At 61.5% G+C, this 57,671-nt stretch carries 47 protein-coding genes and 2 pseudogenes (2 of these 49 running past the window's edge); 22 read left to right on the plus strand and 27 right to left on the minus strand.

All coding sequences use genetic code 11. From position 1 onward, the window contains the following. A protein-coding gene (locus R3F00_RS02555) for a hypothetical protein (RefSeq protein WP_371280135.1) crosses the window boundary here: on the minus strand, positions 1-1,903 show its 5' portion. The gene continues 260 nt to the left of window position 1, outside the view; the window shows 1,903 of its 2,163 coding nt (coding positions 1-1,903); its start codon is at positions 1,901-1,903; the stop codon falls past the left edge of the window. 311 nt (positions 1,904-2,214) lie between these two features. Between R3F00_RS02555 and R3F00_RS02560 the strand changes: the two genes are divergently transcribed. The 3 genes from R3F00_RS02560 to R3F00_RS02570 all read left to right on the plus strand — a co-directional run bounded on the left by R3F00_RS02560 (position 2,215) and on the right by R3F00_RS02570 (position 4,994). Continuing rightward, positions 2,215-2,829 (plus strand): hypothetical protein, encoded by a 615-nt coding sequence (locus R3F00_RS02560; RefSeq protein ID WP_371280136.1) that lies wholly within the window; start codon positions 2,215-2,217, stop codon positions 2,827-2,829. A gap of 221 nt (positions 2,830-3,050) precedes the next feature. Further along, positions 3,051-3,923 (plus strand): polysaccharide deacetylase family protein, encoded by an 873-nt coding sequence (locus R3F00_RS02565; protein ID WP_371280137.1) that lies wholly within the window; start codon positions 3,051-3,053, stop codon positions 3,921-3,923. A 234-nt stretch (positions 3,924-4,157) separates the two neighbouring features. Further along, a complete protein-coding gene (locus R3F00_RS02570; RefSeq protein ID WP_371280138.1) occupies positions 4,158-4,994 on the plus strand; it encodes a type II toxin-antitoxin system RelE/ParE family toxin in 837 nt (278 codons plus the stop codon). A gap of 177 nt (positions 4,995-5,171) precedes the next feature. Here the strand turns inward: R3F00_RS02570 and R3F00_RS02575 are convergent, their stop codons facing one another. Continuing rightward, positions 5,172-5,633, minus strand: coding sequence for a hypothetical protein (locus tag R3F00_RS02575; RefSeq protein ID WP_371280139.1), 462 nt, complete (start codon positions 5,631-5,633; stop codon positions 5,172-5,174). Positions 5,634-5,839: 206 nt separating this feature from the next. Between R3F00_RS02575 and R3F00_RS02580 the strand changes: the two genes are divergently transcribed. The 4 genes from R3F00_RS02580 to putP all read left to right on the plus strand — a co-directional run bounded on the left by R3F00_RS02580 (position 5,840) and on the right by putP (position 12,091). Further along, on the plus strand, positions 5,840-8,236 hold the full coding sequence (locus tag R3F00_RS02580) for a caspase family protein (protein ID WP_371280140.1): 2,397 nt from the start codon (positions 5,840-5,842) through the stop codon (positions 8,234-8,236). Between the two features lie 35 nt (positions 8,237-8,271). Next, positions 8,272-9,579: a hypothetical protein gene (locus tag R3F00_RS02585; protein ID WP_371280141.1), complete on the plus strand. Its 1,308-nt coding sequence runs from the start codon at positions 8,272-8,274 to the stop codon at positions 9,577-9,579. A 105-nt stretch (positions 9,580-9,684) separates the two neighbouring features. Then, positions 9,685-10,356: a caspase family protein gene (locus R3F00_RS02590; protein WP_371280142.1), complete on the plus strand. Its 672-nt coding sequence runs from the start codon at positions 9,685-9,687 to the stop codon at positions 10,354-10,356. Positions 10,357-10,597: 241 nt separating this feature from the next. After that, positions 10,598-12,091, plus strand: a complete 1,494-nt coding sequence (gene putP, locus R3F00_RS02595; protein ID WP_371280143.1) for a sodium/proline symporter PutP — start codon at positions 10,598-10,600, stop codon at positions 12,089-12,091. Positions 12,092-12,139: 48 nt separating this feature from the next. Here putP and R3F00_RS02600 read toward each other — a convergent pair whose 3' ends face one another. The 5 genes from R3F00_RS02600 to R3F00_RS02620 all read right to left on the minus strand — a co-directional run bounded on the left by R3F00_RS02600 (position 12,140) and on the right by R3F00_RS02620 (position 19,130). Beyond that, a complete protein-coding gene (locus R3F00_RS02600; RefSeq protein ID WP_371280144.1) occupies positions 12,140-12,892 on the minus strand; it encodes a lysostaphin resistance A-like protein in 753 nt (250 codons plus the stop codon). A 215-nt stretch (positions 12,893-13,107) separates the two neighbouring features. After that, on the minus strand, positions 13,108-14,430 hold the full coding sequence (locus R3F00_RS02605; protein WP_371280146.1) for a sorbosone dehydrogenase family protein: 1,323 nt from the start codon (positions 14,428-14,430) through the stop codon (positions 13,108-13,110). Between the two features lie 324 nt (positions 14,431-14,754). After that, positions 14,755-14,979, minus strand: a complete 225-nt coding sequence (locus R3F00_RS02610) for a hypothetical protein (protein ID WP_371280147.1) — start codon at positions 14,977-14,979, stop codon at positions 14,755-14,757. A gap of 745 nt (positions 14,980-15,724) precedes the next feature. Continuing rightward, positions 15,725-17,317 carry a hypothetical protein gene (locus R3F00_RS02615; RefSeq protein ID WP_371280148.1) on the minus strand — a complete coding sequence of 531 codons (1,593 nt, stop codon included), beginning with the start codon at positions 17,315-17,317 and terminating at the stop codon, positions 15,725-15,727. Between the two features lie 244 nt (positions 17,318-17,561). Further along, the gene (locus R3F00_RS02620) at positions 17,562-19,130 is read right to left on the minus strand and encodes a hypothetical protein (RefSeq protein WP_371280149.1); all 1,569 of its coding nucleotides are present in this window, start codon (positions 19,128-19,130) and stop codon (positions 17,562-17,564) included. Between the two features lie 568 nt (positions 19,131-19,698). On the opposite strand from R3F00_RS02620, the gene R3F00_RS02625 reads away from it, so the two are divergent. The 6 genes from R3F00_RS02625 to R3F00_RS02650 all read left to right on the plus strand — a co-directional run bounded on the left by R3F00_RS02625 (position 19,699) and on the right by R3F00_RS02650 (position 24,486). Continuing rightward, the gene (locus R3F00_RS02625) at positions 19,699-20,340 is read left to right on the plus strand and encodes a TetR/AcrR family transcriptional regulator (protein ID WP_371280150.1); all 642 of its coding nucleotides are present in this window, start codon (positions 19,699-19,701) and stop codon (positions 20,338-20,340) included. Beyond that, the gene (locus R3F00_RS02630) at positions 20,325-21,044 is read left to right on the plus strand and encodes a glutathione S-transferase family protein (protein WP_371280151.1); all 720 of its coding nucleotides are present in this window, start codon (positions 20,325-20,327) and stop codon (positions 21,042-21,044) included. The genes R3F00_RS02625 and R3F00_RS02630 overlap by 16 nt, the downstream gene beginning before the upstream one ends. Then, positions 21,041-21,523 (plus strand): VOC family protein, encoded by a 483-nt coding sequence (locus tag R3F00_RS02635; protein ID WP_371280152.1) that lies wholly within the window; start codon positions 21,041-21,043, stop codon positions 21,521-21,523. Before R3F00_RS02630 ends, R3F00_RS02635 begins: the two co-directional genes overlap by 4 nt. Positions 21,524-21,535: 12 nt before the next feature. Then, positions 21,536-21,919, plus strand: a complete 384-nt coding sequence (locus R3F00_RS02640; RefSeq protein ID WP_371280153.1) for a DUF1428 domain-containing protein — start codon at positions 21,536-21,538, stop codon at positions 21,917-21,919. A gap of 176 nt (positions 21,920-22,095) precedes the next feature. After that, the gene (locus R3F00_RS02645; protein WP_371280154.1) at positions 22,096-22,500 is read left to right on the plus strand and encodes an SRPBCC family protein; all 405 of its coding nucleotides are present in this window, start codon (positions 22,096-22,098) and stop codon (positions 22,498-22,500) included. A gap of 219 nt (positions 22,501-22,719) precedes the next feature. Further along, positions 22,720-24,486 (plus strand): hypothetical protein, encoded by a 1,767-nt coding sequence (locus tag R3F00_RS02650; protein WP_371280155.1) that lies wholly within the window; start codon positions 22,720-22,722, stop codon positions 24,484-24,486. A gap of 69 nt (positions 24,487-24,555) precedes the next feature. Here R3F00_RS02650 and R3F00_RS02655 read toward each other — a convergent pair whose 3' ends face one another. The 4 genes from R3F00_RS02655 to R3F00_RS02670 form a co-directional block, all read right to left on the minus strand. After that, the gene (locus R3F00_RS02655) at positions 24,556-25,605 is read right to left on the minus strand and encodes a hypothetical protein (protein ID WP_371280156.1); all 1,050 of its coding nucleotides are present in this window, start codon (positions 25,603-25,605) and stop codon (positions 24,556-24,558) included. Positions 25,606-25,615: 10 nt separating this feature from the next. After that, positions 25,616-26,182 (minus strand): hypothetical protein, encoded by a 567-nt coding sequence (locus tag R3F00_RS02660; RefSeq protein ID WP_371280157.1) that lies wholly within the window; start codon positions 26,180-26,182, stop codon positions 25,616-25,618. A gap of 193 nt (positions 26,183-26,375) precedes the next feature. Next, positions 26,376-27,236, minus strand: a complete 861-nt coding sequence (locus R3F00_RS02665; protein WP_371280158.1) for a LytTR family DNA-binding domain-containing protein — start codon at positions 27,234-27,236, stop codon at positions 26,376-26,378. Positions 27,237-27,361: 125 nt separating this feature from the next. Further along, positions 27,362-27,916: a DUF2058 domain-containing protein gene (locus R3F00_RS02670; protein WP_371280159.1), complete on the minus strand. Its 555-nt coding sequence runs from the start codon at positions 27,914-27,916 to the stop codon at positions 27,362-27,364. A 72-nt stretch (positions 27,917-27,988) separates the two neighbouring features. Between R3F00_RS02670 and R3F00_RS02675 the strand changes: the two genes are divergently transcribed. From R3F00_RS02675 to R3F00_RS02690, 4 genes and pseudogenes are all read left to right on the plus strand, one after another. Continuing rightward, positions 27,989-28,498, plus strand: a complete 510-nt coding sequence (locus R3F00_RS02675) for a M48 family metallopeptidase (RefSeq protein WP_371280160.1) — start codon at positions 27,989-27,991, stop codon at positions 28,496-28,498. A 150-nt stretch (positions 28,499-28,648) separates the two neighbouring features. Beyond that, the gene (locus tag R3F00_RS02680; protein WP_371280161.1) at positions 28,649-28,999 is read left to right on the plus strand and encodes an alpha/beta hydrolase; all 351 of its coding nucleotides are present in this window, start codon (positions 28,649-28,651) and stop codon (positions 28,997-28,999) included. Beyond that, positions 28,953-29,156 (plus strand): annotated as a pseudogene (locus R3F00_RS02685) (alpha/beta hydrolase fold domain-containing protein); the annotation flags it as partial. The gene R3F00_RS02680 and the pseudogene R3F00_RS02685, both read left to right, overlap by 47 nt. A 5-nt stretch (positions 29,157-29,161) precedes the next feature. Then, positions 29,162-29,404, plus strand: coding sequence for a hypothetical protein (locus R3F00_RS02690; protein WP_371280309.1), 243 nt, complete (start codon positions 29,162-29,164; stop codon positions 29,402-29,404). Positions 29,405-29,863: 459 nt separating this feature from the next. Here R3F00_RS02690 and R3F00_RS02695 read toward each other — a convergent pair whose 3' ends face one another. The 3 genes from R3F00_RS02695 to R3F00_RS02705 form a co-directional block, all read right to left on the minus strand. Beyond that, positions 29,864-30,010: a hypothetical protein gene (locus R3F00_RS02695; RefSeq protein ID WP_371280162.1), complete on the minus strand. Its 147-nt coding sequence runs from the start codon at positions 30,008-30,010 to the stop codon at positions 29,864-29,866. 1,239 nt (positions 30,011-31,249) lie between these two features. After that, positions 31,250-31,681 carry a hypothetical protein gene (locus R3F00_RS02700; RefSeq protein ID WP_371280163.1) on the minus strand — a complete coding sequence of 144 codons (432 nt, stop codon included), beginning with the start codon at positions 31,679-31,681 and terminating at the stop codon, positions 31,250-31,252. A 121-nt stretch (positions 31,682-31,802) separates the two neighbouring features. Continuing rightward, positions 31,803-32,456 carry a pyridoxamine 5'-phosphate oxidase family protein gene (locus R3F00_RS02705; RefSeq protein ID WP_371280164.1) on the minus strand — a complete coding sequence of 218 codons (654 nt, stop codon included), beginning with the start codon at positions 32,454-32,456 and terminating at the stop codon, positions 31,803-31,805. 97 nt (positions 32,457-32,553) lie between these two features. Between R3F00_RS02705 and R3F00_RS02710 the strand changes: the two genes are divergently transcribed. Both R3F00_RS02710 and sufT read left to right on the plus strand, forming a co-directional pair. Continuing rightward, complete coding sequence (locus R3F00_RS02710; RefSeq protein WP_371280165.1) at positions 32,554-34,017, plus strand: PLP-dependent aminotransferase family protein; 1,464 nt, start codon at positions 32,554-32,556, stop codon at positions 34,015-34,017. Positions 34,018-34,113: 96 nt separating this feature from the next. Beyond that, entirely contained in the window at positions 34,114-34,671 is a 558-nt protein-coding gene (sufT, locus tag R3F00_RS02715; RefSeq protein ID WP_371280166.1) for a putative Fe-S cluster assembly protein SufT, read from the plus strand. 594 nt (positions 34,672-35,265) lie between these two features. On the opposite strand, the gene R3F00_RS02720 is transcribed toward sufT, so the two are convergent. The 5 genes from R3F00_RS02720 to R3F00_RS02740 all read right to left on the minus strand — a co-directional run bounded on the left by R3F00_RS02720 (position 35,266) and on the right by R3F00_RS02740 (position 38,115). Further along, positions 35,266-35,772, minus strand: a complete 507-nt coding sequence (locus R3F00_RS02720) for a rhodanese-like domain-containing protein (protein ID WP_371280167.1) — start codon at positions 35,770-35,772, stop codon at positions 35,266-35,268. Positions 35,773-35,792: 20 nt separating this feature from the next. Then, positions 35,793-36,146, minus strand: a complete 354-nt coding sequence (locus R3F00_RS02725) for a hypothetical protein (RefSeq protein ID WP_371280168.1) — start codon at positions 36,144-36,146, stop codon at positions 35,793-35,795. A 183-nt stretch (positions 36,147-36,329) separates the two neighbouring features. Beyond that, the gene (locus tag R3F00_RS02730) at positions 36,330-37,004 is read right to left on the minus strand and encodes a VWA domain-containing protein (RefSeq protein WP_371280169.1); all 675 of its coding nucleotides are present in this window, start codon (positions 37,002-37,004) and stop codon (positions 36,330-36,332) included. 11 nt (positions 37,005-37,015) lie between these two features. Further along, positions 37,016-37,579 (minus strand): hypothetical protein, encoded by a 564-nt coding sequence (locus tag R3F00_RS02735; RefSeq protein ID WP_371280170.1) that lies wholly within the window; start codon positions 37,577-37,579, stop codon positions 37,016-37,018. Next, positions 37,576-38,115 (minus strand): PspA/IM30 family protein, encoded by a 540-nt coding sequence (locus tag R3F00_RS02740; protein ID WP_371280171.1) that lies wholly within the window; start codon positions 38,113-38,115, stop codon positions 37,576-37,578. Before R3F00_RS02740 ends, R3F00_RS02735 begins: the two co-directional genes overlap by 4 nt. A gap of 337 nt (positions 38,116-38,452) precedes the next feature. Between R3F00_RS02740 and R3F00_RS02745 the strand changes: the two genes are divergently transcribed. Both R3F00_RS02745 and R3F00_RS02750 read left to right on the plus strand, forming a co-directional pair. Beyond that, positions 38,453-39,157 (plus strand): response regulator transcription factor, encoded by a 705-nt coding sequence (locus R3F00_RS02745; RefSeq protein ID WP_371280172.1) that lies wholly within the window; start codon positions 38,453-38,455, stop codon positions 39,155-39,157. A 1-nt stretch (position 39,158) separates the two neighbouring features. Beyond that, positions 39,159-41,339: a sensor histidine kinase gene (locus R3F00_RS02750; protein ID WP_371280173.1), complete on the plus strand. Its 2,181-nt coding sequence runs from the start codon at positions 39,159-39,161 to the stop codon at positions 41,337-41,339. A gap of 206 nt (positions 41,340-41,545) precedes the next feature. Here R3F00_RS02750 and gyrA read toward each other — a convergent pair whose 3' ends face one another. From gyrA to recC, 6 genes are all read right to left on the minus strand, one after another. Continuing rightward, positions 41,546-44,173: a DNA gyrase subunit A gene (gyrA, locus tag R3F00_RS02755; RefSeq protein ID WP_371280174.1), complete on the minus strand. Its 2,628-nt coding sequence runs from the start codon at positions 44,171-44,173 to the stop codon at positions 41,546-41,548. Between the two features lie 241 nt (positions 44,174-44,414). Next, positions 44,415-44,807: a GtrA family protein gene (locus R3F00_RS02760; protein WP_371280175.1), complete on the minus strand. Its 393-nt coding sequence runs from the start codon at positions 44,805-44,807 to the stop codon at positions 44,415-44,417. A gap of 60 nt (positions 44,808-44,867) precedes the next feature. Further along, the gene (gene mtnA, locus R3F00_RS02765) at positions 44,868-45,884 is read right to left on the minus strand and encodes an S-methyl-5-thioribose-1-phosphate isomerase (RefSeq protein ID WP_371280176.1); all 1,017 of its coding nucleotides are present in this window, start codon (positions 45,882-45,884) and stop codon (positions 44,868-44,870) included. A 46-nt stretch (positions 45,885-45,930) separates the two neighbouring features. Next, entirely contained in the window at positions 45,931-47,709 is a 1,779-nt protein-coding gene (recD, locus tag R3F00_RS02770) for an exodeoxyribonuclease V subunit alpha (RefSeq protein ID WP_371280177.1), read from the minus strand. Then, on the minus strand, positions 47,706-51,326 hold the full coding sequence (gene recB / locus R3F00_RS02775; protein ID WP_371280178.1) for an exodeoxyribonuclease V subunit beta: 3,621 nt from the start codon (positions 51,324-51,326) through the stop codon (positions 47,706-47,708). Before recB ends, recD begins: the two co-directional genes overlap by 4 nt. Next, positions 51,323-54,628 carry an exodeoxyribonuclease V subunit gamma gene (recC, locus tag R3F00_RS02780; RefSeq protein ID WP_371280179.1) on the minus strand — a complete coding sequence of 1,102 codons (3,306 nt, stop codon included), beginning with the start codon at positions 54,626-54,628 and terminating at the stop codon, positions 51,323-51,325. Before recC ends, recB begins: the two co-directional genes overlap by 4 nt. A gap of 229 nt (positions 54,629-54,857) precedes the next feature. Here recC and R3F00_RS02785 point away from each other — a divergent pair, with 229 nt between their 5' ends. Continuing rightward, positions 54,858-56,249, plus strand: coding sequence for a hypothetical protein (locus R3F00_RS02785; RefSeq protein WP_371280180.1), 1,392 nt, complete (start codon positions 54,858-54,860; stop codon positions 56,247-56,249). A gap of 84 nt (positions 56,250-56,333) precedes the next feature. On the opposite strand, the pseudogene R3F00_RS02790 reads toward R3F00_RS02785, so the two are convergent. Together R3F00_RS02790 and R3F00_RS02795 are read right to left on the minus strand one after the other, a co-directional pair. Beyond that, positions 56,334-57,008, minus strand: a pseudogene (locus R3F00_RS02790) (hypothetical protein); the annotation flags it as partial. A gap of 36 nt (positions 57,009-57,044) precedes the next feature. Beyond that, a protein-coding gene (locus R3F00_RS02795) for an agmatine deiminase family protein (RefSeq protein ID WP_371280181.1) crosses the window boundary here: on the minus strand, positions 57,045-57,671 show its 3' portion. Its footprint extends 537 nt past the window's final position; 627 of the gene's 1,164 nt are visible here — the last part of the coding sequence; the start codon falls outside the window, past its right edge — the gene reads right to left on this strand; its stop codon occupies positions 57,045-57,047.

A 57,671-nucleotide genomic window follows, 5' to 3' on the forward strand; every position in this document is an offset into this window, starting at 1 on the left:
CAGCCCCCGAACCAACCTGGAGGTTTCCGACCACGGCATGAGTTACTCCATCGAGAACCAGCACTGCGCCGGCGCTAGTACCGACAACGGTCTCATCGCGGCTGTCGCCGAGGACATCGAACGTGGCCACGGCCGTGTAGCTGGCATCGCTGGACTGCCACTGCACGTGACTGGCTCCATCGAACTGGAACAGATACCCCCCGCTGCCATTGCCCGCGATCGCAGCGATATCCTTGATGCTGTCACCATCGAGGCGGCCAACAGCAATGTCGATGACACCGCCAAAAGTCGAGCTCAAATTGATGGAGCGCCACAATTCTGCGCCGGTGGCCTCGTCAGTCACCATGACGTAGCGACCAGGCGATCCGGTATGTGCACCGTAGCTGCCCGACACGATTTCGCCATTTCCGTCCCCATCCAGGTCTGCCGCGACCAGTGCATTGATCGGTGAGCCCTCGTCGTACAAGCGCTGGTACATGACCGTCGAAGTATCTTCATCCAGTCCATAGATCGCTCCGTCGTAAAGACGATCGGTTCCGACAAGCAATGCTTGTTCACCCGCAATGCCCGGGGCTCCATAGGCAAGCGCATGAATGCCGGTCCAGGCAAACCCCTCGAATGTACCGGGTTCCGTTCGTGTCAGTGGCGCCAGCGTCGATGCATTCCACTGCCAGACAATGCCATCGTCGTAACCACTTTCGCTTTCGAACGAAGCGAATGCGATCTTTGCCCCTGCACTACCCAGAGCAGGCTTCACCGCAACGGCGCTGAACGGCCCATCGGTGTGCAAGGTCATCCATTTTGGCGTGAGGGCTGGAAGCGAATAGACATACAGGTTGTCAGGGCCCGTGCTGTTGTGCCCCCCAGTCCACAGGAGTTCGCCAACACCATCGTTGTCAACATCGCCAACGATGACGCGACCAGTACCGGAGTTCGGGTTCGATACGGACCAGATGACTTGTCGAGTAGTGAGGTCAATCGCCGATTCGTCACCCCATTGCCCGCTTCCGATCAGGGCATCGGGGACGTCATCACCATTGACGTCAGCGAAGCTCATCGCATCGAGGTCACCAAGTGAGTTGATTTGCCACTTGGGTGATTGCAGGTCAACGTCGAATGCGGTCAGGTAGTCCCAGTCCGACTCGGCGATCAGTTCCAGCTTGCCGTCATTGTCGATATCGACCAGGCCGACCTGGATTCCAAAGGCCCCGGCGGGATACGTCCAGACGGTCTGCGATACCAGTGTGGAGCCCGAACGGGTCAGCCGCAAAACCTTGCCCGAGCTCAGTACGACCTCCACAAGGGCGTCGTTGTCCACGTTGCCGATGGCCATCCTGGATGCTCCCTGCGCAATGGATCCTCGAGCTTGCAGAGTGAGCGGATCGAGCAAGGTGATTGCGCCGCTGCTGAGTACCACGAGGTCCAGCGATCCATTGTTGTCCGCATCCGAAAGCGCGAACTGTCCGATATTGCCGCTGACGCTGGCCGTTTCACTTCGTGGAACCAGAGAAGTACCTTCAAGTACGCGCACGCTGCCATCGCCAAGTCCGACTACGACTTCTTCCGCGCCATCCCCATTCAGATCGAGCAGGGCAGCTGTCTTGATACCCGCGGCATATGCTTCCGTAAAGGCAACCTGCGAATACCCGTCCGGGTTTCCCGCGTCCGAACGCAGCACACTCAGCAGGCCCGGGCCACCGAACGTCACCGTCGTTCCAGAAACGACAACTTCGTTATTCCCATCACCATCAAGGTCCCCTACACCGAGGGCGGCAACACCAAGCATGTTCCCCAATATGGAGTAGCCACCTTGGTAGTCGAGCAATTCAGGTGGCGTGCCCGCATTCGCGGCACCTGCCAACAGGAACAAACCACAGGTTGATGCGATGGCAGGCAATTTCATCGGGGCTTCCTTTCAGGCCTGCAGCATCCGCACGGCAGGAGCGCCGTTGCTTGTCGACATTTGCAGGAGATTCGAGTTTACCAAATTGTGCAGAACAGTAGTGTTGCCGTGGCAGCAATTGGGACACTCGCGATCCCGACGGGACCATCTGAAGACCATGACTGCCCCCCGACAAGCAAGCAACTGGGACGCGCACTGTCGCCCCCCAATACCTGGCAAGATCCTGGGTGACCCGAATCCAGCTTTCCAGGCAGGTGCCCACGACTGCGGGGACAGTGCGAAATCTGGTCGCCCTGCCCTATGCTTCGCGCATGAATCGCCTTCGCCTGCTCCGTGTCGGTGCGCTGGACCTGATTTCGGCGGCCGCGTTCCTCGCGATCTGGCTGCTGCGCGATCGTTTCGAGTACGACACCTTGCGCTCGTTGCTGCTATGGCCGGTCGTGTTTGAAATGTATCTGTCGTTCACGTTGTTTCTTGCCGGACTGCTCTACAACGTACGTCGCGCCGCGGGACGCTGGATTTGGTTTGCACTGTTCATCCTTGCCTATCTGTTCGCAGCCTGGCTCACGGGCGAGAATTCGTACATGCCGCAAGCCTGGACCATTGCATTCTGGTTGTTGATTGCGCGCATCTGGCCACCACGCACACTCGCGTTTGGCAGTCGGCCCTATCTGGAGTGGTTGCAGCGAGGTGCCGGCATTTCCTTCATGCTCTGGGGCGCGGGCTTCGTGGCGATGATGATGTTGGTCCTCTTCGTGCCCGGCCACACCGAGACACTAGCCGACGGCACCCAAAGGAGCGCATCACCGGCCTGGATCTTCCCACTGGTCTGGACACCCTACTTCATCGCCGAAGCGATCCATCGCGCCTGGCGTGATACGCGGCTGGAGGAAGAGAATGCAAAGCGCGCTGCCAGCAAGCACTGACTGTACCGGCTCGGGTGGAGCAGCAACTGGGGTGCCCACCATTCCCTTGAAATTGTGGATGTCCTGAGACTTTTCGATTGAACTTTATCGGGCCCCTGCTGCCTGAACTTCCTGCGAGAATGGCAACATCCGGGACGCCCGCTATCCCCTGAATTTGCGGGTGTCCTGAAGCTTCCCTGAAACTTCCTCTTTACGACATTCTGCTCAATGGCACGAAATCCATGCGAATTCCCATTCTTACCTATCACTCACTGAATGGCGCGGACGATAGCTATGGATCGAATGATCACGTCGCGCTCGCAGCAGACTTGAACATGATCTACTCGATGGACGGTAGAATTGTTTCCTTACGATCGATCGTCGAAGAGGTATTAGCCCCCGCTCCATCCAGTCCGAAAGGCAAACTACAGGTAGCCATCACGTTTGACGACGGCGCAAATTCCGACTTCATCGACTTCCATCACCCGGAAGTGGGCACCTACGCAAGCTTCTTCAACATCATCCGGGCGAGTCGGCTTTACAAGGAATCGCGGTACTGTCGAGACGCGTCTTTTGCAACCTCGTTCGTAATCGCTTCGCCTGAAGCGCGCTGGCAACTTGATCATACGTGTATCGCGGGTCGCGACGATTGGAGAGATGACTGGTGGCTTTCTGCGGCCGAAACGGACGTACTCTCGATTGCGAATCACAGTTGGGATCACCTGCATCCAACGTTGTCGAGCGTGGCCCAAAAGGATCAGAAGCGAGGATCATTCTTCGACATCTGCGACAAGGGGGATGCTGACATTCAGGTCCTTGGGGCGCAGGACTATATTGAAAGCAAGGTCGGCAAGCGCGCGGAAAAGTTGTTCGCTTATCCCTATGGCCATGTCAGTGAATACCTGCGAGACATCTACTTTCCCCAGAACAGCGATCGAATTCTCGCCGCATTCAGTACCGCAGGCGAATATGTTACGGAGACAAGCAATCGATGGGCGCTACCCAGATTTGTCTGCGGGGATCACTGGAAGAATCCCGATCAATTGCAGGGCATCCTCGAAGGCGCTTGCCAGGGCGAACCGGATACCGGAGCAACCCGGACACCCATTGCCTGACCCCTGCTTTCCGATTGCGATGGCCCAGTGAAATCGCGGGCATCCCGTAGCAGCCCCTGACGGCCCCTCGGTTGAACTTTGTCGAGCCCCTGCTGCCTGAACTTCCTGCGAGAATGGCAACATCCGGGACGCCCGCTATCCCCTGAATTTGCGGGTGTCCTGCAACCTCTCCTCCCTTAGACTTCCCCACCCTGCTTTGTCGCGCACTTTAGAAACACCTTGAGGATCCGCCACTTGACGTTTCCACCTATCGCCGGTGGCATTAGCAGAACGCTGCGCGGCGCCGTCAATCCAGCGAGGGACCGTTCCGAGCGCGTGCAACGTGGCGTGGCGGTCGTGTCGACGCTGCTGCTGCATGTGCTGTTCGCACTTGTCCTGATGTCGCCGCCCACCCCGATCACCACGACCGAGCCACAGGGCCAGGCGGGTAGCAGCGCCATGGAAGTGACGCTGCTGGACGAGGAGCCGGTCAGTCAGCCGCCGCCGCCCTGGCCTGAGCCCATACATCGCAAGCCGATGCCCCCCAAGCGTCCGAAGGCACCACGCGCAAACGCGCCCAGACCGCCCACGCCAGTCGCGCGATTGGACGATACTTCCGACACTCCAACTGTACTGCCCATCACCGAGCCCGAACCGCCCGACACCGCGGAGCCACCCGAGAAGCCGTTTGGACCGCCACCAGGCTTCCGCCCGAATGACAACGCCCGCGCGAACGCGGCACTGGCCGCCAAGCTCGGCAGGAAACGGGGGCGCAGCAACAATGCGGCCCCGGTTGGAAGAAACATGGGAACCGACGGCTTCCATGTGTACTACGATCTGGCCGACGAAAACCGCCTGCGCGCCTGGCGCAACCAGGGCATGACCGAGCTCTATCTTCCGATGCCCGGTACCTTGCGACGCATGGTCTGCCCGCTGGAGGTGGCGCTGCGGCGTGGCTCCGGCGAATGTCGCATGGTCGAAATGGATTCACCGGAACTCGAGTTCATCGGCGACGCCCGCGAAGTCATCAATATTCAACGGGTCTACCGCCTGGGCAAGGAGGTCTGGAGCGGACCGGGGTCGTACCGCTGAGCCGCGCGTTCGCAAACGCGCAAACCTTGCCTGACACTGACAACCGGGATACCCACAGATTTTCCCGATTGCCTGGGAAGGCCATGGGTGTCCCGGATCGTGCCGCGGGTGTCTCGAATCAACTCCTGACTCAGCCCAATCGACTGCGCGTCTCTTCAGGCTTCGAGCCTTTGAGGATCAGGGAGACTTGGCGCTGAACTTGAGGTCGATCTCGACGGGCTCGTCGAATATCGATGCGTCGGCCACGCTGACAATTTGCCCGCTGATCGTTCCGTTCGCAACAACAACGTCGCGCGCCTCGAGGATACCGATGCTGCTTACGCCGGAGCGCTTCAATGCTGGATGGGCGAATTCCGCTCCAATAACGTCGTAGCCATCGTCGGAAGCTACCAGAGTAATCACGATTGCACTGCCCAAATCGCCCATTTGAGCGCTGAAATCAGGGCTGGATTCCTTGCTCGCGTCCTTCTCCGAAAGAATCACCTTGGTGGTTGGCTTGTCCATGTAGGGGTCACCCCATTTCGCGAGCGCGTACTTGGGTGGCGCATCCGTGCCGTTGGCGCGGTAGTGTCCCTCCACCGCCGCAAAGGCATCAGTCGCAGCGAAAATGAGCAGTGCCGTCAGAATCATCTTGTACATCTGCAATCTCCACGGGGACAAAAAAGCGCCGCCAGCCGCGTACGCAGCGGGTCCAGCCCCGCGAACCCGCACCAAAATTGTATCGAAACAAGGCGACTACCGGGACACACTCAAGCTGGTCCCGTATGCTTGCCCGAATCACCAGTGCCCCGGATCAGCACGGGTGACATCTTGAGTGTCCCGGATCGGCGCTGCAGGGGAATACGGTGACGGACGACACAAGCTTCAGCCAGAGCATTGCCGTGGTGATTGGCATCAATCGCTACCAGGCGGATGTTCCGTCACTGCGCTCTGCCGTCAACGATGCCAGCCGCATTGCCGACACGCTGCAAAAGCAGCATGGCTACAGGACCATTCTCCTGCTCGACGAGCAGGCCACGCTGGCGGCCTTGCTTGACCTCGTCGAGCACCAGTTGCCCGCAAGTGTCGGGGACAACGATCGCGTGCTGTTCTACTTCGCCGGCCACGGCGTCGCGGTGAGCGGCGACGAAGGTCCACAGGGATTCTTGCTGCCGCAGGATGCGCGTCGCGGGAATGTGGCCAGCTATCTCGAGATGACCCGGCTGAACGAGTCCCTGATGTCGCTTCCCTGCCGGCATATGCTGATCATTCTCGACAGCTGCTTTTCCGGTGCCTTTCGCTGGTCGGCGCGGCGCGACGCGTCGTTTGCACTGCCCACGGTCTATCAGGAGCGCTTCGACCGCTTCCTGCAGGATCCGGCCTGGCAGTTGATCACGTCGGCAGCCTACGATCAGACCGCCGCCGATGAATGGAGCGGCGGCGACTTCGGCAACCGTGGCGATGGCGGTGCGCACTCGCCCTTCGCCGAAGCGCTTCTGGTTGGCCTGGTCGGTGCGGCGGATCTGGTCCCGAAGGACGGTGACGGCGTGATTACCGCCACCGAGCTCTACATGTACCTGGAGGATCGGCTGCAGCCGAAGAGCATCCAGTACGGCACGCGGCAGACTCCGGGTCTGTGGCCCTTGCGCAAGCACGACAAGGGCGAGTTCATCTTTCTGGTGCCAGGGGTTGAGCGCTGCCTGCCTTCGGCGCCTGTCCTCACCGGCGACACCAACCCGTACCGCGGACTGGCCGCGTTCGAAACGCGCCACGCCGATGTGTTCTTCGGCCGCGAAGAACCCATCAATGCACTGGTCGCGAAAATTCGCGGCCAGTCATTGACCGTGGTGCTGGGCGCATCCGGCACCGGCAAGTCCAGCCTGGTGAAGGCCGGCGTGATCCCACGCATGGCAATCGAGCACACGTGGCAGATCCTGCCGCTCATGCGCCCGGGCAGCGATCCATTGCGCGCACTGCAAGCCTCGCTCGACAACGAGTCTTCCGGCGCTCAGCCCGCGTCCATTGAATCGGCGCTGGCACGCCTGCTCGCATCGACCGACGCACCGCTTCTGCTGGTCATCGACCAGTTCGAAGAGTTGCTGACGATGACCCGCTCGGCAGATCAGCGCGCGAGCTTTCTCGATCAACTTGCAGCGATGTTGAAACAGGCCGATGGCCGTCTGCACCTGGTATTGACGCTGCGCTCGGACTTCGAAGCACTGTTTGACCATTCGCCGCTGGCGGATCTCTGGCAAGTCGGGCGCTTCGTGGTGCCACAAATGTCGCGCGCCGATCTGCGTGCCGCGATCGAAGGCCCTGCGCTCGAGCGCGTTCTCTACTTCGAGCCCTCATCGCTGATTGAGCAGCTGGTCGATGAAGTGGCTGCGATGCCGGGTGGCCTGCCTCTGCTCTCTTTCACTCTCGCCGAGATGTATCTGCGCTACATCGCGCGCGCGTCGGATGATCGCTGCCTGACCCAGGCCGACTACGATGCGCTGGGCGGCGTCGTGGGCGCGCTGCGCTCGCGCGCCGATGCCGAGCTGGCCGAGCTGGACGCCGCACAGCAGGCGACCCTGCGTCGACTGATGCTGCGTATGCTGCGGGTTCAGCACGGCGCGCTGGTGCGCCAGCGGGTCAGCGAATCGCAACTGCAGAACAGGGATGCCGAGGAAAGCGAGCGCTTGCAGCAGGTGCTGACGCGACTGGTCGGGGCGAGGCTGGTCGTACGCGGCGTCGATGATCAGGGCCAGGCCTTTGTCGAGCCCGCGCACGATGCCCTGGTCAGCTCCTGGGGACAGTTGCTGCAATGGACGCACGAGGCGCAGGATCACGAGCCGGATTTGCCGTTCCTGCACGCCCTGCAGCGCAGCGCGGAGGAATGGTCCAGCGCCGCCCCGGCGGATCGATCCGGCCTGCTCTGGCGCGACAAGCTTCGCAGCCGGCGACTCTGGTCGCTGCGCCGCACCGAGCCGTTCCAGCTCAGCCAGATCGAGGACCGCTTCTGCCGCGCCAGCATCTCCCGCTGGCGGTTCCTGCGCAATACGGCGATCGGGCTGGTTGCGGCGATTGCCCTGTTCGGACTGCTGGCTGGAGCGCTCGGCCTGATCGCCTCGGAACGTCGTGCGCAAGCGGACCAGCGACGCATCGAGGCGGAAGAACAGACCCGACTGGCGCAGGCCAATGCGCTTACCGCTGCGCCCGCGGCGCGATCGACGGTGAAGGCAACGCGACGCTCGGCTTCAAGCTCGCTGCTGCCGCTCTGACGCTGCATCCTGATCACAAGCCCGCGCTCTGGTTGATGCGAAAGGCGCTCTACGGCAGCGGCTTCATCGCCGATCGTGGCTCGATCATCTCGACGCCGTTCGCGCGAAAACTGGGCGAGGATGTCGGCGAGGTTGCGTGGTCGCCCGACGGCCAGCATATCGCTACCTGGCACTATGACAACGACGAATCCGGCATCGGCGAGCTGACGATTTTCTCCAGCGACGGCACGCGCCGCAGCCAGACTCGCGTGCAGCAATACACCGGAGCGCAGTTCGACAGTACGGGCCGCTATCTGATCTGGCCTGACGAGGGAGACGAACAACCACAGGGCAAGCTCGCGCTGGATCTCGACGGCCAGAGGGTTTCGGAAGCCACGCTGGAGACACTGCGACCGTGGGCATCCGACAACCGCGAACTCGTGATTGAAAATCCCGACGGCACGCCCTTGCATCGCGTCAGCAGTGCCGACGGGCGTGTCCGCGCCGGCGTTCTGACGGTATTTGACTCCGACCCGCCGGTGCTGACATCGGATTCGCTGGTCTTCGGCGTCGAGATCGACGGCGTACGCCTTTCGACCGAAGGCGAATGCCATGTCTGCGGTGGACTCGCGATCCGGTCGGACGGCTCGTTGATCGCCACGGCGGACTGGAAAGGCGAGCTGTCGCTCTGGAAAGCCAACAGGCATTGGCAACATGCCGCGCCTGTGGTCGTACTCAAACGCGGCAGCGGCAGCGAAAGCGGCATTCGGGATCTGTCGTTTTCAGCGGATGGATCGCGCCTGCTGGCGCGCGATTGGCGCGGCGATGCCTGGCTCTGGGAAATCGGATGGCTCACCCTCGGCCACGCAGGCCAGGGAGGCAGCAGCGAACCCGGGAGCGCCTCCGGCGATGCCGGCTACAGCATCGACCTGAACACCGAGGGCTTGAGTGCAGACACGCCCAACGCCGTGTTGACGGTGACCAACGAAGCCAGCGGCAGCCAGTGGCGCAGGACTTTCGTCAGCGGCGAAGTGCGGGTCGGCCTGCAAGATGAGCTCATCACCGTCCTTGACGACTTCGGAGTCTTTCTCCTCGACGTTGACGGAACGCAGTCGATCAAGTTGCCGATCAACGACATCAATGCAGAAGGTTATTTCGACTTGCTGGATAGTCAGCATCCGATCAGTCCGTTGTTCAATAGGGCGGACGACAACCTGTCGCTGAATGCGCCCTTGTCCGCCGAGGCGATGATCGGTGCTGCGCGCGAGGAATTTCCTCGAGATAAGCCCCGAGGATCAGGCGCGCTGGGGCGTCACGGACGCGATTGCCGCGCAAGCGCTGGATCTGCCTGCAGCGGAAGATGATTCGACATGGGCGGCGTTGAAGCGCGCGCTGGGAGTTGACTCCGACCACGACGCCGAGCGCAACCCGCCGGCGCAGCCACCTGCGGAAACACCCCGGCATCGACAGTGACCGTGCCTGTGCTGTGGCAGAGCTTGCTTGACCTCACACCACAGCCGGCACCTCCCATCCAGCCCGATGAAGCCTTGCAGCCCATTCGCAACATCGCTGCCGATCTGCGCGACGCGGGTCTGTTGGGCGCACTGCAAGCGATGTCTCCGCCTACGATCTTCCTCAGCGGCCCGCATGACGTCAGCAGTGGGAATACGGTGACGGACGACACGAGCTTCAGCCAGAGCATTGCCGTGGTGATTGGCATCAATCGCTACCAGGCGGATGTCCCGTCACTGCGCTCTGCCGTCAACGATGCCAGCCGCATTGCCGACACGCTGCAAAAGCAGCACGGCTACAGAACCATCCTTCTGCTCGACGAGCAGGCCATCGCATGGCGCGCTTTGAACGAGCAGCCTGCCCTTCGCGATCAAATCCTCGCGCGCTATGCCGAGTTGCAATCCGGACGCGGTCACTATCTGCTCGACGCCTTGCAGCCGATGGCGGAGGCTCTGGGTCCAATCGACGAAGGCGAGCCCGCCGATGTTGCCCAGGCTGCAGGTTTCTGGATCAGGCGAATACTGGACGGCACCGCCCCGTTGTTCGATAGCGCGCTGCACCATGCACTCGATTGCTACGACCCGGACTTTGCAGCAAGCCTGTATGCGGAGCAGGCGCAGGCGCCTTAGCAGAATCACGAAGCGCGATGGGCCCGGAATGTCGTCGCTTGTCGCCGGTTTCCGACAATAGGGCCAGGAAATTGCCGGGCCGCGGTTGGCTTTTTCTGCTCGCGCAAATGCGTGCCCTGGGATTCTCGTGCAGCTTCAATCAATAGCAGTTCAGGTCGGCTTCCATTGATTCTGCAGCACAGGGTGTGATTGACTGGATCGTTCTGGACGCACGTCCACAAGCTCTTGAAAGCGAGGTTTCATGGCGATTGGTGTATGGATCAGTCTGGGTATTTATTTCTTGTTGATGCTTGCGATCGGCTACTACGCCTATCGCAACTCAACGGCGTCTGCCGAGGAATACATGCTCGGCGGACGCAAGCTTTCACCCGCGGTAGCGGCGCTTTCCGCCGGGGCATCGGACATGAGCGGCTGGCTGCTGCTGGGTTTGCCAGGAGCGCTGTTCGTCGCCGGCCTGACCTCGGCCTGGATCGGAATCGGCCTGACTCTGGGCGCACTGGTGAACTGGATCGTGGTCGCACCGCGCCTGCGCGAGCAGACCGAACGCTACGACAACAGCCTGACTATTCCTGAATTTCTCGCCAACCGTTTTCCCAGCAGAGCCATGGCCTTGCGCGTTGTCTCGGCCGTGATCATCGTGGTGTTTTTCTCCGTGTACACCGCGTCGGGCCTGGTAGCCGGCGGCAAACTCGCAGAAAGTGCTTTCAGCAGCGTGCTCGCGTCCAGCCCGATGAGTACTTACGCGACCGGTGTGTCGCTGACACTGGGCGTGGTGCTTGTCTATACGGTGATCGGCGGCTTTCTTGCCGTCAGCCTTACCGATTTTTGCCAGGGCGTGATCATGATGCTGGCCTTGATCATCATGCCACTGGTCGTGCTCTATGGATCGGGTGGCGGCGGCCTCGCACAGGCATCGGAAACACTGGCGACACTGGATCCAAACTACCTGTCATGGTTTTCCGGGCTTTCGGTTGTCGGCTTCCTGTCGGCCATCGCCTGGGGCCTCGGCTACTTCGGGCAGCCGCATATCATCGTGCGCTTCATGGCCATTCGTTCACTCCGGGACGTTCCGACCGCTCGCAACATCGGCATGTCGTGGATGATCATTTCCGTGGTCGGCGCGATCAGCCTCGGTGTGTTCGGGCGTGCGTATGCGGTGCGCAACGGGATCGAGGTCGCTGACCCCGAGACGATTTTCATCGTGCTGGCCGACATGCTGTTCCACCCGCTGGTGACCGGCTTCCTGTTTGCCGCGTTGCTGGCGGCGGTGATGAGCACCATTTCCAGCCAGCTGCTGGTCGCTTCATCGTCGCTGACGGAGGATTTTTATCGGCTGTTTCTGCGCAAGGAAGCCGGTGAAAAGGAGGCCGTGCTGGTCAGTCGCGTGAGCGTACTGGTGGTCGGCATCGTCGCTGCCGTCATCGCATGGGATCCCACCTCCAGGGTACTGGGCCTGGTCAGCCACGCGTGGGCCGGTTTCGGTGCCGCCTTCGGTCCGCTGATCGTGCTGGCGCTGACCTGGCGACGCATGACGGGGACAGGGGCAGTCGCCGGCCTGATGGCAGGCGCGCTGACCGTGATGGGCTGGATCGCAATGGGCTGGGACGTCAGTTTCATGGGTGGAGCAGGCGTCTACGAAATCATTCCGGGCTTCGCTGCCGCATCGGCTGCGATCTATTTCGTCAGCCTGGCCACCGCGAGCCAGACCGAATTCCGGGCGGCACCGGTGCCGTAGGCATCCTTTTGTCATTCACGACAACTGCGACACCCGCCGTTGCCCTGTTCAAGCGGCCGATGCCGCCATCGACCCAAGCACGATGCTTGCGATGAACATGGTCCAGTCATTGAAGACATGAGCGATGGTCGAGGTCCAGATGCTCCTGGTTTTCATATAGGCCAGGGTCAGCACGAGCCTGACCGGTCCGATCACGAGTAGCGCCTGGAATACGTTCCAGTCATAGGTCGGCAAATGGATTGCGCCAAAGATCAGCGCCGAACCGATCCACGCAACGACAACCGATGTGCGGCGCGACAGTCCAATCTTCTTGACGCCCAGCCACAGCAGGAAAAGGAAAGGCAGGATCGTTATCACTTCCTCACCGAACAGCTGGAGGCCCGTACGCGAAAAGAACACCAGTGCCCCGCCAGCCGGTCCGTCCTTGGCGAGCCCGGCGACGGTTTCATTGCTGGCAAGATCCAGCACCTGCAGCAGCAGGGCACCCCCGCCGAGCGAGAACACGAGATTGAGTGCGCCGAACGCCAGGCCCCACCACAGATAGGACATCCGGAATCCGTTGAAGAGCACACCGATCCTGCCGCCCGTCCGCCAATAGAGTGCGGCCAGCGGGATGACGAAAAACAGGATGGCGCGGGTGAGGCCATCAGCCGTGCTGCCCATCCATTCCAGCGGCAACGGCAGGTCGGTCAGAACCGCAAGGCCGAGCGCCAGGGCCGCCAGGACGATGAACCAGTCCAGCCAGTCCAGCGCCACTGGCTTGTCGTCGAAATAGGGATAGTCAAGCTCTGTCTGCTTCACGGCGTCCAATTGACCTCCAGCAACATCATTCAATCTCGAACTGCAGAAGTGTAGTCAGCCTCTACAACGAACTGTCGCGCATCCCGGGCGGCAGCCACTTCGGCTCGCCTTCCCTGTTTCCGAAAGCCACGTGCAAGGCTTTCCTCTCAACACCGGCCATGGGATCAAGTATGCCGGGCGTAATCATGCGCTTCCGTATCACCGCTTGTTCCCGACTAGTCCGCGACGACGCGCCAGATCGCGTTGCCGACATCATCCGCGACCAATAATGCACCGTCTCCGCCAATTTCAACACCGACGGGACGACCATACGCCGTGTTTTCCTCGCTCAGGAATCCGGTCAGGATGTCCAGCGCCTCGCCGTTGGGCTTGCCGTGCGCAAACGGCACGAAAATGACGCGGTAGCCGCTGGGGGGATTGCGATTCCAGGATCCGTGTTGACCGATGAACATGCCGTTGCGGAACTGGTCCGGCAAGGCCGTCGAACTTGAATAGACCAGGCCCAGGGAAGCCGTATGCGGACCCAGGGCGTAGTCGGGCACGAGTGCTGCTTCAACGAGGTCCGGCCGAGGAGGCTTGACGCGCACATCGACGTGCTGACCGAAGTAACTGTAAGGCCATCCATAGAATCCACCCTCACGGACGGACGTCATGTAGTCCGGAACCAGATCGCTGCCGATTTCATCGCGCTCGTTAACGGTTGTCCACAGCATGCCGGTCGTGGGTTCAAAGGCCAAGCCATTGGGATTGCGCAATCCGGTGGCGTAAAGCGTCTTGCTTCGTGACACCGGGTCGATCTTCCAGAGGGCAGCGCGCCCGACTTCTGCCTGCATGTCGTTCTCGCCGACGTTGCTGTTCGAACCCACGGTCGCAAAGAGTGCGCTGCCGTCCGGGCTGGCAATCAGGCTCTTCGTCCAATGATGATTGATCGGCCCGGCCGGCAGATCGACAATCGCTGTGGGCGCAGTCCTGATCTCGGTGGTGCCGGCCTCATACGGGAAGGAAACCACGCCGTCGGTATTGGCGACAAACAGTTGATCGCCGAGAAGCGCCATGCCGAACGGGGATTTCAGATCCTCGATGAAGATACTGCGGAATTCCGCGATGCCATCGCCGTCGGTGTCCCTGAGCAAGGTGATCCGATCAGCGCTCGGAACACCGGCGCCAGCCCTTTCCATGGCTTTTTTCGTGAGGAACCCCTTTATGCCCTTGCCGTCCTCGGGTTTGGCAGGCGCATTCGATTCGGCAACAAGGACATCGCCATTCGGCAATGCGAGTAGCCAGCGCGGGTGGTCGAGTCCGGTCGCAAACGCGTTGACCCGGGTTCCGGCCGCGGGCACAGGTGTGATTCCTGTCGGCCATCCCACTGCCTTGGCAATCTTGACCGTTGGAATCAGGGTCGGGTTGGGCGGCGGAAGTTCGGGAGAGGGCCCCATTCCAGCCTTGACCGGAAGTGTCGCCGACTCGCCACAGGAAACAATGATTGCGGATGCAATGACCACCACGACGACCGCCAGCACGATGGTTTTTCCGTTCATCGTATTCGTTCCTCTTGCCCACAAACCACAGAGTACTCCTAGTCTCACTGCAGCAGGTGTTGCGAGCAAGAACGCAGCAATAGCTGGGGGATACGCTATCCGATCCGGAAAGCATGACTCACTCGAAAGCTTGACCAGTCAGCTTGTGGCCGGGCTTCCGCATGCAGACAAAGATGAGGCGCGCAGAAACCGAGCGCAATTGGCTGGCAAGTCGTCGGTGTCCCGGTTCATCGCAAAATCAGGGGGACCGGATCGAACCCGGACATGGACTCAGGGCCCCGAAACGAATGTCCAGGATTCCTGACGGAAGTTCCCCCAACATTGTTACTCAAAAGAATCCACGAACAGGGCGTCGTTGCCGAAGACAAGATAGGCCGAGCCCGAGTTGGTGCCGTTGCTGTCGACGAAATAGCCGCCGAACATGAAATCGTCGACACCGTCGTGATTGACATCACCTGCCGAGCTGACCGATGTGCCGACCGAGTCCTGCTCGAATTCGCCAAAGACCGCGAAGCCCTGCTCGCCGTCCAGGTCGTCGGCAGCAATCACCGGATTGACGATGGGAGGCTTAAATTCGATTTCCTGCCTTGACGTGGGCGGTATTCGCCTTCGTCGCGCAAATCCAGTTTTGGTGGGGCATCGCCGAGCTTTCCACGACCATGAGCGCCTGGACCGTGGGAAATTTCCTGCTCCTGCTTTCGATGCCGTTGTTGCTCTTCATTGCAGCTGCCCTATTTCTTCCCCTCCGAACCGCGCGCGCGTAGGATCTCGAGCTACGCAAGGGGTTCGAGCGCGATGGCCGGCTCGCTTTGCTCGCACTCGCACTCTACAACGCAATCGCGTATGTTGCCGACGCAGTCTGGTGGTCAAGAGATTTGCTGAATGCCCAGGGCGCAATGCTGTTCGCTCTCGCCGTTCTTCCCTTCTGGCTATTTTTTGTCTCCAGGCGTCCCCTGCAGATTTCAATTACAGGCCTCTACGGCTTGCTGCTGATAGTCTGTCAAATAGAGCTTTCTCCGACCTCCTACCACTGATTCATGCCGCGCTACGGCTTGATTCTCCCTGCGCAGCGAGAAGCCACAATCGGCAGCGTAATCGGGACACCCGGTGCAATCGGGGACGCTGGAAGGGAGGCACGCCCACACCGAGCACCATCCATTGGCAAGTTGTGGGTGTCCTGGTTCACCGAGCCAGTTCAAGGCCAAAGCAACAGGGTGCCAGATCAAGCCTGCACATCGATGCAAGGCCCCAAGCAGAAGCCCGGGACTCCTGCCGCAAGTCCCCCGCAGCATGGCTACTCAAAAGAATCCACGAACAGGGCGTCGTTGCCGAAGACAACATAGGCCGAGCCCGAGTTGGTGCCATTGCTGTCGACAAAATAGCCGCCGAACATGAAGTCGTCGACACCATCGTGATTGACATCACCTGCCGAGCTGACCGATGTGCCGACCGAGTCCTGCTCGAATTCGCCAAAGACCGCGAAGCCCTGCTCGCCGTTCAGGTCGTCGGCAGCAATTACCGGATTGACGATGGACGTGGATCCGAACACCACATAGGCAGCGCCGGCATAGGTCGCGTTGGTGCTGTTCTGATAGTCACCAATGACCACGTCAGACAACCCGTCTCCGTTGATGTCACCCGCAAAGGAGAGGCTGTATTCATAGGGCGAGCCCAGAAAGTCGGTGGTTCCGGTGATGATCGACAGATCAGCCAGCGCGGAAACATCCTGCTCTGCCACAAGTGGACCACTTCTGCCCAGTATCAAGTACGTTGCCTGATACCCGTCAACGACAAATTGAGCCGAAACCAGGATATCGGTGAACCCGTCGTGATTGAAGTCACCGCTTCCATCGATGGCCGAACCCAGAAAGTTGCTGGAGGTCTCGCCATTGATGATGATTCCGTTCGTGCCATCGAGGTCCGCCAGCTGGTTGACCGCGCTCCAGCCGGCAGCACTTCCGAAGGCAAGATAGACGGTACCCGAGTCACCGCCATTCGTATCCCTGCGACTGGCGCTGATCAGGATGTCGTCAATGTCATCGCCATTGAAGTCTCCGGCGCCGCGCACCTGGGTTCCCGCAATGTCACCTGTCAGCTCACCGTAGAAAACGACCCCGTTGGCACCATTGATGTTGTCCAGATCGAACTCACTGGCGAAGGCCGTGTCCTTTCCGTAAATCACGTAGACGGCGCCAGCATTGGTTACCCCCGGATCGTGGGCCTGATGACCGAGCAACAAGTCATCAATGCCATCTCCATTGAAGTCGCCCGCGCCATCTGCCGAACTTGCCTGATCACCCGCAAAGCGCCCATAGACGACGAACCCGTCGGTTCCATCCAGTGCCGCCAGATCCAGGCTGGAAGGAAACGAATCCGCCCCGAACAGCACGTAGGTAGCGCCATTGAACACCAGGCCAGGCGTTGCATGATTGGCTGCCGCGATGACGATGTCGTTCCTTCCATCATGGTTGATGTCGCCCGCACTATTGATGGTACTTCCGGCGATATCGCTTTCATCATCGCCCAGCAATCTGAAGCCGTTTGACCCATCCAGCGTGGTCAGATCGAACACCGCCGGCATGGGGTCTTCACTGCCGTAAACGATATAGATGGTTCCCGCATTGACGTTGCCGTCATCGTTGAATACCGCCGACACCATGAAATCGTCAATGCCGTCATTGTTGATGTCGCCGGCGGCGCCCACCTTGTATCCCAGCCAGTCCACGGCATTGACGCCATTCAGGCTGAAGCCTATCCCCCCATCCAGCTCACTGATATCGATGGAGGCGGAATACTGCGCCCATGCGGCAGTGCCGTGGGCAACCGCAAGAATCAGGAGAAAGGTGCGGGTCCAAAGCAATCGGATGCTGGCTTGAGTGGCTTTCATCTCTTTCCTTCAACTGGATGGATAGGGTTTGCAAGGTCAATTGAGCGTCGCGGCGATGCATCTGCTCTTCGCATGTACGGGCGGGCTGTCCCCGCGGTTTGGGAAGGTCGTCAGCCCGGAAGTCATTGTGTTGCCCGGTATACGGCGAGGAAGGCGTCCGGATCGGCAGCTTTCAGCTCGCTGGCGCCAGGCGGCATGGCGGGGCTGCCCCATGAACTCGCTCTGACGACCCCTACAGGAGCGGCTAGTCGAAACCGTTTTGAAACAGGACGTCCGGATCCATTTCGACGACGAGGTCTGTTGTGCTGTCGATCGCGAGGTCCCCAGCCAATGCACGCAGCCGATAGGTGCCTGGCAGGTCCACAGCCAGGGCATCGAATCTCGCTACCCCGCCGACTGTGGGCTCGATCGCGCCACTGAGGGTGGCGCCTGTCGGGCCGGACAGAATCTCCACTCCAACGATCGACCCATCGCTCACGAGCTGGTCAAATACGTTGAGCACGCCCACTTCCAGTGACGGAGTCAGTGCGATATTGGCCAGTCCGCTGGTTGGCTCGACCAGGAATGCAATTTCACTGGCGATGCCGTCAGCGTCACTTGAGCCGACTTGCAGGGCGTCAACCCACATGGGTCCGCCGAACGCCGTGATGCTTTGAAAGCCGGTAAGGATGGTGCCGATGCCGCGACCGGTGCTGACGCCATGCGGCCGATTTTCGACCAGAACCAGGTCATTGAGCATTGCCGTGTACGTTCCGTTGTCCATGTCATAAATCAGCCTCACTCGATAGAACTGATTGGCTGAATAGCTGGCCGGGGGAATGGCCGCGACGCCTGCCGCATCGGTCAAGTACAAGTTGCCGTTGGACAGGAAGTACAGGTTGGTAAAGCTGGACGCCGAAGAGCCGGCCTCGCGCACGTTCAACTGATAGCTGTCGACTACGCCGAAGCCCACGTCCAGATCGAAAGCGATCGTTCCGGTTGTAATTTCAATGTTGTCGAGAAACTGCCAGCGCAGTGCCTTTGCTCCCCCTCCAACTGAAGCGTTCAGCTGGAGGATGCGGTTGCCCATGCCAGCATCGAGCACTTCAGTAGTCAGACCCGGACTCGCTGAACTCGGTTCGCCAAACGCAGCACCGCCCAGGCCAATGGGTTGGCCGACAGTCTGCGTGTCGAAATCCGCGTCCAGGACGAGGGGTAGCGGGACAACATGGGTGACCTTGATGTTGTCAAGCTTGAAGGGCTGCGCGCCGTGCCCGCTGGAATATCCGGTGAGCAATCGACCGACGCCTCGACCGACGATTCCGTGTGCTCGACCGCTGAACACGGTATTGCCGTTGACCGTCATTGCGCTGGTGCCCGCATCCATATCGAAGCTCATGACCACATGCATGTTCACGTTCGGACTATAGGTATTGTTGGCAACGCCAATGGCGCCCGCATCATCAGAAGCACTGAATGTTCCACTCGGCAAAAACGTCACGTCGAGGAACCTGAACGCGGATGCGCCGCTCTCCCGAATACCCATGGAGTAGCGATCCAGCGCTCCAGGCGTGAAATCGAAGGAAAATCGGGCAACGCCGCTGGTGATCTCGGCGTTCCCGATGAGTTGCCAGCGAAGGTTGCTGCCATTGGTGGAGCCGCTGTTGTTCGTAACAAGCAGGTAGTTCTCATCTGGCGTGTTTTCGACGATTTCACCGTCGAGGACGGACAAGTCGACTGGTTCGCCTAGAGCGGCGCCTCCCTCACCGAGCGCCTCACCCGGCGTGCGATTGTTGAAATCGGCATCCAACTGAACGATCGGGCCCAATGGCACGCCTGCCTCCGGGGAACCCGGACAAAAAAACAGGAGGATTGTCATGGGGCCAGCGAGCCAGGACTTGTTCAGCATGCAATGATCCTTGTTGGTAGTGGTTGACGCGCGCAGGGAATTCGGCTCAGCCAGCCTCGATCAAGACAGCCCCAACTCGCGAGCCAGCCTGTCGCGACAACGCTGAGCCAGGGTTCGAGCGGAAAGGACACCGCCACAACAATGGCGACCTGATCAGCAGCACCCAGGCAGCACGAGCATGGCCGCGGATGACCGAAAAGAAATGAAGGAATCCTGAAACTTTCCTCAAATAAATCCGTTCAACGGCTCCGATTCGGTATGGGGTCCGGAAAATCCGAAGGCATCGCAATCCGTTGGCGCCGCGTGAAGTCGTCGTTCCCGCCGAGCGCTTCCGGCGCCCTTGTTCCCTCACTGGCCCATGGTCTTGGCTTTCCTCGTCACGGCCGGGGCAGAACCGATTGCTCGCGGCTTACCTTTTCGGTGCCGACCGCCCCGTGCAATACGTCTCGGGAAAGTATTGACATACATACCGACTGATTGGTATTTATTTCACATGCCCAGACCTACCAAACAGGATCCTGAACGCGGTGACGCCCGTACCCGCCTCCTCGAGGCGGCCCGCGATGTCATCCGGACCAAGGGATTTGCGGCCACCACGGTCAGCGACCTCTGTGACTCCGCCGGCGTGACCTCGGGCGCCTTCTTTCACAACTTCAAGAGCAAGGAGGCCCTGGGCGCCGCAGCGGCAGATTATTGGGCCGAGACGACATCCGAATTCTTTCGCAGCGCGCCCTATCATGCGCACAAGGACCCGCTCGACCGGGTGCTCGGCTATATCGACTTTCGCGGCGCGATCATCGACGGTGATCTTGCCGAGTTCACCTGCCTCGTCGGCACCATGGCCCAGGAGGTGTACCGCACCTACCCCGGGATTCGCGATGCCTGCGCGGCCAGCATCCTCGGGCATGCCGCTACGCTGGAAACAGATATCGCGGAAGCCATGTCGGCGCGGAACCTCCAGGCAGACTGGACTCCGGCGAGCCTGGCCCTCCACACCCAGGCAGTCCTGCAAGGTGCATTCATTCTGGCCAAGGCCACGGGTGATCGGGAGGTGGCTCTGGACAGCGTCAACCACCTGCGTCGCTACGTCGAACTGTTGTTCCAGGCCGCACCTTCAAGATGCGAGGCACGATGATGCAGCAGCAAGCCAGCCCCATCATCACCGTATTCGAATGCTCGCCCGATCAGGGCAAGGGCATGGCGCGAGACATGCGGGTGCGCTGGGCACTCGAAGAAGTCGGCCAGCGCTACGACGTCCGTCCAGTCTCCTTTGCTGCGATGAAGGAAGCCGCGCACCGATCGCGGCACCCCTTCGGGCAGATCCCGACCTATGAGGAGGGCGAACTCGTCCTGTTTGAATCGGGCGCGATCGTTCTGCATGTCGCGAATCGCTACAAGGGGTTGCTGCCCGAAGCTGCAAACGCCCGGGCACGTGCAACAAGCTGGGTGTTCGCGGCACTCAGCACGATCGAGCCGCCCATTGTCGAACGCGAAGTGGTCGAATATCGCGAACAGGGTGAACCGTGGTTTGAACAGCGCCTGAGTGCTGTTGACGATCGGATTCGCATTCGACTGAACGAATTGTCTCGGCGCCTCGGCGAAGCGGACTGGCTCGACGGGGCATTCAGCGTCGGCGATCTGATGACGATCGACGTTCTGCGCAGACTGGCCGATACGCGCTTGCTGGAGGAGTACCCGAACCTGCTGGCCTTCGTCGCGCGTGGCGAAGGCAGACTTGCCTTCAAGCGTGCGTATGACGCCCAACATGCCTTTTTCAAGGCCGCCTCGGCGGAGTGCAAACGATCCTCACCTGACAGACACAAGGAGACCCCGCAATGACTGATCTCGTCACCTGCCTCTGGTTCGATCACGGCCAGGCCAGCAAGGCGGCCGAATTCTACGCCGCCACCTTTCCCGACAGTCGGGTACTTCGCGCGAATACCGCACCGGGCGATTTTCCCGGCGGAACGGCAGGCAGCGAACTGACCGTCGAGTTCACCCTGCTCGGACGCAGATTCGTTGGCCTGAATGGCGGGCCCGTATTCACCCCGAATGAGGCGGTCAGCTTCATGGTTGTCACCAACGACCAGGAGGAAACCGATCGATACTGGGATGCGATCGTCGGCAATGGCGGCAGCGAGAGCGCTTGTGGCTGGTGCAAGGATCGCTGGGGCTTTTCATGGCAGATAACGCCGAAGATCCTGCTCGATCTGACGACGAGCACCGACGGTGACAAGGCGAAACGCGCTTTCGACGCAATGATGACGATGCGAAAGATCGACATCGCAGCACTTGAAGCTGCTGTCGACTCAAACTGAAGGAGAAAAGTGATGAGCTATATTGACGGGTTCGCAATCGCGGTACCGACCGCCAACAAGCAGAAATTCATCGACCACGCCAATCTGGGTGACAGCGTATTCATGGAACTCGGTGCGACTCGCATTCTCGAATGCTGGGGCGACGATGTGCCGGACGGAAAGCTCACGGACTTCCGCAAGGCCGTGCAGGCCAAAGACGACGAGACCGTCGTATTCTCGTGGATCGAGTGGCCGGACAAGCCAACACGCGACGCGGCCTTCGGCAAGATGAAGGAATGGATGGAGCATCCGGAAAAAGCCGACCCGCGCATGGACCCCGCCCGGAACCCGATGCCATTCGACGGCAAGCGCCTCATCTTCGGCGGCTTCGCGCCGATCGTTGAACTGGAAAGCTAGGCCTGACGACAGTCGCGGAGATTTTCCTGGGGCGATTGTCAATGCGTTGGCGTGGAAGTTGTGCTTGACGACCACGCCAGCCGGTCGTTCCCGGAATGGGTATCGCAATGGACCCGTTCATTCAGCGTCCAGGAAGACCACTCGCCCATCAACCAGCAGATAGAGCAGACGAGCCAATGAAGATAAAGATCGAAACCATCGTCGCCGCGCCTGTCGAACGTGTATGGGAGGCATTCACCTCTCCGGCCGACATCGTGCGGTGGAACTTCGCGTCCGATGACTGGTGCTGTCCCGACGCCAAAGTGGATTTGCGCGCTGGCGGCAACTACACGGCACGCATGGAGGCGAAGGACGGCAGCTTCGGCTTCGATTTCGAGGGCGTCTATGAGGAGGTTGCGCCGCACAGCGCCGTTACGCTTGCAATGAGCGACGGTCGCAAGGCGCGCACGACCTTCGAGCCTTCAGGCAGCAGTACACGGGTGACAACCGAGTTTGACGCCGAGTCGGAGAACCCGGTCGAAATGCAGCGCAACGGTTGGCAGGCGATCCTCGACAACTTCAGGCGACACGTCGAAGGGTAAGCGAACACGAAGAGGCCCGGAAGATGCTGTCGAAAAACTGGCGGCATGTACCGGGCATGTCGTGGGCGTCCCGATCCAAGTCCCGATTTACGGTCCGGTTCACGCTTTTCCAGTTCGTGCGTTGAACAGCCAGGTGCAGCTTCCACGTTGTGCGGAACGGAACACGTCGTAAACTGGGCGAAATGTGCCATTGGACCTGTTGACCCCTGGAGCCTGCCAATGAACATGCGCCTGGTATGCGTTATTGCCGCACTCCTGCTGCCGTACCCAGCCATTTCTGCCCAGGGTGCTCCGGCAGTTGCAGAGTGCCAGGGTGCCGAAGCGAGCACCTCAACCGTCGCGCTCGCCTTTGATGGCAAGACCAGTGACTTGCTCCAGCAGGTGATTCAACTCAAGCACCTCGATATCGCCAATGCCGAAATAGTGGGCGACAGGATTCTGCGCTTCGAGCTTCCCTGCGTACCGATTGACTTCCTGATGCGGATGATCGCGCAGGACTCGAAACTACAGGTCGTTCGAACAGGGCCTGCCGGGTTTCGCTTCGAGAAGGTTGCCAATCTCAATGCCATTGAGTCACTTCGACTGGAGGCAGACATCGCGCGTGGCAATGATCGGCAAGAGCTGATCGCGGCACTGGAAGGCATTGTCGCGTTGTCGCAACCGGGAGGGCCGGGCGAGGTGCAAGCCTCGGTCGAATCCGAGTACCACGAGCTCGGCAACCTGGCCATGAAGGACAAGGACTATGTCACGGCCGAACGGTGGTACCGAGCAAGGCTTGCCGATCTGGACCGAAGCGGCGCGAGTCGGGATACGGACTACGGGATCGCCGTGTCCAACATCGCCGATGCCCTTCAATATCAGGACAAGTTCGCTGACGCGAAGCGCATGTATGAGCGCGCACTCGTGATCCTCGAAGCGCAGACTGATTCATCGGCTCCGCCGAATAGCGTCATGATCCTTGGAACACTTTCCAATACCGCGCTCAGCATGAGCCGGTTGAACGAGGCTGAGCTTTATGCGGATCGCGCCTGGAAACTGTTGAGCGATCCAGGCCGAAGTCAATGGGAATCTGCAGATGGCGCGCTGTCGTTTGCTGCCGATGCGGAATCCGAACTCGGTCGCCTGGGTCCTCCCGAACACGCGATCATGCATTACACGCGCGCGCTGAAGGTCCTCGAGATGCGCGACACCGCAGAGCAATCCGAACTGTTCAGGTCCCGGCAGCAATGGATGGTCAGCGCCGCGCGAGCGGGAAGAATCGACGTCGCCGTTGTCATCGCAGAAGCCCAACTCGCCATGACAGAGCAACTGGATGGCAAGACCTCTGCATCTCATGCGGTAGCGGTCTATGAGTTGCTTGCCCTCTATGCAGAGCAGCGCGAGCTGGACCGCCTGATTGCGCTCTGGCCACGACTGATCGAGGCCAGACGCGCGATGCTGGGTGCGAACAGCCCGTACGTCAAGGATGCGCTGCGCCAGTTGGCGCAGCTCTACCGCATCAATGGCCAGTGGGACCTGGCATTCGGACCGGAGAATCGCGCTGCCTCGATCGAAGCTGTCGACGACAGGGAAACGATGAACAAGATCGATCCCATCAGTGAATTCGCCATGCGATTTGACCCTGCACTGGGAATCTATTGCGCCCGTTTCAGTTGGACAACGACGAAGGCAGGTCCACCTCTGATTCCACCTGTTCCTGACCCGTTTCCACCGGGGGTGTACTTCGAACCAACGACTGCTGCCCTGCCCATGCCGACCGACGATTCCGACCAGGCACGCTACCTCGAACAGACCGCAGAGTGCCACAGCGAATCCCCGCATTTCGCCGGCCCTGCGATGGAGCGAGCCATGCAACTGCGCATCGCCACCCATGGGTCGGGCAGTGCCGAAGCACTTCGTGACGCCAGGCGCGCCATCGCTTTCTATCGCCAAGCCGGCAAGAACAAGGATGCCCAGCGAATCGAGGCGCTGGTCAATACTCTTTAGCTTGATCATTGCAGCGGAGTATGGGTAGCGAAGACTGGGCCGCTCGCGATTCGGCGCAGTCGACAGTTTCTACTTCCCCAATCGTTCCATGTGTGCGGCATACGGCTTCAGAATCGCCTGGAAGTGTTCTGGAAGATAGGCGCCGCAAATCTGCGCGATCGCCTCGGACTTGTCGCTGGCGCTGTCATGAAAAGCCTGGCAAATCTGCATGCCGAGTCCGTAGCCAACCTGCATCGGCCGTTCCGGCTGATCGGCGTTGCGCGGTCCGAACCAGTTGGCTGACGTGTCGACCGGCTGATCCAGCACGGCGCTGAATTCCGCCCAAAGCTGATCGGCATGTTCGGCAACATACTGATAGCGATCTTCGAATCGCATCCGGGTGGATCGCCAGACCAGGAAGTCTGCGCAGCCTTCACGAATCGCGAAGGCAAGATTGGTCGAGCGAGCCGGATCGGTATACAGCGACCGATAGTTGTCCATGCCCTGGAGCTGCATCTGGAAGATGTGCGACATCTCGTGCACGGCCACCGCCGGCAGATCGGCGAGCTGGACGCCCGGCGCGCCCTTCGGAAACTCGGCAAGATCGACCTCATCCGATAGCGACATCAGTTCGACGGCAATGGCGATTGCCGGGCGCGGACCCTCGGGCGTTTGCACCAGGCCCGGATTGCCTCCAGCGCGCATGTTGGCGACAAGAAAATAGATGGGCACGGGCCGTACGCCAGCCGGTGCATCGGCCTGAAGCTTTCCGATGGCCTGTTGCAATTCCGCATTTCCGGCCTTGATGCTGGAGCCCAATCCAGCGACGTAGTGGTAGTAGTTCGGGTGGCTCATCAGCTTTTCCGCGATCGACTCTGCGCTGGTGCCGAAGCGACTGGCAAAGATCTGCATGCCCGGCGATGCCTCGTCCATATAGCGCTGCAGTGTTGGCAACACTTCGCTGCCGGCGTCGATCTTGTCGATCGCTTCAGCAAACGCATCAAGATCGCTATAGACCAGCGGGGCGCCTGCCGGGTCCTCAGCCGCCGAGGCCAATCCAACCGCGCAAGCCATCGCGACTTTGATCAGGCGGGCGATTGACTTCGGGGCAGCAAGTCGATGGGTGCCGATCGTGTTCATGGTGATGTCCTCAAGAGTGGGAAGAATGTGCCTGGGCTTTGGTATCCATCGGGCGGGTCATGCGCGGCCGCATCCGGCGAGTGCTCCAGACGATGCTGAGCAACAAGGGAAGGCAGAACAGGGCGCCGCTGACAAGCACGGCGACAAGGCCGGGTATCTTCAGGTATTCGCCGAGCTCGATTCGGTAAGCCTGATAGTCCATCAGGCCACTGACCAGTTCGGGAAGCCCGATCAGCAGCAGCAATGCCGTGTCAGTCAAGGCGATGTAGACCATGCCGCGACCGGGCCGACCAAGCAGGGCAAAGCAAGCAGCAGCCAGGGCTGCGACGACGATGCCGCCGGAAACTACAGTGACCCATGCACCCGGCGCGATCTGAAGCATGCCCATCTTGTAGCCCGCGTAGTCCGGATCGAGCAGACCCCTGAACGGAGCGGCGAGATTGAGCAGCACATACAGAAAGTTGGCCAGGGCCACGCCCAGAGCGGCCCAGGTCCATTGCCGCTTCGCAGCGAAGTAGCAAAGCAAGCCCGCGTAGACCAGACCTGCGGTCAGTGCGATGTGGAGCCAGTTGGTCATGATGGCGATTCCTCCTGAGCGAATGCGGAGGACTCTAGCGCGCCAGTCCGGAGTGCGGGACAGGCGTGGGATCAAGCCACGCCGTCAGGGACGAATGCCCATCGACTCGAAGGTCGGGCATGCTCGACAGGGATGAATTTGCCCCACGAGGGAGGAATGGCCCGGTCGTGTCCGAAGCGATTTCGGAGTAGCGCTAGTCGGGACCGAGCGCCTCAAGAATGGCCGCGGTGTACCCTCGAGACACCGGCAAGGGCTGATCGACGCTGGTCAGACTCAGTTTCAGGCCATGCTGATTGCCGTTGCAGGCACGCACCTGAAGCAGGTTGACCATGAACGATCGATGACAGCGAACCAGTCCGGGCAGGTCCATCGCCTCGACCCGCTTTAGACTCGAACGGATCAGCTGACTGCGTCGCTCGCCGTTGAGCAGATAGACCACCTCGAGATAGTTGTCCTGCGACTCGAGATAAAGCAGGTCACCGGCAGCCAGGGTCAGTACGTCCTTGCCGTTGTCCGATGTGAACTGCAGAAGTTCCTGCGAGGGTTCGCCGCGCGGAGTGGCCGTCAAATGGACGAAACGGGAAGCCAGCCCGATGTGGCGGATGTGCAGCAGAAATCCGGCGACAGGAAAGCTGATGACGAGGCCGACATCGCGCAGGAATCCGAGATAACTGGCCACGCTCAGATCGTGCCAGTCACCCAGATGGTTGTAGTAGACGTAGGCGACTGAACCGGCCAATACATAATCCCAGGCAATCCAGCCGATCATCGAGCCCCTTGTGGCTGCCGGCAGCATTAGCGGACGCAATACGAATTCGCTGGCCGCCAGGGCCGCCGTGACCGCGCCTCCAAGCCCGAGCATGTAGCCGACGAAATCGAGATCAATCTCGAACTGCGGGTCGTAGTTGCTGACGCCGAACGGCTGGAAGATCAGCAGGAAGCCGCACAGGAACAATCCGATCGACACAACGAAGATCGCCTTGTAGCGCGGCAACTCCAGATAGTGGACCAGCCAGTCATCGCGACTGGTCGACTCGCTCTTCGAATCCGACATCGAGAGGGTTTCCGCAATGCAAGCAGTTCAACCCATGATCGGTGCGTTGTTGTGCGGATTGCAACAGCCTTTCGAGGCTCGCACGCAATGCACCCGATTGAGGAGCCTCGGTCTGACCTGGCTGGCTACCAGTCGAGGTCGTCCGGCACCTTGAACTGCGCGTAGTAGGCATCGTCTTCGGAGGCACCCAGCGAAGATTCCGCTTCAGCATCCTGACCGTGGTCGAGCACGATCATGCTGGCGTCGCGTTCACGTACCTTGTTGCCAGCCACGCGTGGCAACAATTCGTAGCGCTCGCCCAGGCGGGCAATCACCAGCGCACCGGATGACAGCATCTTGCGCTGCTCTTCACTGACAAGCAGGCTGCGGATGGCGCCGTCGGCGGTGAAGCGATACTCGACCTCGCCCGAACGCGGCACTTTCTTGTCTTCGATGATCTGGCGGGCCTGGGCAGCCAGCTCGGTGATATGGCGTCTGGCTTTCTGTTCCGCGGCAAGCGCGCGATCCCGCTCGGCTTTTTCGGCGCGTGTCCGCTCCGCTTCCACCTGAATGGCGCTCGGTGTCGGCGGGACCTTGGCATGCCTCGCCTTGTTCTGCTCGCGGGCCACCTCGGCGACTTTCGATTTCTTGACCAGGCCGGCCTTGAGCAACTGTTCCTGGAGTGGGTTCGCCTTTGCCATGTCCGGTTTTCGTTTTTCGGAGTCCGGGCCCATCATACCCGCCCTCCTCCGCGCTTTTCCGGCCCGCTGCTGATGCCACTCGACAAATACCTCGCTGGCTACCCGCCCCAGGTTCTGACCAGGGTGCAGACGTTGATCGAGCAGGATCGGCTCGGCACGCATTTGCAGGACAAGTACGGCGACCGGCATGCCGTGCGCACGGACGGCCAGCTGTACGACTACGTGCAGGCGCTCAAGGAGCGCCATCTGCGCAAGTCGGTACCGCTCAGCAAGATCATCTACGACGGCAAGCTGCAAGTGATGAAACACGCACTCGGCACGCACACCGCCGCCTCGCGGGTCCAGGGCGCGAGGCTCAAGGCCAGTCGCGAAATGCGCATCGCCAGCGTGTTCCGCGATGCGCCCGCCGCGTTCCTGAAGATGATCGTGGTACACGAACTGGCGCATCTGAAGGAAGCCGAGCACAACAAGGCCTTCTATCGGCTGTGCACGCACATGGAGCCGGACTACCACCAGTTGGAGTTCGATCTGCGCCTGTATCTCACCCATCTGGACGCGTTCCAACGCCAGAGTGGAGTCTGACTCACCACAACCGTTCGCTTCTTGAACGAGTCAAGGCCGGGATTCGAGGTTGTCGAAGGACATTCCAAAGTGCTTCGAAGGAACGAACAAAAATCCCCGAAGCTCTCGGCTCCGCCGAGCAAGTGGCAGCGACTGTTCAGTCGGCCTGTCATGCGTGCCTGCAGCAATGCGCAGGAAGCCTGGTTATCGACGCCGGCAAGCGTCGGAGCCTTCGAGCAACAGGTCGAAGGAATGAAGCCGGCACCCACGAAGTTCGAGCTGCCAAAGGTCGAGGACAGAACGATCTCGCTGGGCGAACGGAAGATCGGTATTCGCATCTACGAACCGGGCGGAAAGGCTCCGAAGCCTCTGATGATCTACGTGCATGGCGCCTGCTGGGTCGCAGGCAGCCTCGACAGTCACGACGAGTTCAGCCGCTACCTGGCCTTGCAGTCAAATGCGATCGTAGTGGCGATTGACTATCGGCTGGCGAACACAAAGTATCCCCGATGCGCACAATGATGTTTTTGATGCGACTCGCTGGGTCTGGGACCACGCCGCGGAACTGGGCGCCGACAGGAACCGGTTTGCCATTGCCGGTGAAAGTGCAGGCGCCTATTTCGCCGCTGCCACCGCCCTGCGTGCCGCTGACGAAGCGGACTCGCCGAAGGCTTTGCATTCCTGTTGCTGGTCTATGCCGCGCTGGATGGCGGCGGATCCTCCTGGACCGAATGCAAGGACCAGTACTTCAACAAAAAGGACGATGCGCGCAGCCGTTACGGTTCGCCGCTATGGGCCGATGATCTCTTGTCAGGCATGCCCAGAACATTCAATGTCTTCGGCCAGTACGAATCCTCGCGCGCGCCGAGGAGGAACTGTTCATGCGCAAGCTCAAGGAAGCTTGGCATTCCGGTTGCAGCTTCATGAACGAGAAAGTCGGACTCACGATGTGCAAGCCTGGATGGCAGTCACCGGCAATCTCGCCGCCCCTCAGGCGCCATCGAAATTCATTCGCCTTGGGTTCAACAAGGCAAGTCAATCGGACCAGTAAAACTAGATTGCCCCGGCCCAGCAGGCGCCAGTTCCGACAGCATGATCGAGAATCTCCACTTGAAGACTGACGCCGGACAGATCACTCGTCAGTGTCGAGACGTTCCTCAATCCGTAGATCGACATGTTCGCGCAAAAACCGCCAAGAGCACACTGGTTTAAAGATCCCCAGTCCCACTTGTTGGCTTGATCCACCCGGAAGCATGCCAGCGATCGGGCAATCAAGTCGGACTGCCCTTGCCACGATTGCTGGGCGGGACGACGATCGTCGAATGAAAAAGGCCCGCCGAAAGGCGGGCCAAAACATCCCGATCAACTCACCTGGCAGGGCTTGAGTCAGATCTGGCGATGGCGGCGACGAAGCGTAAAGACTGCTCCTGGAGCCAGCAGGCCTGCCATCAACATCAGGACACCACGGCTGATTGGCAATGCCACGGCAGGCGCCGCCGGCGCACCGTTCACGCCCATTGAAGTCAATTCCATGGGTTCAGTAGATCCGCCGTTGGCACCCAGTGTGAAGAAGAACACTCCATTTGGAGGATTGTTGCTTCCGAACGGCTCAACTACCGGAACGGAATACGGTGCATCCCCTTTTCCCGCCGCCTGAGAAGAGATTGGAGATACCGCTCAAACCATCCGGAGTTCCCAGGTACCGCCACTGGTCGGCTGGCCAACCACTCGGTGCCAAAATCGAGCGCGGCGCCATTGGTGTCAAAGACTACCCGACTGAAATCAGCAAGAGTGAAACTGCCATCGCCGTTGGTCGAGCCGGTAACCGTGACATTCAGTGCCAGCACCGCCGGTCAAGCGGGGAAAAGTCGTTGACGCCAGGGTTCTGCAGCAAGGTGTCCTCGAAGGTGATTGAGCCGACTGCCTGCGCCTCACTTGCCGGATCAACGAAACGGAACGGGAAAGTGATTGGCGCGGCGAATGCTGTACCAGCCACGCACGCTGCCAACAGTGCTCCAGCCATCAGTTTGCAGGTTGCCATTCTCATTTCATGCATCTCCATAGGTAAAGAAAGTTCCAGTGCGCAATGTTAGGCAATTGCGTCTTCGCGCACAACGTACCATTCCTGGGACTCGACCGTTGGATCGAGTAGCGCCATCAAAGTCGGAGAAGCAACAATGCAGTTGGCCGGTTCAGAAGCCGGTACGGCCGGGCAGGATGCCAGCGGGCAGTCACCGCAACTCCCCTTTCCTCGGGCTTCGCAGGCAACGTGCTCGCCAATGACACATTCGACGGTGCGCCTGCAACAACAGCGAATGTCACCCTGAATACGATTTCAAGTACCGCCCCAGGTGTCACACTCGTTACTGGTTCGGGCAGTGTTACGGTCGCACCCAGGTACTGCATTGGGTCTGCAGTCGCTGGACTACCATTTTTGCGAGACAGCATCGCAATCAACTGCGATATCGCCACAGCTAGTCCCAACGGGGCTGCCGGTTCGCGATCATTCCGGTTGACTGCCCGCACGAGGCGCGGCATATTGCTGGCACTGCAGGCTCTCGCGTTCTCCGGCGCGTCGAATAGTGCTGCGAGGAATCGGGGCCCGCGCTATCGGGCCTTGATCATGAACGCATGGCTATAGCAGATCGTTCATCTATTTGTTACGTTCTATAGGTATCTATCATACGCGCAAACACGAAGCGCAATCGGAATTCATCTGAAAGCGCCCATGCAGCTTCTGCCCTGCCAATCCGGCTCCTGATTCAGGGCCAATCAGGCCTTGCGCCAGACCATCCACGCAGACAATACGACGGCAAGAATCAGGGTGCCGATGTGGATCGGGGTCAGGTCGGCCCAGGCCACGGCGCCGGCCAGGTCGGGGCCGATCGTGGTCAGGGTCGCGCGCATTGGAATGCCGAGGAAGGAAGCCACCTTTGCAGCGGCGAGCAGGTAGCCGGCATAGACGCAGGCAAGTGCCGTGCAGACCGCAGCGAGCAAGGCGCCACCCAGCGTCTTTCCAAATCCCTGGCGGCGCAGGATCCACGCGATCATGGCGCCGATCAGCAGTGAAAGCCCGATCAGGTCCATGCGCGAATACAACTGCAGCACGCACCAGACAGCGCCCGCCGCCAGCGCGCACATCAGCGCCGTTGCGATTCCGACGATCCGGTTCAGGGTCTGCTTGCCGCTCAGCTCAGCGGACATTATTTGCAGCGCCGGTTTTTCCGGCATCGGTGTAGTTCATTGGCATCAGCGATAACGGCAGGGGAGCGCGATCATACCGGCCGTGCGTCGACAACGTAACCGCCAGAAGTCGCATCAAGCCTCAGGATTGCCGGGCAAGCAGGCTCAGTACCGACGGCGGAACCGCTGTCCCCGGCAAGGCATCCTGCGCCGTGATGGCTTCGCCGTATTTCTGGACAACCGGCACGATACCGGCCCATAGCGGCAGTTCGCGATCAGCCGGATCGTCCTTGGGATCACCCGTGCGGATCTTGGCACTGGCCTCCTCGATATCAAAGCGCAGCAGGGCCGTGGCGTTGAGCTCGTTGCGATCGGCCGCCCGCGATTCCTGCGCACGGCCTGGAATCAATGCATCGACGAAGCGCGCGAAAATTGCCGATTTTTCTGCGGAGTCTTTAACCGGCGTTGCCTTGCCGAAGGCCACCACGGACCGGTAGTTCATCGAGTGATGGAAGTGCGACCTCGCCAGCACCAGGCCATCAATCAGGGTCACACACAGACAGGTGGCGATTCCCGAACCGACCGACTTGAGCAGGCGACTGGCTATGGAGCCGTGCAGGTAGAGGCTGTCGCCCTCGCGCGCATACAACATCGGAATGACAAAGGGCTGGCCCTCTGGATCGGCAAACGAAACATGTGCGATCAGGCTCGCATCGAGGATGGCGTGGATCGTTTCCCTGTCGTAGTGGCCGCGCTGGGCAACTCGACGGACCTTGCTACGGGGGTGCTGGCGCATGGGACGAAACCTCGGAATGTCGACTGCATTGGCCCAGCATGCCAGCGGAAATTGGTACCATCGAGTGCCACGCATGACCAATTGACTAGGGCCAATCATGTACATGGAACTGGATGGACAGGGTCCGCGCTACGCGCAGCTGATCCGCGCGCTGAAGTCGGCGATTCTGGAGGCACGGCTTTCGCCCGGCTCGCGCGTCCCGGCCAGCCGCAATCTCGCCGCCGAACTGGGCATCTCCCGCAACACGGTGCTGTCCGCCTACGATCAGCTGCAAGCGGAAGGATTCCTGGTCGGCCGGGTTGGATCCGGCAGCTATGTCGCCGATGTCGGCAACCGCCTGCCGCTACCGGAAAGCACGGCAGGCGACGAACTGATCGCGCCGCTGTCCGGCTTTTCGCGCCGCGCGACGGCGGTCAGTGACGGCGCCTTCATTCCCGGCCACCAGCACCAGGATCTGCGTTACAACCTGCAATACGGACTGCCCCTGACCAACCCTGCTCTTGCCAGCGCCTGGCGCCGGGAAATCAATCGGGCCGTCGAGCGTGTCGACCTGGACTACCCGGACCCGCGCGGCTTGCCGGCATTGCGCGAACAGATCTGCGATTACCTGGCCCGCCGCCGCGGCGTCAGTGCAAAACCCGAAAACATTCTCGTCGTATCCGGTACCCAGCAGGCCTTCGCGCTGGCAGCACGCGTATTGCTGGACGAACGCGATGTCGTGGTGCTGGAGGATCCGCACTATCGCGGTGCCAGACAGGTTTTCGCCGCGCATGGTGCACGTATCCGCGGCGTACGTGTCGACAATCACGGGCTGGTACCTGCTGCCTTGCCGAACCGCGCCCGGCTGGCCGTGGTGACGCCATCGCACCAGTTTCCCACTGGCGCGCTGTTGCCGCTCGCGCGCCGCGTGGAGCTGCTCGAATGGGCGACGGCGCACCACAGCTGGCTGATCGAGGACGATTACGATGGCGAGTTCCGCTTCGGCGGGCGCCCGCTGGCGGCGCTGAAGTCACTCGATCACGACGGCCGCGTGATCTATATCGGAAGCTATTCGAAGACCCTGTTCCCTGCACTTCGGCTCGGCTACATGGTCTTGCCCGAGTCACTGCGCGAACCCTTCCATGCGGCGAAATGGCTGGAAGACCGCGGCAGCAATACGCTGGAACAGGCGGCACTGGCCCACTTCATGGCCAGCGGCGGATTCGAGCGACACCTGCGTCGATCCTCACAGAGTCTGCGCGCCCGACGCTCGGCCATGCTGGCCGGCTTGCGACGCCACGCCGGCCACGCGCTGGAGGTCGTCGACTCGAATGCCGGCATGCATCTGACCGCATGGCTCAGGTCCGGCAGCCAGGCCGATTGCGAACGACTGGTCGCGCACGCACGCGAACGCGGCCTCGGCCTGTACACGGTGGCGCCGTATTCGTTCCGCAATTCCACACGCCCGGGCCTTCTGCTGGGCTATTCGGCCCTGCCGCCCGCAGACATCGAAGCCGCATTGCGACTGCTTGGTGCGTGCCTGCGCGAGACCGGCCTGGTCGGAGAACCGCTGCCGGCTTGATCGGGACCGACAATGACCCGATATACCTGCGTGCAGGCGGCACAGGCCCCATAATAGGCGGCCGCAATCGACAGGCAAGGCGGAAAGCGCTACGACATGAGTGGATACAGCTCCAGTTCCGAACCGGTTCGCTTCGAGCGCGACTGCCCGGCCGTCATGGTGCCGCAAGGCGAGAGCGTCACCCTGCCAGCGGGCCAGGCCGGCTATATCACCCAGGCTCTGGGTGGCAGCTTCACGCTGTTCGTTGACGGCAACCTGTTTCGCATCGCCGGTTCAGATGCCGATGCCATTGGCAAGCCGGTACCGGCCCCGCTCGAGCTGCCCGCCGATGCGGCCGATGAAGATGTCGAGAAGCTGGTCTGGTCGCAGCTGCGCACCTGTTTCGATCCCGAAATCCCGATCGACATCGTCGAACTCGGCCTCGTCTACGACTGCGATCTTGAAAGGACCGAAGACGGACAGCGCAAAGTCAACGTACGCATGACCCTCACCGCACCGGGCTGCGGCATGGGCGAGATCCTGGTCGAGGACGTACGCAGCAAGCTCGAAATGATTCCGACGGTCAGCGAGGCCGATGTCGACCTGGTCTTCGACCCGCCGTGGAACCACACCATGATGTCCGACGCGGCCAAGCTTGAAACCGGGATGTTCTAGAGGCCGACATTGGGGTCTCGGGAATCGGGATTCGCGACAGCAGTCTGATGCAGCTTGCCCTTCCCGGCACCGTTCGCACTGAGCTTGTCGAAGTGGGCCTTTCCTGCGCATGGCAATGGAAACCACGTGACGTTCGTGGTGAGCTGAGCCTGCCTTGAGCGTGCCGAGGGGAACCATCAGCGGAATCTGATGTTGCCATATTCGTGCATTTGTACTTCGACAGGCTCAGGACGAACGGTTGTCGTGGATTCGGCACCAAGACACTCGCACATCCACCCTGGGTTGCACTGGCGCGGCGAGCTGCTGCGCTTCGATATTATCCAGGCAAAAGCCCACCCTCATCCGCCCTCCGGGCACCTTCTCCCGCCAGCGGGAGAAGGAAAGGCACTCCGCACTATTCCATCTCACGCTGGCGGAAATGGTCCGGCCCGAACGGTGAGCCGCAGGACGCGGCGAATCACGGGGATGAGGGTGGTGCTCTTCCTTCTCCCGCTGGCGGGAGAAGGTGCCCGGAGGGCGGATGAGGGTGGTGCTTTTCCTGTCCCACCAGCGGAAGCAGGAACAATGCAGCGAGCTCATCCCAGCCACTTGCGCTCACTCCGACGAAACCAGTGTCAATTGCGTCTCGTCGGTGTCAATCAACGGCATGAGCTCGTAGATGTTTCGGTAGCCGTACGTGTACAGCGCGATATACGTGGACAGGTTCAGCGATGCCGTTTTCAGCTTCCTCGGGAATGCATCTTCGTTGTTGCTGAAGTTGTTGTTGCAGTAGATGAGGATGCGGACATCCTTGTCCGGAAGCAGGGTCTCCAGGCTCGCAACCGTGATGTCGGGGAAGCTCAGGTTGATCGCACCATCCACATGCAGCAGTTCGAACTTGTCGCGGCTGCGTGCATCGAGAACGATCGTGCCTGGCGCCTCGCTCATGCGCCTGAAATCCGCTTCGTCGAGTCGGCGCGACTGACGATGGGCAGCCGCTTCGCTGGCCAGTGCAAGATAGCCGTCCATGTCGATGGCAGGATTCGACAGCGGCCGTGGTTCACTGGCGATTGAGGGAAGCGCCAGCGCAAGCAACAACCAGGCAATCCAGTGCAGTTTCATGAGCGAGGCCTCCCGTCAGTTCAGTGTGCGGCCGGCTTGTCGTAGTCCAGGCCCTTCTTGCCAGCCTGTGCCTTGACCACGCCATAGATCTGGTCGTCCAGTGAGTCGATCTTGTCGCCGCGCGCCTTCAACTCGCTGGAGAGATAGTCATTGCGCTGTTTGCCGATTGCGGCGATTTTCTCGTTGAGAAGCTCGCGCTTTTCGGCCTTTTGCTTGACCAGAGCAACTTGCTCTTCCTTGCTCAGTGAGCGCATCGGTGCGGGCAGTTCGGCCTCCGGCACATCGGCGAGTTCGATACGACCGCTGGCAACGGCGTCGACCAGTTCGCTGTCGCCCAGCAGGTTGTCCTTGCCTGCCGCCGATGCATTGAACATGGCGCGCTTGACCCGCGAACCGGTCGTGCTGCTGGCGTGCAGCTTGTCGGTGGCAGCGACCTTCGCATCCAGTTCCTGGCGCTTGTCGGCATCGCCGTAGAAGATGCGTGTCTCGTCCAGTTCGCGCGAGAGTTCCGCAAGCTCTTCATCAAACGGGGTCGATACGGCCAGTGCGCCACCGGACTAATCAACCTTGAAGTACTCCCCCTGGTTCAGCGAGGCGATGCGCTGCCATTCCTCATGGGTGCCGGCGTTGTTGCCGACCTGGATCGTGTTGACGACAACGCCGCGCGCCATCGCTGCCGCAATCGTTTCCGGATACTGCACATCGTCGGCGTAGTCGGTGTGCGCCGGCGCATCGCCGACCAGGAAGATCACCTTGTAGGCGTCCTTGTCCTGGCTCCAGGAGATCTTGTGCACGGCATCGTGCAAGGCCTCGTTGACACTCTCCGGCGTATCACCGCCACCATCGGCCTGGAAGTCCATCAGCGTGGCGAACATCGAATCGAGGTCGCTGGACAGGTCGACGACACGCGTGACATAGGCGTCACCGCGATCGCGGTAGGCGACCAGGCCGATACGCAACTCCGGGGTCGGCTTGGCCTGGGCCATGCTGCTTGCGATGGACCAGATATTTTCCTTCGCCCCCTGGATCAGGCCACCCATGCTGCCGGTGGTATCAAGCACGAACACGGCATCGATCCGCGGCTTTCCGTTTGCCGCCGTAGCGGCCGGAGCAGGCACCGGTTGTGCGACAGGGGCAACGACGTGTCGGGTGCCTGCGCGGGTCAGCGGATAGGCGAGCACGGCCACAGCCGTGAGTACAAAAACAGCAGGAATCAGCAATCGGGTCTTCATGACGATCTCCTTCAGTGACGGTTGGCGAGACGTTGCAACGCGGCTTCTGCCGAGCGACGTGCCCGGTCGAAGCGATCCGCGTTGTCGGGGGTGGAGGCTGGTGGCGTGCTGCGCAGCGCGTCGGGAATCAACACGAACAGGGCCTGCAGCAGGAAGAAGCTCCACAAGGCCAGAAATACGCTGTGCGTAGCGTGGATGACGACCACGCCGGCTGCGGCAGCGAACAGTCCAAGCACGGCGTCGGCGATCGCGCTGAAGATGCCGGCGTGGAAAGCCCAGCAGCGCAAGGCCCAGATCGCAGCTGCCTGGGCCAGCAGCCACGCGGTCAGCGGCGGATTGAATGCGAACAACGCAATGTTCAGTGCAATCCACAGACCGACTGCCAGCATTCTTCCGACCCGCGTATCGAATGCGCGCAGCTGCAGCACGGCATAGATGATGCCGAGAATGGCAATGACCCAGCGCATGGCTGCAGCAGGACTCAGAATCCAGCTCAGCGCGCTCCAGGCGAGGCCGCCGGCAACGCTCAGTGTCAGCGCAACCCCGGCTTCACGCCAGAATCCCGGGCGAGTCATGACGCCCTCCTCTGTTGCTGCTCCCGCAACAGGGCGAGATCGACGTCCGACTCGGCGATATTCAGGTCGGGCTGACCCCAGACGCTCGCGTCACGCGGCGCACAAGACGAATCGACATCGAATGCGGCGGCCTTCTGACGCATCGATTCCAGACTCTGGCGCTGCTCGTCCAGACTGCGGCCACGCTCGCTGCGCTCGGCCTGAAGCCGCCCGAGTCGCTGACCCAGATGAGCAAGCAGGCGTTCGCCTTCGAGACGCCGGCGCAGCAGCATGCGGATGAGCTTTTCATTGCCCGCTTCGAAGCACAGATCCAGTTCGCCGGAGATTCCCGCAATCAGCGACTCGAGCTCTGCCGCGCGGACATGAGCGTGCTGATAGTCGAGTTCCAGGGCTTTCAGCGCCTGCGCGTTGCGCTCGACTTCGCTCTCCATTTCACGAACGGCCTGACGCAGCAGGATGTCGGGCTCTTCCAGTCGATCCAGCACGGCATGCGCATCGGCACGGAACAAGCGGGTCAATCGGGATATCAGGGCCATGGTCGGACTCCGTTGTGGACTGCGATCCAGTCTCCGGAATCCGCTGAACCGGGTGTAGGCCCGGCTCGGTAAATTCATTGCGGCGATGTTTACAAAGGATTTACAAGCACCCGGTCATGCGAATTGATAGGCTTCCGATCGTGGTGGGTCCAGCTTGTCCTGAGCTTGCCGAAGGAAACCGGACTCCGTTCGTGGCGAGCTTGTCGAACCATGAGGGGAGGTTGGCGATTGGACCTGGCAGCCTGGATTTGCCCTTGGGCAGGCTCCGAGTCGAACGGCGCAGACTTGGCGCCGACCCGCCTGTTTCGTCATCCCATTCGAATGGAGAGCTGCTCCCTTGCAACGCAAGCAACGCCTGCTCATCGTCGAGGACGAGGTCGCCATCCGCACCGGCCTGGTCGATGTGTTCGTCTATCACGGCTTCGACGTCGAGTTCGCCGAGGACGGCATCAGCGGCCTGGACATGGCTCGCAGCGGTCGTTTCGACCTGATCCTGCTCGATGTCATGCTGCCCGGACGCAACGGCTTCGAAGTGTGCGAATCGATCCGGCAGGTCGATCGCGAACAGGCGATCATCATGCTGACGGCAAGATCAGCCGACGACGATGTCATCCATGGCCTCGCGCTAGGCGCTGACGACTATGTGGCCAAGCCGTTCTCGGTTGCCCAACTGGTTCTGCGCGTACAGGCTGTGCTGCGCCGGACCCGGACTTCGGCATCCGAAGAAAGAACGATCCGGCTCGGCAAGGACATCGAGATCGACGCACTGAATCTGTGCGCAACCGTCAAGGACGCGCCGGTGCGATTCACACGCCGCGAAATCGAGGTGCTGCAATACCTGCACGACCACTCCGATCGCCCGGTACCGCGTGAGGAACTCCTGAACAAGGTATGGGGCTACGCCCGGCACATGGATATCGAGACACGCACCGTCGATATCCATGTCGCGAAATTGCGCCGCAAGATCGAAGAGGACGCGAGCCAGCCGCAGCACCTGGTCACCATTCGCGGTGGTGGCTATCGCCTGATGAGTGGGCACTGAAATGCGTCGCTGGCAGCCCCGATTGCTCAGTCGCCGACGCCTGGCCGTCTTCCTTGCCCTGCTCTTTGCGGGCCTGATGATTCCGACCGTGATCCTGCTGTTGCAGACGCAAAGACAGATCCGCTTCGAGGCCTTCCACCAGTACCGGACACTGGCCGAAGAACTCGGCCTGCGCATCAACTCCAACCTGCAGAACATGCTGGGAACCGAAGAAGATCGCAGCTACGCCGACTATCAGTTCGCCGCTTTGGCCAGCAATCCTGCCAACGCCAAACTGCTGCAGCGCTCTCCCCTTTCCGATGTACCACCGCGTTCGGAGCTTCCCGGGTTGATCGGCTACTTCCAGGTGGACGCCGATGGCGCATTCAGTACGCCCGCCCTGCCCGATGATCTCCAGGATCCTGTTGCATGGGGTCTGGACAGCGAACAGCTGCGGACCCGTGTGAGCCTGCGCAACCGGCTGCTGGACGTGTTGCGCCAGAACAGCCTGCTTGAACGCGGCCTCGCCACGCACGACGCAAAACCTGACCGGGCCGGCGAACCTGCATCGGATACCGGCAGCAAGGCTCGCAAGGATGAAGTGACCGCAGCGTCTTCGGATACTGATCGCCAGATCGACGGCAGCAGGGAAAGCGACACTCTGGCAGAGAAGGAACGCGGGATGGCCGAATCCGCCGAGGCCGATGTCGGCGTGCGATCGCAGATCGCCGAAAAGGCCACTCCGAATGCCTCGCAAAACGCCATCCTGGAACTTGGCAAGGTCCAGTCGACCGGATCGCGCATCGAGGTCGACAAGATTGGCCAGGTGCAGGACCTTCGTCTTGAACGCAATTTCCAGAAGGGCGAACAGAAGGCAAACGACAGCGCCTCGGCACCGGCCTACGAACAGCGCCTCAGGGACAATGTGCAGGTGCGTGCCAAGCGCAAGGAGCAGTCTGTCGCGCCCGAATCATTGAATGTCGACGACGCCGTGGCTGCAAGCCTCGAACCTGCACGCGTGCGCATGTTCGAAAGCGAGCTCGATCCCTTCGAGTTCAGCCTGCTCGAAGGGGGCTATGGCGTGCTCTACCGGAAGGTCTGGCGCGACGGGCAGCGCACGATACAGGGCGCGATCATTGACCAGGACGCCTTCATCGCCCAGGCACTTGTGCGCCCCTTCGAAGAGAGCGCACTGGCACAGATGAGCGACATGGTCGTGGCCTATCGCAATGACGTGCTCAGCGTGCGACGTGCAGATGGCGGTGGCTACATGCTCAGTCGCGCTGCCGAAGTACAAGGCGAGCTGCTGCACCAGACGAGCCTGTCGGCACCGCTCGGAGACTTCCAGTTGCTCTGGAACGTGCGCTCGCTGCCTGCGGGTCCGGGTGGGCGCATCATCACCTGGGCCGGGGTCCTGCTGACCAGCGTGCTCGTTCTCGGCTTTCTTGCTCTCTATCGACTCGGCTTGCGCCAGATCCAGCTGGCCCGCCAGCAACAGGATTTCGTTTCCGCCGTCAGCCACGAGTTGAAGACGCCCCTGACCTCGATCCGCATGTATGCCGAGATGTTGCGCGAAGGCTGGCCTGACGAAGCCAGGAAGCGCGAGTACTACGCGTTCATCCACGACGAGAGCGAACGCCTGTCGCGGCTGATCGGCAACGTGCTGCAACTGGCCCGGCTCGAACGCAGTGAACTGCAACTCGATCTCGGTCTGGTCCGCGTGTCCGAATTGGCCGATCTGCTGCGCTCCAGACTTGACAGTCAGATCGTGCGCGCGGGTTTTACCTGCAAGCACGACATCGCCGCCGAGGCCGCGGAACATTCCGTTCTGGTGGATACCGATGCAGTCGTGCAGATCATGATCAACCTGGTCGACAACGCATTGAAGTTTTCGGCTCGAGCCGATCGGCGCGAAATCGACATCAGGGTGAGCCGGCAAGGCAGTGGCCAGATCGCATTCTCGGTTCGCGACTACGGCCCCGGTGTCGAGTCTTCACAACTGCGCAAGATTTTCACGCTGTTCTACCGCAGCGGTGACGAGATGCGACGCGAGGCTCCGGGAACCGGGATAGGACTGGCGCTGGTGCGCCAGCTTGCGCGCGCCATGCACGGCGAGGCCGATGTTCGCCAGTGCGAACCCGGCGCGGAATTCGTGCTGCTGCTTCCGATTGCGAACGATTCCGGGTCAGCGGCACGGCATTGAGCCGGGGAAACGCTGCATGCCTCATTTCTGGTCATTCCAGCGGTGTGCAACAGTCGAACGGCTGGTCATCCGGTCATGCCCTTGATCCACAAAGGACGGAACAAGAACTGGATCCCAGCCTTCGCTGGGATGACGAGCAGAGACTTATCCAGCATTGACCTGGATCGTCGAAGGAATGAGGCCTGATTGGCAGTTGTCAGGCCTTCTTATTCGGCTGTCGGAGGCGTATCCCCACCTGTGGTATCCGCGGCGGGTGCAGCCGATTCACCGGTCGCATTCTCGAGTCCTTCCTCGTCGCCCTCTTCGTCCCCGATCGCGTCGAGGCGAACAAGTCCGACCAGCGATTCGTCGTCGGGCAGGCGGATCAGGGTGACACCCTGGGTATTGCGCCCGACCCTGGCCACTTCGGCGGCGCGCGTGCGCACCAGGGTACCCTGGTTCGAGATCAGCATCAGCTCGTGTTCGTCGGTGATCTGCACCGCACCCACCAGCTCACCGTTGCGCTCGGAGCACTTGATGCCGATCACACCCTGATTGCCACGACCCTTGCGCGGATACTCGGCGAGTTCGGTGCGCTTGCCATAGCCGCGTTCGGTGGCGGTGAGAATTTCGCCATCGCCCTCGCGCACGATCAGGCTGACCACGCGCTCGCCTTCGGCGAGGCGAATGCCACGCACGCCCGTTGCCGTGCGACCGGTCGAACGAACCGTGTTTTCGTCGAAGCGAACCGTCTTGCCGTTCGAGGCAAACAGCATGATGTCACTCTCGCCATCGGTGATCTTGACGTCGACCAGGGCATCGCCTTCGGCCAGGCCGATCGCAATCTTGCCCTTCTGCAGCTGATAGGAGTACTCGGTCAGCGGGGTCTTCTTGACCGTACCGCTCTCGGTCGCGAAAAACACGAACTTGTCTTCGGAGTATTCGTGCACTGGCAGGATCGCCTGCACTCTCTCGCCATCCTGCAATGGCAGCAGGTTGACGATAGGCTTGCCGCGCGCATTCGGACCGGCCTCCGGAATCTGGTAGACCTTGAGCCAGTAGACCCGGCCGGCGCTGGTGAAGGTCAGCAAGGTGTCGTGAGTATTGGCGATCCAAAGGCGCTCGACGAAATCCTCGTCCTTCAACGCCGAAGCGGAACGACCCTTGCCACCGCGTCGCTGCGCACGATAGATGCTGGCCGGCTGGCGCTTGGCGTAGCCGGTGTGCGAAAGCGTGACGACCACATCTTCCGGCTCGATCAGGTCGAGCATGTCGAGCTCGTCGAGATTGGCCTGAATCACGGTGCGTCGCGCGTCGCCGAACTCTTCCTTCAGCGATACGAGCTCTTCGCGGATGACGGCTAGCAGGCGCGCAGGATCCTCGAGGATCTCGAGCAGGCCGGCGATGGTCTGCAGCAGCTCCTTGTACTCGTCGGTCAGCTTTTCCTGTTCGAGACCGGTCAGTCGGCTCAGACGCATCTCGAGAATCTGCTGAGCCTGCACTTCCGAAAGCTGGTAGCCGGCGTCGGTCAGGCCGACGCCGGGATCGAGCTTTTCCGGCTTCGACAAGTCGGCGCCAGAGGCCGACAGCAGCGCGCGCACGAGCCCCGGTTCCCAGCGGCGTGCCAGCATGCGCTGCCTGGCTTCATCGCTTGATGCCGAGGTCTTGATCAACTCGATCATCTCGTCGATGTTGGCCAGGGCAACCGTCAGACCTTCGAGGATGTGGGCGCGATCACGCGCCTTGCGCAAATCGAAGATCGTGCGCCGCGTGACCACTTCGCGACGATGGCGGATGAACGCCTCGAGAATTTCCTGCAGGCCGAGCGTGCGCGGGCGGCCATCGACCAGGGCCACCATGTTGATGCCGAAGGTGACCTGCAACTGGGTCTGCTGATAGAGATTGTTGAGCAGGACATCGCCCATCGCATCCTTGCGCACTTCGATGACCACGCGCATGCCGTCCTTGTCGGACTCGTCGCGCAGCTCGGAGATGCCCTCGATCTTCTTTTCCTTGACCAGCTCGGCGATCTTTTCGATCAGACGCGCCTTGTTCACCTGGAACGGCAGTTCGCTGATGATGATCGTCTCGCGACCATTGGCCTCGACTTCGACCTCGGCCCTTGCCCGCACCAGGATGCGTCCGCGTCCCGTGCGATAGGCCTCGACGATGCCTGCCGAGCCATTGATGATGCCGGCAGTCGGGAAATCCGGACCCGGAACGATCTGCATCAGGTCCTCGAAACCGAGATCCGGATTGTCGATCAGGGCGATGCAGGCGCCGAGCACTTCACTGAGGTTGTGTGGCGGCACGTTGGTCGCCATGCCGACGGCGATACCGGCCGAGCCGTTGACCAGCAGGTTCGGGATACGGGCCGGCAGGACCGTGGGCTCGAGTTCCTTCTCGTCGTAGTTGGGCTGGAAGTCGACGGTTTCCTTGTCGATATCGGCCAGCAGTTCGGAACTGAGCCGGTGCAGGCGGCACTCGGTGTATCGCATTGCCGCGGCGTTGTCGCCGTCGACCGAGCCGAAGTTGCCCTGGCCATCAATGAGCATGTAGCGCATCGAGAAGTTCTGGGCCATGCGCACGAGTGCATCGTAGATCGAGGAGTCGCCGTGCGGATGGTATTTACCCATGACGTCACCGATGACGCGGGCGCACTTCACATAGGGTCGGTTCCAGACCGTGCTCGACTCCTGCATGGCATACAGAATGCGTCTGTGAACCGGCTTCAGACCGTCGCGGACATCGGGCAAGGCGCGACCGACAATGACGCTCATTGCGTAGTCCAGGTAGCTCTGCCGGACTTCGTCTTCGATATTGACGCGAATGACTTCTTTGGCGAACTCAGCCATTGAGTATTTTTTCCATTAAAATCAGGATGTTACGAAACGCCATCAGCACGCGGGAAAACCCCGGAATCGGCGTGGCGAAAACGCGAAATATTACCATGAAATGGCACCCTTCCGCTTGCTTTTGCAGGGGTATCCGGGGGCTGGGGGCCGGCCGGATGGCCGGCATGCCCCGGCGCAGCCGCTGCCGGCAACGGAGGCTCTGTGCCAATGCCCGGAATCGGGCCGGAAATCGACGCCCCGGTCAGCCTTTGCGGTGCCTGAAAATCCAGAGCCGCGAGGCCGAGAAATTGACCACGAATCCGCCCAGGGAACCGACTGCAACGGCCAGCGCCGGCAGTCGCTGGGCCAGAGTGGTGTGATAGACCAGGGTCGAATAGATCGTGAAGTTGACCGCGAAGCCGCCGCTCATGGCGAACAGGTAGCGCGACCACTCGCCAAGGTGGCCGTAGTGCCTGACGCCCTTGAACGTGAAACGCCGATTGAAGAGCCAGGTGCCGGTCGCTGCGCAAAGAAACGACAGCAGGCGCGACAGGTAGGGATTTGCGTCAAAACTGGAGACCAGGAACTGGACAATGCCGGCATCGATCAGAAAGCCGAAGAACCCGCCGATGCAAAACAAGGCTACCTGCCGCACAGGTCCACTCCCGCCCCCCTTGCCTGCAGGGTGCGGCGCGCACGATCTCTGGCGTCGACCTCAGGCGAACAGGGCTTGCATGCGTTTGGCATCGGGTTTCTCGATCACCCCCCGTTCGGTGACGATGGCATCGATCAGCGAGGCGGGGGTCACGTCGAACACGGGATTCCAGGCGAGCGCGGAATCAACCACCGTGCGCTGACCCGAGTGCGACAGCAATTCCTCCGGATCGCGCATCTCGATCTCGATGTCGGCGCCACTGGCCGTCGACATGTCGACAGTCGAGCCGGGCGCGACAACCATGAATTTCACGCCATGGTGACGCGCGACAATGGCAAGCTGATAGGTACCGATCTTGTTGGCCACGTCGCCATTCGCGGCGATCCGGTCCGCACCGACGATGACCCACTGCAGCGCTCCGGACTTCATCAGATGAGCTGCCGCCGAATCGGACACCAGGGTCGCCGGAATCCCGTCACGCATCAGCTCCCACATGGTCAGACGCGCTCCCTGCAACCATGGCCGGGTCTCGCCGGCAAACACGCGTACGATCTTGCCCTTGCTGCATCCTGCGCGGATCACGCCCAGCGCCGTGCCGTAGCCCGCCGTCGCCAGCGAACCGGTATTGCAATGGGTCATCACGCCCGTGTTCTCGCCGAGCAAGGCGGCACCCAGCTCGCCCATGTGCCGGTTGGCCGCCAGATCCTCGTCCTGGATCTGCTGCGCCTCGCGCTCGAGCCCCTGCACGTCGGCGCCTTCGGCGATGCGTCGCCCCATGCGATCCAGCGCCCACATCAGGTTGACCGCAGTCGGCCGGGCGGCACGCAGCAGCGGCAACGCGGCATCCGCTTCCTCGCGACCCCGCTGTGCCGCCAGCACCACGCCCCAGGCCGCAGAAATACCGATCGCCGGCGCGCCCCGCACGACGAGATCGCGGATGGCCTGGGCCACGTCGGCGGCATTCATGCAATCGACATAGTCCTCGACGAAGGGCAGCTTGCGCTGATCCAGTAGCCGTAACCGGTCACCGCGCCAGAGCACGGCGCGGATGGAATCGTGTTGTTGGTTCGAGTTCATGTCGAAAGGATACCGGAACATGGGCAGGACACGAACAGGACCGCCATCAGGCTGGATCGACAAAATTCAGCCCGTTGATGCGCCGCGTGCGCTGACCCAACGCGGCACTGATGACCTCGCGACTGGCATGCATGATCAGTTGCTTGCGTGCACGACTGGCAGCGGTGTACAGCCATTCGCGGCTCAGCAGCGGGTGGGGTTCGGACGGCAGAACCAGTTCAACGCGGTCGAATTCCGATCCCTGCGCCTTGTGCACGGTCATCGCCCAGGCACTTTGGTGCGCGGGCAATTGCGCAGGCAGCAAAGCCAGCACGCCGCCGTCGCGACGGCTGAACCAGGCGCGCAGGGGCGCATCCGGGCGTTCACTCAAGAGGACACCCACATCACCGTTGTAGAGTCCCAGCGCCGGCTGGTTGCTGGTGACGAGGATGGGCCTGCCGGGCAAATGGGGATTGTTGGCCTGCGCTCCATGCAGCACTTGGGCAACCGCCTGATTGAGTCCCGTCACGCCATGCGGACCTTCACGCATGGCGCTGAGGATGCGATAGCGGTCGAGGGCCTGCAGCGCAGCCTCGGGTGTCTCGGCCTTCTGCAGCGGCTGCCATGCCTCGCGCACGGCGACTCGCACTTCCGGACTGTCGAAACGCAAGGGCTGCTGATTCCAGAGAATATCGACACTGTCCGACAAGGCCTCGAACACACCCGCTGCATCGCCGGCCCGAATGGCCCGGACCAGGCGCGCGATGCCGGAGTCGCCGCCAAAGCGTCGCGGCCGCTCCAGTCGAACGACACGTTCGCCAATAGTGTTCGCGGCGGTCCGTTGCATGATTTCCGCCGAGCTGGCTGCGCCCATCCACGGCGCCAATGCGGCGCTGAACCGATTGTCCGGATTGCATGCCGCAACGGTGGCCAGCACCGCGCCATTCTCCACCGCCGGCAGCTGGTCAGGATCGCCCAGGAGAATCAGACGACATCCCGGCTTCAGGGCACGCAGGAGTTTTGCCATCAACGGCAGGTCCAGCATCGAGCATTCATCGACAACGAGCACGTCGAGATCGAGAGGTCGTGAGGCATCGAAACGCGGGCTGACAGATTGCGGGCGCATGCCGAGCAGTCGATGCACGGTCATGGTCGCATCGGGCAGCGCTGCTTTTTCCGCGTCCGACAATGGCAGCGCTTCGAGGCCCTGCCGCACCGATTCGCCGAGACGCTGCGCCGCCTTGCCGGTCGGCGCTGCAAGACCCATGCGCAAGGGCAGCTCCGAGAAGGACTGGATCAAGGCAAGCACGCGCAGCGCCGTGTAGGTCTTGCCGGTGCCCGGCCCGCCACAGATCACCGTCAACGGCGCGCGCAACGCGTTCACCGCGGCGATGCGTTGCCAGTCCGTCTCGCCCGGATCGGTAGGGGGCAGCAGGCGATCCAGCGTCACGCGCACTGCCTCCGCATCGGGCAGCGTTGCGTACGGCATGGATCGCTGTTGCAACGACACTTCGATTTCGCGTTCGTAGGTCCAGTAGCGGCGCAGCCACGCATGCGGGCCATCGACGACAATCGGCAGACCGCTCGCGGGATCACCGATGAAGGGCGCCACCGGCCACGCATCCGCTCGGATGGCGGCAAACCGTTCTCCTGCATCGCCGGATGGCCAATCGGCCAGCAACGCCGTGCTGAAACAACTGTGCCCCTGGCCGACTGCCCAGCTGGCCAGCGCAGCGAGCTGCAGCGCCGAAGCATCGCTGTCCGGCCAGATCGACTCGAATGACTCGGCGAGGGCGAGATCCAGCGCGCTGAATCCGCCTTCCTGCATTCGCTCAAACGCGCTCATGGTTCATCTCCGTTGCACCACGCATCCAGCGCATCGATCAAACGGGAAGGCGGCCGATCATGATGAATTCCGGTGCGGTCGCCCTCGCGCATGCCGCGCACGAACAAGTACAGCGCACCGCCGACATGCGTTTCGTAATCGTAGGCCTCACCGAGACGTGAACGCAGGAATCGCTGCAGGGCCACCAGATAGATCAGGTACTGCAGGTCGTAGTCGTGTGCCCGGATTGCGGCAGGCAGACGCTCGGGTGCGTAGTCGCTGCGATCCGGACCGAGCAGATTGGTCTTGTAGTCGAGCACGTAGTAGCGGCCTTGCCAACGCAGGATCAGATCGATGAACCCGGTCATCAGGCCAGCCACGTAGCTGCGTCGCGCGCGAAGATCGCCCTCGGGTCGGGCATAGCGGCTATCCATGCGCAAGCAGGCTTCGAAGCGATCCAGACTGGCCCCTTCCAGCGGAAACAGGAACTCAAGTTCGGGTCGCGCTTCGTTGTCCGCCAGCATGGACAGGCTCAGCCCGCTACCGGGCAGCAATTCCGTGGATACCGCGGCCCGCGTCATGCCGGCGACGACGGCGTGCTCACTTTCGAGAAATCCGTGATCCTCGCAAATCGTGGCCAGCCGCTCGGGCGGAATTCGCCGAGCCAGATCGGCGAGCGGGATCTGCTCGAAGACCGCGTGCACGCAATCGCCAAACTGGGCGCCGCGCGGCCATTGCGGTACCGGATCGTCGGCGGCAACAGTCGTCAGCACAGGCACTGCCGTAGCCGTCTCGTCATGATCGGCCACGGGCGCATGCAGGTTGCCGCCAAACAGGCGGCTATAGCTCCAGGTCGTGAAGCGCCGATCGATCTGGCCTGCAAACGGCTTCGCCTGCAAGATCGATGATGAATGCCTTATCGGCTTGTCGTCGATGACAGGCGAGTCGTTGTCCAGGGCAACAATCGCAATGCTCGCATCCGAACGTGCGGCCAATGCATCCAGCTTTTCCGCAAGGGAATCCGGATCCAGACTGCCAAGCTCAGCAGGGTCGATCATGTCGCGGTCGCGAAACCAGAGCCAGCTCAGCGGACTGGTCAGGCTGTTGTCCCCGGGCTTGCCGGTATTCGCATACGCCCACGCGATCCAGACGCGGTGCCGCGCGCGCGTGATCGCTACATAGGCCAGGCGCAGGCTTTCGGCAAATTGCTCCTCGCGATTGAGCAACGCATGCTCGAGCCACTCCGGCCCGCCGAGATCGATGCGAGCCTCGGTCTGGTCATGCCAGCTCACCGCCTGGTCCGGCACGGTTGCATCGGAAAGCGACTGCCAGCGGGTGGAGAAAAGAAAGGGAGCGAAGACGCAGTCGTACTGCAGGCCCTTGCTGCGGTGAATGGTCAGCACCTGCACGCTGCCGCCGTCATCCGCAGCGCGCACCAGTTCCGCATGCCCCTGGCCGCGCCTGGCTGCCGCTTCGTCGCGGCGTTCGGCGAGCCAGCGCAGCAATTCATCCGGCGACGCGCGACGCGAAGACTCCTTCTGCAGCAACTCGGCCAGATGCAGCAGGTTGGTGACGACACGGCGACCGTTCCAGTGCGGCAGAAGCCGCGCGCCGGCCTCCTGCACGCAATGCGCGATCACCGCATAAGGTCCGGCTTCCTGCCAGCGGATGCGCAGGTTCGCAATCCGCGCCAGTTGTCGCTCCCATCGATCCAGATCAGCGTGCGCCGCCAGCAGCGAATCGAGATCCTCGCCGAGCAGCTCGGTGGCCAGCGCCGCCCGTACGGTGGCTGCATCGCCGGGTGCGCTGATGGCAGCGATCAGACATTCCAGTTGAACGGCTTCGTCGCTGGCGAAAACGCTGACCGCACTGAGGTAGTCGCAGGCCACGTTCCACCTGGCCAACTCGTGCGCCGCCTGTTCGGCCTGACGATTGGTATTGACGAGCACCGCTATGGTCGGGGCATCCCCGGTCGAACCGGGGACGTCCCTCAGTATCGTCTTGATCGTGCTGGCCACTTCAGCAAGCACGCGCTGACTGACATCTCCGACCTTGCAGGGCTTTGCCTCGCCCTTGTCGTTTGTGCAGTTCGGCAAGCGCCAGATCGTCATCGGAGCAGAGCCGGTGTACTCCTGCGCCGATGGCTTGCGGTGCTCGGGGAAGTGCGCCGGCTGGAAGCCGATGAACGGATACAGGAAGGCATCGTCAACGCCGCCAAACACGGCATTGGTTGCCGCAATCAGCCGCGCGTCGGAACGCCAGTTGGCGAGCAGGGTCGTGTGCTCGCCGTCGGTGTCTTCGCAAGCCTTGCGATAGGTGAAGATGTCACCGCCACGAAACCGGTAGATCGCCTGCTTCGGATCGCCGATCAGGAACAGGACACTGTCGCTGCGCGCGGCGTGGATGCGCCGCAGGATACCGTACTGCAAGGCGTCGGTATCCTGGAACTCGTCGACCAGGATGGCCGGCAGGCGTTCGGCGATTCTGGCAGCTATCGCAGGACCGTTGTCGCCGTGGAGGTGTTTGTGCAGATTGCCGATCAGGTCGTCGAAACCGAGCAGGCGCAGGCGAGACTGCCGCGCGTCCAGGCCGGCACGGACAAAGGCCAGCGCCGCCTGAAGAAAGCGCGCCAGCATCGCCGCATCGCGTTCGGCCCGCGCGACGCGTATCGCTTCGACACAATCGGCGACCTGCTGCAACGCGCCTTCGAGCTGCCAGTTCCTGTCCCTGAGCTTCTTTGCGCGCCCCTTGTCGATGGCCGAACGTGCCAACGGTCGCAGTGCGTCCGTGTCCGGACTTGTTGCAGCGTCATCTGCATTCAATGCAGACCGCAGCGAGTCCATGGCCGCGGCGTGGTGGGCGCCCTTGCTCTTGTCCACCGAGAGCAGCTTGCCCTCGAGCAGCTCGTCGATGGCTTCCACGGCTGCCGCAACCTGTCCCGCCTCAAGCAACTTCCGCCACGCATCGAGTGCCGTTTCAAGACGTAGCTGCGCATCGACGATCAACCCTTCCGGATCAACCGGGTCGATGCAATCCGCTGACAGCGACAGCGCCTGCGACTGAGCGAAGAATCTCGCCAGGCTGTCGGGATCCGGCCAGCGCCGCAGGATCGCCTCGAATGCAATGTCCGGCTCGGCGACGATGTGTCGCCGCCAGAAGTCGCGAACGAGCTCGAGGGTCGCATCACCCCGGCTGCCCGCTTCCAGCTCGACAAACGGCTTCCCGGTTTCGAAGGCCAGATCGGACAACTGTCTTGCGCACAACCCGTGCAGGGTCGAAACCTGTGCTTCGTCGAACTCGACAATCGCTTCAGACAAGACGGTCAAGGCCCGCTCTTTCGATACGCTGTCCCCGCGATGGCCGCTCAGGATTCGATCAAGATCATCCTCCGGTGACGCCTGCTCCTCCTGCAACCGCTCCATCGCCTCGACAAGCCGCATTCGCAATCGCGATCGCAGCTCGCGCGTAGCCGCATCGGTGAAGGTAACGACGGCGATCTCTCTTGCACGCAATCCGGATTCGAGCAGCAGGCGCAGATACAGCAAGGTGATGTTGTGGGTCTTGCCGGTACCGGCACTGGCCTCGACCAGATGCTGTCCGGCCAACGGTACGCTGGCGACATCCAGTTCGCGCATCATGGCTTCACCACCGTGGTGGCCAGGTACAGTGGCAGGAACAGGGTTTCGCTCAGGCGCCTGAACTCTTCGCCCAGTGGATCGTCGTGATTGCGTGCGACCAGCGCATCGTAGGGGTCGTCGCGTTCCGGATACGGCGCTTCTTCCCAGGCTTCGCGCGCCGCATCCCCCGGAAGTTTCCTGGCCCCGTGAGCCAACGTCGATGCATAGGCTTCGGCACTATGACGAAACAGCGGTAGAGGCCGCCGCATGCCTTCGCGATGAATCCGGAGCAGATCTGCCAGCCAGGTCCGGACGTCAGCCAGGGGCTCCAGTCGAAGTACTGCTGCAACATCCTTTTCCCAGCCGATGGCGTAGGCCGGCAGGGACTCGCCGTTGGCGGCGAGCAACGCGCGTTCCAGCGCAAGCCGGGCCAGATCCAGACCACGAATGCGGCCGGGACGACGCAGAAGAAGGATTCTTTCCCTGCCGTCGAACACGAGCCGGGGTGCGCCTGTCAGGACGGTGTCCTCGGCCCCCGCGCGCATGCTGCGAACCGGTTCACTGCCCGAAAGATGAAGCACGCCGTTCAGACGCAGGCTTGCCCTTTCGAGCGCATCTGCACGTGCCGTGAAATCCTCCCAGGCTGCATCACCCACCGGGCCGAGCGGGAAGATGCCTTCACCGCGCGCCCGCTCGATGTCGGGTCGCAATGTCGAAGGGTCGAGCAATCTCTCGACCAGGGCGTAACGGGTCAATGCATCGGGCCTGAAGGGTTCGACATCCTCGAACCCCTCATGTTGCGGTGGTCTCAATTGCAGCGTCTGCTGGAAATAGGTGCGCGCCGGGTGTCTGAGCCAGCCCAGCAGGGTCTCGAGTTCGACGTGGTTCGGGGCGTCAGTGACCAGACCGGATTCCGACTCAAGACGATGAACATCGCTCATAGCGTCAAATGCCGTCGAACGCGCGCCGACGAACGACCGTGCCTGCTGCCAGTCGCCGGCCGCCGCCTGCGCTGACACCAGCCATCGCGTGTCATAGCTGCTCGAGGGAGAGTCCTCGCCGTAACAAGCAGCCGCGAAGGCGTGCAACGGATGATGATGCACAAGCGCCGCTTCGATTTCGTTCCAGCGATCCGGCAGGTACTGCTCGCGCAGGAATCCGAGCAGCTCCTCGACCAGTGGCGAGGGCGGACTGATCGTACCGGCGCGCTCGTCACGATCGACATAGCTCAGGCAGAGCGCGTCACGCGCGGCACCCACACTTTCGAGGAACAGGAATCGATCGTCCTCGCGTACGCTGCGATCGCCGGCGTGCGGATGGCGACGCATGAGATGAAAACCTTCGGCGGGTTGTCGGCGCGGAAATTCGCCAGCGTTCAGCCCGAGCACGCAAACCACCCGATAGGGCACGTTGCGCATCGGCACCATGCCGCAGAAGCTCACCCCAAACCGGCCTCCTCGAGATCCTCGCGTCTCCTCAAGCGCATCACCGATGACAGAGTGCACGATGTCGAAATCGAGTGCCTCGTCATGCAACCAGGGCTGTGCCTGATTGGCGAATTCGGCAATCACTTCGCGCAGACGCTTGAATGCAGCCTGCTCGGCGCTGTCTTCGCTTTCCGACTCGAACAGAACATCAACCGTGTCATTCAGCCAGCGCTTCCATGCTTCCGCGCTGCGCGCCTGGGCCATCTCGCGCCTGCATCGATCGAGTGTGTCGATGAAGCGCGCAAGCTGGCCGAGAGCCTGGGCCGCGCTGCCTTCCACATTCGCTGCCGGCACGACGCCATCGTGCACAAGCGCTTCATCGCCTTGCGCATAGCCCAGCAGCAGACGATCGAGACCGAAGCGCCAGGTATTGGCATTCAGGGCCGCCGCGCCAACTTCTTCGCGGAACGAGGCGTCCAACCCCCAGCGTATGCCACTTTCCCGAATCCAGGTACGCACCCAGTCCAGGGAATTTTCGTCCAGTTCGAAACGCCGCATGATCGCGGCTTCGCTCAGCAGGCCGAGGATTTCGCCCACGCCAAACCGGCTGTTGCCCAGGTCCAGCACGCGAGCGAACGTATCCAGCAGCGGATGGCTGCGTCTGAGCGGGGCGTCGGCAACGCTGTAGGGAAGCGAGAGAGTGTCGGAGGAATCGCCGAATACCGCGTCGATATAGGCGACATACTCCTCGAGGCGCGGCGACATGACCACGATCTCGTGCGGCTTGAGATCCGGCAATTCCTCGATCAGACGCAGGAGCCGGTCACGCAACACCTCGACTTCCCGTCGCCGACTCGGACATCCATGAATCTGCAGGGAAACATCGTTGTCCCCATTGGGAGGTGATGCGTGCGCAGGATCGAGCAGGAGCAGACCGCGCTGCAACCATGCCAGCAAATGGTCCGCCTCCGGCATGACGAATGCGTCGTCATCGTGGATCACCATGTCCGGCGCATGGATGGCCTTGAGGTACTCGCGACCCAGGGTTCCCCAGGAAGCAAGCAGGGGATGCCCGACTTCGAAGTAGTCTTCGACTTCGCGCCTTCCATGCTGGCGCCAGAGTCGGCGGCGACGTGCAATTTCGCGCTCCGACACGACGTCGCCCCAGTAATCCAGGCAAGGGTTGGGCTGGTAGAAATCGAGCCTGATCTTGCCGGCCAGGGCGAGGAAGAATCCGAGCAGCAAGGGTGGTAGAAAAGAGGCGCCGAACACGCTGACGTGAGCGGGGATGTTCGGCGGCAGCGTCTGCATCGTGGTCAGTTTCGCGAGCACGTCATGCATGAGACTGGCGCGATCGGGTTCGTCCGTGGTTCCGACCAGCTCGCGCCAGAGTTCCGCCTGCCAGGCTTCATCGCTGTCCTTCAGCACGCTGACGCCGCGTTTCCAGGCCAGCGTCCATTCCGGTCGCGCAACCATGTATTCATCGAAAACGCGCGCCAGTGCCACCGCCAGGTCATGACGTGTCCGCGCATCGGAACCGTCACCCAGATAATTGCGCACCGGCTCAAAGCCCGGTCGGGTCGCCAGTTCCGGAAGCCTGGCGTAGATACGCCAGGTCAGGGCCGTACGCGAAAAGGCCGAATCACCCGACAGGCCTGCATCGCAGGCCCGCAATACATCCCAGGCGAATGTGGAGGGCAGCGGAAGTTCGATGTTGATGGCAATGCCGCAGCGCCGGGCAATGCGTTCCTGCAACCAGCGCCCCAGCGCAGGGTGGGCAACAACGACAACATGGGCCCGCATCGGATCATCGAGCCCGCGCGCCTGGAGATCCTCCGCCAGTCGGTCGGCAAGCAGTTCGAGCCGGTTTCCGTGAATGAAATGTGCTGCCTGCATGGGTTCCCTGGATTCTCCGGATTCCTGACTTTCACCGCTGCGCGGCCCGCGGTCGCGAGCAACCACCCGCATTCGAGCCAGCCAAACCGCGGATGAATGCCGGAACGGGAGTCTGCCATGACACGATCTCCTGCGCCGAGATCGGGATAGACTGCCGGCACCGCGCGGCTGTGCCTGCCGTGCGCAATGCCATGTCAGCCTTCGAAATGCCCACCGCCCTGCACGCCTGATGCGTACTGTTCCCCCATTCCTCGCGGCATGCTTGCTGCTGAACCTTGCGCCACCCGGCGTGCAGGCGAGGACGACACCATTCGAACTGGAACCGGTGCTCGGCGCGACCGCGTTCGTGCAACCGGCACTGATGTCGGGTCCCGGCTATACGCTCGACCCGCATGTCGAGATCCGTGGCTACATGGCGCAGTTCACCCTGGATACGCCGCAGGGTCCGGTGCGGGCGGAGAGCGTGGAGATCCTGGCTGATCGGGTCGCGGAAATGCCGGCACTGGAAACCCTCGACGCGATGACGCATTCGCAAGCCTTCATCGATGCGGCGAGCGATTCAGTGACGCGCACGGGAGCCGGAATCGGTCAGGTGCTGATGCATCCCATCAAGACGCTGGCCGGCATACCGCGCGGGGTCGCCCGCTACTTCGGCAAACGATTCGACAAGCTCGGCCGACAGGCGCAATCGCTTTCCGACCACGCCGCGAAGGAACTCGGCAACGCAGGAGATCCCTATCCCCGCGCCGACGGCCCGATGACCGAAACACGCGATATCGACCGCGCCGAGGCCGCCACTCAGCTGGCGGACACCGACTACGGCTGGGTCGGAGATGCCGGCAGCGAGATTGCGCGTGAACTGAAGCGGCAGATCAAGTATTCACAGGTCAGGCGCGAACTGGCCGAGCGCCTCGGCATCGATCCGTACACCAGCAACCCGTATCTGCGCGAACGTCTCGATCAGCTGGCCTGGGCCGGTTCGGGTGGACGCTACGCAGCGGGTGCGGCACTGGCCTCGGTCGGCGGCGTCGGCGCAGTCGTTCTCGACAAGGGCAGCCAGCTCAACGAGCTGGTCTGGAAACTGGATGGCCCGCAACTGCGGGAGTTCAACGCCGAGCGACTGGAACGCTATTGTCGCGACAACCTGCTGATGCGCCAGTTTCTGCGTCGCGGCACCTTCACACCGACCCTGCAGACGGCGCTGGTCGACCAGCTCGCGGCACTGCAGCCGGCCAACGGCTGCGATGCCATGCTCGAACTCGGCATGACGGCCCAATCGGAACTGGAAGCGCGCTATCTGGTCAATTCGCTGCAGCTGGTGTCGGCCCGCCTTGGCCGGCGCGCGCATGGCGGCAGCCTGCTTGTGGTCGGAGCCGGTCTGGCCTACGACACGGAGGACGGCGAGCGCGTGCTGCCCCTGCCGGTCGACTACCTTGCCTGGACCTCGGAAGTGGAGGCTTTCATCGATCGCCCCGAGTTTCGGCATCGCGAAAAGACGATCCTGATTTCGGGCCAGTCGACCATGCGCAGCCAGCGTGAACTGACCTCGCGCGGTTGGAATCTGGTGATCGAAGAAGGACGCAGCGCGCCCTATCCGGACCGTCTGGCGAAAGCGGACTGAATCCGCGGCCCTCGATATTCAACGCCGGTTTCGAGTACGTGGTTTTCTGCTGGTCGAGCCCGGTTTCGATAGAGCGCCGACACTCTCAAGCCGAGTAGCCAACCAGATCAGATGCCGCGCCCCCTTGTTGCCGTGTGCGCGAACCGGCACCTCCTCCACGCTGAATCCGCAATCGCGCAGTCGCTGGCTGAACTTCCGGTCAGGGTGCGCGGACCACACCGCAAGCACGCCACCCGAGCGCAGTGCGGCATGGGCAGTGGCCAGGCCGCGCAACGCGTACAGACCGTCGTTTTCCTCGCGGGTCAGTCCGTCAGGTCCGTTGTCGACATCGAGCAGGATGGCGTCGTAGATCTGCGACCCCGCACCGATCAACTCGGCCACATCGCATTCGCGCACTTCTACGCGCGGATCGAGAATCGGAAATCCCGCATGCCGGCCCAATGCCCCGCGATTCCAGGTGACCACGCCAGGCACCAGCTCGGCAACGATCACCGATGCGCTGTCGGGTAGCAGCTCAAGCGCCTTGGCCAGAGTAAAGCCCATGCCAAGACCGCCGATCAGCACGCGGGGACTCTTCGCAGACAGGATCCGCTCGCAGGCGATGCGTGCCAGCGCATCCTCGGAGCCATGCATGCGTGTCGACATCAAGTCCCCGCCGCCGGAAATCTTGATCGAGTAGTGTTCGCCCTCCTCGAACAGGCGCAGCTCGCCGCCACCGGGAATCGGCGCGGCATCGAGCAGGTTCATCCGCTTGCTCATGCCGCCAAAGCCAACGCGTGCTTCGGCATTCCCGCATCAGCTCTGGGTATCGAATTCGCTCCGATAAAGCAGATCGGGTACGTGCATCACGATGCAGTGGATTGCGCCGGCACTCTGGATGATCGAACTGCAATCGACATCGATGACATCGTATCCGGGCATGGCCGCCTCGTAGGTCGCGCGGGCCTGTGCATTGCGCGCGGTCTGACCACTGAAACGACAGATCAGCACGACGTCATTGACGATGACCGAATTTGCATAGGTGTAGTGCGTGCCGCCACTGCTCCAGCCCGGGGTGCGGAAAACCGTGTAGCCCCTGCCCGCCATCAGCTGGGCTGTGGAGTCGCTGACGGCCTTGGGAATGCCACCGGATTCACTTGCGTCGTATTCGCTGATCAGCACCTTGCCATTGGCCATGGGCAACATCCACATGTCGATGTGCTGGGTCGAGTCGAAGCTCTGCGGGAACGGATCGGTCAGGGTCAGGTCGAGCCCCTGATAGTCCAGGTAGGTGTCCTGGATCTGCTGCTCGGTCAGGCCCGGATTTTCGTTGACGATCAGCCGGGTCATGTAGGCATCGCGATCGGCGAACAGATGAAAATTGCCTCCGCCATGGATCAGCGGCATCGCATACACCGGTTCGCCCAGATAATTGCCGAACGC

It is taken from the genome of Dokdonella sp. (assembly GCF_041395345.1).
In the GTDB taxonomy this organism is placed as follows: domain Bacteria; phylum Pseudomonadota; class Gammaproteobacteria; order Xanthomonadales; family Rhodanobacteraceae; genus Dokdonella.

Bases quoted from the DNA above. Each gene is read 5' to 3' on its own strand.
- R3F00_RS02560 (WP_371280136.1), top strand. From the start codon at position 2,215: ATGAATCGCCTTCGCCTGCTCCGTGTCGGTGCGCTGGACCTGATTTCG.
- R3F00_RS02565 (WP_371280137.1), top strand. From the start codon at position 3,051: ATGCGAATTCCCATTCTTACCTATCACTCACTGAATGGCGCGGACGAT.
- R3F00_RS02575 (WP_371280139.1), bottom strand. From the start codon at position 5,633: ATGTACAAGATGATTCTGACGGCACTGCTCATTTTCGCTGCGACTGAT.
- R3F00_RS02585 (WP_371280141.1), top strand. From the start codon at position 8,272: ATGCGAAAGGCGCTCTACGGCAGCGGCTTCATCGCCGATCGTGGCTCG.
- putP (WP_371280143.1), top strand. From the start codon at position 10,598: ATGGCGATTGGTGTATGGATCAGTCTGGGTATTTATTTCTTGTTGATG.
- R3F00_RS02605 (WP_371280146.1), bottom strand. From the start codon at position 14,430: ATGAACGGAAAAACCATCGTGCTGGCGGTCGTCGTGGTGGTCATTGCA.
- R3F00_RS02615 (WP_371280148.1), bottom strand. From the start codon at position 17,317: ATGAAAGCCACTCAAGCCAGCATCCGATTGCTTTGGACCCGCACCTTT.
- R3F00_RS02625 (WP_371280150.1), top strand. From the start codon at position 19,699: ATGCCCAGACCTACCAAACAGGATCCTGAACGCGGTGACGCCCGTACC.
- R3F00_RS02630 (WP_371280151.1), top strand. From the start codon at position 20,325: ATGCGAGGCACGATGATGCAGCAGCAAGCCAGCCCCATCATCACCGTA.
- R3F00_RS02635 (WP_371280152.1), top strand. From the start codon at position 21,041: ATGACTGATCTCGTCACCTGCCTCTGGTTCGATCACGGCCAGGCCAGC.
- R3F00_RS02640 (WP_371280153.1), top strand. From the start codon at position 21,536: ATGAGCTATATTGACGGGTTCGCAATCGCGGTACCGACCGCCAACAAG.
- R3F00_RS02645 (WP_371280154.1), top strand. From the start codon at position 22,096: ATGAAGATAAAGATCGAAACCATCGTCGCCGCGCCTGTCGAACGTGTA.
- R3F00_RS02650 (WP_371280155.1), top strand. From the start codon at position 22,720: ATGAACATGCGCCTGGTATGCGTTATTGCCGCACTCCTGCTGCCGTAC.
- R3F00_RS02655 (WP_371280156.1), bottom strand. From the start codon at position 25,605: ATGAACACGATCGGCACCCATCGACTTGCTGCCCCGAAGTCAATCGCC.
- R3F00_RS02660 (WP_371280157.1), bottom strand. From the start codon at position 26,182: ATGACCAACTGGCTCCACATCGCACTGACCGCAGGTCTGGTCTACGCG.
- R3F00_RS02665 (WP_371280158.1), bottom strand. From the start codon at position 27,236: ATGTCGGATTCGAAGAGCGAGTCGACCAGTCGCGATGACTGGCTGGTC.
- R3F00_RS02670 (WP_371280159.1), bottom strand. From the start codon at position 27,916: ATGGCAAAGGCGAACCCACTCCAGGAACAGTTGCTCAAGGCCGGCCTG.
- R3F00_RS02675 (WP_371280160.1), top strand. From the start codon at position 27,989: ATGCCACTCGACAAATACCTCGCTGGCTACCCGCCCCAGGTTCTGACC.
- R3F00_RS02680 (WP_371280161.1), top strand. From the start codon at position 28,649: ATGCGTGCCTGCAGCAATGCGCAGGAAGCCTGGTTATCGACGCCGGCA.
- R3F00_RS02695 (WP_371280162.1), bottom strand. From the start codon at position 30,010: ATGGAATTGACTTCAATGGGCGTGAACGGTGCGCCGGCGGCGCCTGCC.
- R3F00_RS02700 (WP_371280163.1), bottom strand. From the start codon at position 31,681: ATGTCCGCTGAGCTGAGCGGCAAGCAGACCCTGAACCGGATCGTCGGA.
- R3F00_RS02705 (WP_371280164.1), bottom strand. From the start codon at position 32,456: ATGCGCCAGCACCCCCGTAGCAAGGTCCGTCGAGTTGCCCAGCGCGGC.
- R3F00_RS02710 (WP_371280165.1), top strand. From the start codon at position 32,554: ATGTACATGGAACTGGATGGACAGGGTCCGCGCTACGCGCAGCTGATC.
- sufT (WP_371280166.1), top strand. From the start codon at position 34,114: ATGAGTGGATACAGCTCCAGTTCCGAACCGGTTCGCTTCGAGCGCGAC.
- R3F00_RS02720 (WP_371280167.1), bottom strand. From the start codon at position 35,772: ATGAAACTGCACTGGATTGCCTGGTTGTTGCTTGCGCTGGCGCTTCCC.
- R3F00_RS02725 (WP_371280168.1), bottom strand. From the start codon at position 36,146: ATGTTCAATGCATCGGCGGCAGGCAAGGACAACCTGCTGGGCGACAGC.
- R3F00_RS02730 (WP_371280169.1), bottom strand. From the start codon at position 37,004: ATGAAGACCCGATTGCTGATTCCTGCTGTTTTTGTACTCACGGCTGTG.
- R3F00_RS02735 (WP_371280170.1), bottom strand. From the start codon at position 37,579: ATGACTCGCCCGGGATTCTGGCGTGAAGCCGGGGTTGCGCTGACACTG.
- R3F00_RS02740 (WP_371280171.1), bottom strand. From the start codon at position 38,115: ATGGCCCTGATATCCCGATTGACCCGCTTGTTCCGTGCCGATGCGCAT.
- R3F00_RS02750 (WP_371280173.1), top strand. From the start codon at position 39,159: ATGCGTCGCTGGCAGCCCCGATTGCTCAGTCGCCGACGCCTGGCCGTC.
- gyrA (WP_371280174.1), bottom strand. From the start codon at position 44,173: ATGGCTGAGTTCGCCAAAGAAGTCATTCGCGTCAATATCGAAGACGAA.
- mtnA (WP_371280176.1), bottom strand. From the start codon at position 45,884: ATGAACTCGAACCAACAACACGATTCCATCCGCGCCGTGCTCTGGCGC.
- recD (WP_371280177.1), bottom strand. From the start codon at position 47,709: ATGAGCGCGTTTGAGCGAATGCAGGAAGGCGGATTCAGCGCGCTGGAT.
- recB (WP_371280178.1), bottom strand. From the start codon at position 51,326: ATGATGCGCGAACTGGATGTCGCCAGCGTACCGTTGGCCGGACAGCAT.
- recC (WP_371280179.1), bottom strand. From the start codon at position 54,628: ATGCAGGCAGCACATTTCATTCACGGAAACCGGCTCGAACTGCTTGCC.
- R3F00_RS02785 (WP_371280180.1), top strand. From the start codon at position 54,858: ATGCGTACTGTTCCCCCATTCCTCGCGGCATGCTTGCTGCTGAACCTT.